The sequence below is a fragment of the Arthrobacter cavernae genome, assembly GCF_017368795.1.
Lineage (GTDB): Bacteria > Actinomycetota > Actinomycetes > Actinomycetales > Micrococcaceae > Arthrobacter > Arthrobacter cavernae.
Genome location: NZ_JAFNLL010000006.1, coordinates 1 through 42,707, shown reverse-complemented (window position 1 = coordinate 42,707; position 42,707 = coordinate 1). Strand labels below are relative to the sequence as shown.

Here is a 42,707-nt window from a genome sequence, read left to right as displayed (position 1 = left end):
CCCGCCCATGCCGGCCGGGCGCTTCTCCGTTGGCTTGTTGCCGCCGGATTGCCACTACCGCACGGCCCGGCTGGATGTAACCATTTGTGTCGCAACCCACATAGCTGCCTACAATCATTGGGAGCTCAGCGTGGCGCTCTGCATGTATTCCTCCAAGCCATGATTTGAGCGCACACATGAAAATTGGAATTCTCACCAGCGGTGGCGACTGCCCCGGACTTAACGCCGTCATCCGAGGCGCCGTATTGAAGGGCATCGCCATCCACGGGCAGGAATTCGTCGGGTTCCGGGACGGTTGGCGCGGCGTTGTGGAAGGTGATGTCATCGACATCCCCCGCACCATGGTCCGCGGCATCGCCAAGCAAGGCGGCACCATCCTGGGCACGTCCCGCACCAACCCCTTCGAAAACGGCGGCGGCCCCGAGGTCATCAAGGCCCACATGGACCGCCTCGGCATCGACGCCATCATCGCGATCGGCGGCGAAGGCACCCTGGCCGCAGCCAAGCGCCTCACGGATGCCGGCCTCAAGATCGTGGGCGTCCCCAAGACCGTGGACAACGACCTCGACGCCACCGACTACACCTTCGGCTTCGACACCGCGGTCCAGATCGCCACCGAGGCCATCGACCGCCTCCGCACCACGGGCGAGTCCCACCACCGCTGCATGATCGCCGAGGTCATGGGCCGCCACGTAGGCTGGATTGCCCTGCACGCAGGCATGGCCGCCGGCGCCCACGCGATCCTGATCCCCGAACAGAACACCAGCATCGAGCAGATCACCGAATGGGTCCAGGAAGCCCACGACCGTGGCCGCGCGCCGCTGGTTGTGGTGGCCGAGGGCTTTGTGCCGGAGCACATGGAATCCCCGCACTCCGAGCGCGGCCTGGACACCTTCGGCCGGCCCCGCCTGGGCGGCATCGCAGACCAGCTGGCTCCGGAAATCGAAGCACGCACGGGCATCGAGACCCGCGCCACCATCCTGGGCCACATCCAGCGCGGCGGCGTCCCCTCGGCTTTCGACCGCGTCCTGGCCACCCGGCTGGGCATGGCCGCGATCGACTCCGTGGTGGAAGGCCGCTGGGGAACCATGGTGGCACTCAAGGGCACGGACATTTCGCATGTCGGCTTCGAAGAGGCCCTCGGCAAGCTCAAGACCGTTCCCCAGCACCGCTACGACGAAGCCTCGGTACTGTTCGGCTGAGCATCCTCAGCTTGCCGCCCCGCGGGGCGGTAGGCTGAAGCCATGACATTGGAGCCCACGTCCGCTGACATCATCCAGCTGGCGTGGGCCCGCCATTTGGGGATCGACGACCACGCCTTCGCTGCTGCGGCCGCCCGCATCGCCAGTGCCCCCCCCGACGCAGGAAGCACGGCCGGACGCATCACGCTCGCCGACGACGCCGCCAAGACCGTGGAATTCGTGCGGCTCTTTGGGGTGTCCGCCTTGGTTGGTCCGCAGTGGGCCTTGGACGCCGCCGTCGGGATTCCCGACGAGGAACTCGCACAGCACCTCACCCTGCTGACAATCACACGGACCCATGGCGGGCACGGCCTGGGTTCGGCGGCCCTGTTCTTCGCGGACGAGCTGCCGTTGGTCCAGGCAGCCGAGGAGCTGACCATCTCCCACGGCAACCCCGAGGTCATCGAGCTCGAAAGCCTGTGCCCGCCGGACGACGTCAACGAGGCAGGCCTGTCCGGGCTGGAGCACCATTTCACCATCATGCACCCGGATGAAGAGCATCCCGGGCCGGTTGCCTGCGGTGCCTACGGCGAATGGGAAGGCCTGTTGGCCAACATGGGCGTCTTGGTGGCCCCTCAATGGCGGCGCCGCGGGCTCGGTTCCCTGGCGGCCTCCGTGGCCGCCCATGAGGCCCTTGCGGCAGGGCTGACGTTGCAGTGGCAGGCCGATGTCAGCAACACCGGTTCCCTGGCCATCGCCCGGAGCCTGGGCTTCGTCACCGGCGGGATCCACGCCAGCGTCCGCCTCGGCTGACGCCTAACCCTGATTCGCAGCAGCGGCCCGGGTATCGGTCCGGGCTTCCGTATCCGCAGCGTCCTTGGCCGGCGCGCCCCAGCCCTGCACGGCCTTCGGCTTGCCGAAGAACAAGGCCACCGCCGTTCCGAGGAGAATCGCGAAGGCGGGCAGGAGGACTGACTGGCCCATCGCCGTCGAGAAGCCCGCGTGCAGGTACTCCGGCAGCTGGCCCGTGAGACCGGCTTCGCTGGCGGGGGCTCCGGCCGGTGCGGCGGGCAGCTCTGCCGCGAGTCTGGCCTGGATGAGGGCCGCAATGGCTGCTGAGCCCAGGACGGCGCCGATCTGGCGGGTGGTGTTGAAGACGCCGGAGCCGGCACCGGCCTGGCGCGGCGGGAGGTTGCGCGTGGTCGCATTGGAGACCGGGCCCCAGATGAAGCCGTTGGCCACGCCCTGCAGGGCACTGGGCAGCAGGAACATCCAGATGGGCGTGTCCGGGGTAAGCAGGGCCGATGTCCAGAACAGGGCCCCGGCCAGGCAGACGAGGCCGAAGGCGGCGAACCAGCGCGGGTTGACGCGGTCGATCAGCTTGCCCACGAAGGGTGCCAGCGCACCGGAAATCACGGCCATGGGGATCATGAGCAGCGCGGACTGCGTGGGGGTCAGGCCGCGGACCACCTGGTAGTAGAAGATGGTGGGCAGCGGGAACGCCGTGATGGTGAAGCCCACGGCCATGATGGTGGTGTTGCCCAGGGAGAAGTTGCGGTCCTTGAACAGGCCCAGCGGCAGGAGAGGCTCGCCGCCGCGGCGCTCCAGCAGCCACTGCCACACCACGAACGCCGCGAGGACAACGATGCCGGTGATGATCAGGCCCCACACGGTGACGGGCCCGGTGACGGTCCCCCACCTGAAGCTCTGGCCTTCCTGGATGCCGAATACCAGCAGGAACATGCCGACGGCGGACAGCACCACGCCCAGCACATCGAACTTGTGGTTGTGCGTGCTCAGCTTCGGAACGAGGCGGGTCACGAGAATGAAGGCCACGACGCCGATGGGGACGTTGACGAAGAAAATCCACGCCCAGCCCAGGCCGTCCACCAGCACGCCGCCCAGGATGGGTCCGATGAGGATGGCCATGCCCGCGGTGGCGCCCCACAGGCCCATGGCGGCGCCGCGGCGGTCCGGCGGGAAGATGCGGGTGATGACGGCCATGGTCTGCGGCGTCATCATGGCCGCGCCGATGCCCTGCACGGCCCGGGCGGCGATCAGCATGCCGATGTCGCCGGAGAGCCCGCACCAGAGCGAGGCCAGGGTGAAGACCACCAATCCGCTCAGGTACAGGTTCTTGGGGCCGAAACGGTCACCCAGGCGCCCGGTGATGAGCAGGGGCACGGCGTAGGCCAGCAGATAGGCACTGGTGACCCAGATGACGGCGTTGATGTCCGTGTTGAGCCCCTCCATGATGCGGGGATTCGCCACGGAGACGATGGTGGTGTCGATCAGGATCATGAAGAACCCGATCACGAGGGACCACAGTGCGGGCCACGGTTTGGCTACGTTTTCCAAGGGATTCCTTTCGCAGCGGAGCAGGAAAGTCGCAGCCGTTGGGTGGGTGCTTCCCGGACGGGCAAAAGTGTCCCGCTAAGCCAGGAGGTCGAGGATCTCGGTGCGGGCAAACATTGTGGCGGCTTCGCGCGCGGTGGGCGATCCGGCGTCGGGGTCCGCCCCGGCGTCGAGCAGTACACGGGCGACGGCCGTGTACCCCTTGAAGACGGCGCCCGCCAGCGGCGTCTGCCCGCGGTCGTTGGCCCCGTTGGCATCCGCATCGTGGTGCAGGAGCAGCTGTACCGTCTCTTCATGCCCGTGGTAGGCGGCGAGCATGAGCAGGGAGTCGCCCGCCGCGTTGGTCAGGGTGGCGGGGGCGCCGGCGTCCAGGTAGCTCCTGAGCGCCTCGATATCGCCGTCCCGCGCCGCATCGAACAGCATGTGGGCCAGTTCGAGCGTTTCGTCGTCGACGGCGGACGTCGTGTTGGCGACCTCGGGGCCGGTGGGCTGGCTCATCGGTGTGGTCCCTTCAGGAATCCGGACTGGCGCCCGACGACCTGGCCGGCGTCGGGGGCGACGATCACTTCCTGGGCCGCGACATAGGGTTCCTCGCCGTCCATCACGGTCAGGACCTCGTCGGCCGGGACGGACCGCTTGATGACGGCCAGCGCCACCGGGCCCATCTCGAAGTGCTGCGCCACAGAAGTCAGCGTACCCACCTTGCGTTCCCCGGCAAATACACCGCTGCCGGCAGCAGGAAGCGTGTGCTGGGAGCCGTCAAGCTGCAGGAAAACGAGGCGCCGCGGCGGATGCCCCAGGTTGTGCACGCGGGCGATGGTTTCTTGGCCCTTGTAGCAGCCCTTGGACAGGTGCACCGAGGTCCGCAGCAGGTCCAGTTCGTGCGGGATGGTCTTGTCGTCCGTCTCGGCGCCGAGCCTCGGACGCCAGGCGGCGATGCGCAGGGCCTCGACGGCCATGGCGCCGGCCAGCGGCAAATCGCCGACGGCGGCCTCAAGTTCAGCGACGGGCACGAGATATTCGAACCACGGCCGCTCAAGCCCCGGGTGCGAGTCCTCCTCTACAGCACTGTAGGAATAGCCGCCTGCACCCACGTGCGGCCACGGGTCCTCCCACACGAGCCACCCGGCCCACGCCTCAACGGCCTTGGTGGAAGCCAGCACGCCCCAGTCCGCGGACACGTCGGCGATCTCAACCCGCAGCATGAACTTCATCTTGTTCAGCCACTCCGCCAGCGGAACGGCCTCGGCAGCCTCGACGATCAGCCAGGTGGTCCCGCCGTCGTCCACCACCCGTGCATCGAACTCGATGCGGCCCTGGAGGGTGAGCATCAGCAGTTCGCTGGAGACGCGCGGCTGGAGGTTGGTGAGCTGCTGCGAGGAGAGCGTGTTGAGCCAGCTGAGCCGGTCCGGACCGGAGACCGTCACCACGCCGCGGTGGGAGAGATCGACGACGGCGGTCCCCGCGGCCAGGGCGCGCTGCTCGCGCAGCGGCTCGCCGTAGTGGGCCGCGACGCCGGCGTCCATGCCGGTGGCCTCAACGGCGCCAGGGCGCGACAACAAAAGGCTCGTGTAAGTCATATCCAGTACAAGTCCTTGGGGCTCAGCGGTATTCCGGGTTTTTGGAATCAAAACGGTTGCCCGGGTACGGCTCGACGCGGGTGGTCAGGAAACCTTGTGTTAAGAAACCTTGTGCAGGAAGGCCGAGGCGTGGGCTTCGAGGGATTTGCCCTCGGCAGCCACATCCCAGCGCCACAGAAGGTTGCCATCCACCAGGCCGTAGATGCGGGTGGCGGCCGTGTACTCCTTGGAGTGGCTGCCGCGCATCACCATGTCGGTGGTGAGCTGGATCTGTGGGCCCTTGATCTGCCCGTAGTACAGTTCCGTGATGCCGCCGGGGTGGGCAATCGAGACGGTGAGGTCGAAGCCGCCGTCCTTGTTCCGGCGTTCCTCGACTTCGTCCGCGGTCCTGAGCACGGGGACGATGTCCGCCGGGATCAGGCCGGGACCGCCGTCGCCCTCCTGGAGCTTGCGCTCCAGCGCCCAAAAGCCGGTCTCGACGGTCAGCGGGCGCAGCTTTGCGCCGTCGTCGTCGCTGATCCAGCTTTCAGCACGGTACTGCAAGTACGGCAGGCCGTTGTGGGTGAAGGAGACATGTTGCACGAAGTGTCCCGAATCCTCCTCACCGGCGCCGAGCCGGCCACGGCCTTCCCACTCACCGATGAGCCAGGATAGGGGGACGAGTTCGGGCGTCAGGTCTGTTGGAATCTCGATAGGCACGGCAATTACCTCAGGTGGACTGCAGGGTCAGCAGGATCTACTTCTGGCCCTTGAAAAGTCGGTAGACCACAAAGCCTGCGAACCAGGCCATGGCAATGCTGGCAATGCCGAGCAGGACGAGGAAGAAGATTTCAAATGCAAGTACGGACATGATGCCATCCTAACCGTTAGTAGATGAGTAGTTTGTCTATGAAGTAGGCAAGGGCGCCGACGGCCCAGACCGGGGCGACGCCCATGCCCAGCGCCGCGGCGACGTTCAGGCGGCCGCGCCGCAGGGTGGCCATCCGGCGGAAACTGACCAGCACCGAGCCCAGGACAACGCCCACCAGCACCGCCGGAACCACGGCAATGTCAGAGAAGACCAGGCCGGCCAGGGGGCCGATCAACCCGGCAACAACGATGCCCAGCGGAGCCACGATGCGGTCCGGCCACCGGATGATGCCGGCGAGCAGGGCGGCTGCGGCGCTCAGGCCGGCCACCAGCACCATTTCCTTGACCCCGTTGAAGCGGGCGGCGGCGATCCAGCCGGCGCCCACGCAGCTGAGCAGCACGCCCGCGCTGCAGCCGAGGGTGGATTCGAGGCGCTGGACTTGGCCCGTGCCGCGGACCAACTGGATAATGAACACGGCGATCACACCGAGGGCGATGAAGGCGGGGGTCCAGTCCAGGAACCCCGGAGCGGGAGTGAAGTACGCGGCGGCAGCCGAGCCGGCACCGGCAAGGCCGATGACGGAGGCCAGGGTCTTCTTGGCCGGAACCGCCAGGAAGTGCGGCCAGCCGATCCCGACGGCGGCAGAAGCGGCGATCCCGATGGCGAGCATGAGCTCGCGGGAACCATAGGTGCCGGCGACGATGGCTGCGAGCGCCGCGAGGCCGATTACCCCGATGCTCCAAGACTTCACTGCGCCCGACCTCAATTCGCTGTGCCTTCCGACCTCCTGCCAATCCTGCCCTATGCGGCACAAATATGTCGCAATCAGCTGGTTTGGGCGTCACGAATCCCTGACTCGGAAAGGCCTGGTGGGTATACTCGAATTTCAACGGCGCTTCCCGTGGTTCGCACCCGTCACCACGGGCAGGACGCCGCAGAATGCCGCCAAACGCCGGTGGAAACCCGGTTCAGACGCCCAATGATGCGCGGACAGCCCACTGGAGGAACCATGTCGCACATCCTGCTCCTGACGAACAGCACCGGCTCGTCGGTGGACATCCTGCCTGCCTTGGAGCTCCTGAACCACCGTGTGCACATCCTGGCTGCCGAGCCGACTGCGCTGCTTGAAACCGACCCCACCGACATCGTGTTCCTTGATGCCCGCAAGGATCTGGTGGGCGCCCGGTCCCTCACCCAGCTGCTCAAGGCCACGGGCCTGAGCGCTCCCCTCATGCTGATCCTCACGGAAGGCGGGATGGCCGCGGTTTCCTCGGCGTGGGCCGTGGATGACATCGTGCTCGATTCCGCGGGCCCTGCCGAAGTCGAGGCCCGCATCAGGCTGGCCATGGCCAGGGCCGTCCCCGGCGAAGAGGAAAAGCAGAGCGAAATCCGGGCGGCCGGCGTCGTGATCGACGAGGCAAGCTACACCGCCCGTGTGAGCGGCCAGCCGCTCAACCTGACCTTCAAGGAATTCGAGCTCCTCAAGTACCTGGCACAGCACCCGGGCCGCGTGTTCACCCGCCAGCAGCTGCTGACCGAGGTGTGGGGCTACGACTACTACGGCGGCACGCGCACCGTTGACGTCCACATCCGCCGCCTTCGCGCCAAGCTCGGCGTGGACCACGAGAACCTGATCAGCACGGTCCGCAACGTTGGCTACCGCCTGACGCTGGTCCGGCTCCCCGACGATTCGCTCTCGGAAGCCTAGGAACACCTGCAAAGGAAAGGCCCGGATTCCAATGAATCCGGGCCTTTCCTTGTACCGGCTGGCCGGTGCGCGTGGAGGACATACGGGTCGAACGTATCGAGGCCACCCCAGTGGTGGATCCCCCTCAGATCCTGCTTCGCAAAGCCGGACGAGATACAGACCTTACACGGCACCATGCCGTGACCTCAAATCGGCCCGGCAATCGGCCCGGCAATCGGCCCAGCAATCGGCCCGGCGAAAGTCCGCCCGGGCGTATAGCCTTGCAGCATGAATCCTGCGCACCCGGATACCTGGCCCGTACTCGTCATCAAAGGCGCCGTCGACGACGAGCTCCTGCGGGATTTCCGCACGCTGGCCGCGGCCGCCGAGGAATCCGACGGCAACCCCCCGCTTTCCGAGCAGACCATGGTCATGCTGCGCGGCGCCGACGCCGGTGACCACTCGCTGCTCTCCCTGGCCCTCTACGCCCCGGACGAGGACTCGGATCCCGCCACCGCCCAGGATCTGGCGGGGCTCGCCGTCGTCGTGGAAGCAGCAGACGGCAGCGGCGTCATGGAACTCGCGGTTCATCCCGCCTACCGCACCCAGGGTGTAGCCGGCCGGCTGCTGGGCGCCTTGGGCGAGGCCAGGGGCTTCGCCGGGCTCAGCGCCTGGTCGCACGGAAACCACGAGGCCGCCGCCGAGCTCGCTGCCCGCTTCGGCTACGGACCGGTCCGCGAGCTGTGGAAGATGCGGCTGATGTCCTCCACGTCGGAGCTGCCCGACGCCGTCCTCCCGGACGGTGTTGAGCTGCGCGCCTTCGTGCCGGGCCAGGATGAGTCCGCCTGGCTGGCCGCCAACAGGGCGGCGTTCGCCCACCATCCGGAGCAGGGCGCGATGACGCGGGCCGATCTGGACGCCCGCATGTCCGAGGACTGGTTTGATCCTGCCGGTTTCCTGCTGGCCGTGAACGCCGCCGGGGAGCTGCTGGGCTTCCACTGGACCAAGGTGCATCCGCGGCAGGGCCCGCACCCCGCCATCGGAGAGGTCTATGTGGTGGGCGTAATCCCGGCTGCCCAAGGCATGGGGCTGGGCAAAGCCCTCACCGTTGCCGGCATCAAGCACCTGCAGGAACAGCAACTGCACGCCGTGATGCTCTACGTCGACGCGGACAACACGGCGGCAGTTGCCCTGTACCAGAAGCTGGGATTCGTCCGCTGGGATGTTGACGTCATGTACGGACCGTTGACGAGGAATTAACCTGGGCGGGCGGCCCGAAAGCCGGGGACTTCCGGGATTCGGGCTGGGCGAATTGCTTGTAATGTGGGAGGAAACCAGTCCTGAGCTTAGGAGAGACCCCATGCAACCGGACTCCGTCGGTACCACCCGAACCCAGGAGAAGGGCCCGGCCCTGCCCGCACGCTTTGGCTCCTCCGAAGTCCCGGCCGCCCGTGCCACCCAGGACCGCATCGACATCCCCGAATTTGCGCCGAACCTGGAGCCGGAAGGCGACATCACCCCTGACCGTTTCCTGGACCGGGAACTGAGCTGGCTGGCCTTCAACGCCCGCGTGCTCGAACTCGCCGAGGACCCGGACCTTTTCCTGCTGGAACGCGTCAACTTCCTTTCGATCTTCGCCTCCAACCTGGACGAGTTCTTCATGGTCCGCGTGGCAGGCCTGAAGCGGCGCATCGCCACCGGCCTGGCTGTGCCCTCCCCCGCCGGGCTGAGCCCCATCGAGGTCCTTGAGCAGATCGGTGCGGCCGCCCACAAGCTCCAGGAACGCCACGCCCGCGTGTTCGCTGAACAGCTCCGCCCGGCCCTGGCCTATGAGCACATCCACCTCATGCACTGGCACGAACTGGATGAAGACGCCCAGCACCAGCTGAACGTCATGTTCCGGGAGAAGGTCTTCCCCATCCTGACGCCACTGGCCGTGGACCCTGCCCACCCGTTCCCCTACATCTCCGGGCTCTCGCTCAACCTTGCCGTGGTGGTCCGCAACCCCGTGAGCGACAAGGAACTGTTCGCCAGGGTCAAGGTGCCGGACCAGCTCCCCCGCCTCATCTCGATCGACGGCCCCCGTGCAGGCGCCGTCCCGGGCCGTGTTGCGCGTTTCATCGCCCTCGAGGAAGTCATCGCCGTCCATCTGGACAAACTCTTCCCCGGCATGGAGGTCCTGGAGCACCACTCCTTCCGGGTCACCCGCAACGAGGACGTCGAGGTCGAAGAGGACGATGCCGAGAACCTGCTGCAGGCGCTCGAGAAGGAACTGCTGCGCCGACGCTTCGGCCCGCCCGTCCGCCTTGAAGTGACCACGGACATCAACCCGAACATCCGGGCCCTGCTGGTCCGTGAACTCGGTGTGGAGGAGTCCGAGGTCTACTCGGTCCCCGCGCCCCTGGACCTGCGTGGCTTGTCCGTGATCGGCGGGATCGACCGCGCGGACCTGCACTACCCCAAGCACGTCCCGCACACCTCGCGCTACCTCAACGAGTCCGAGACGTCCAAGGCCGCCAACGTCTTCGCAGCCATGCGCCGCCGCGACATCCTGCTGCACCACCCCTACGATTCCTTCTCCACCTCGGTCCAGGCCTTCCTGGAACAGGCTGCGGCGGACCCCAAGGTGCAGGCCATCAAGCAGACCCTGTACCGCACCTCCGGCGACTCGCCCATCGTGGATGCCCTGATCGATGCAGCCGAAGCCGGCAAGCAGGTGCTGGCCCTGGTGGAAATCAAGGCCCGCTTCGACGAGCAGGCCAACATTTCCTGGGCGCGCAAGCTGGAGCAGGCCGGCGTGCACGTGGTGTACGGCATCGTGGGCCTGAAGACGCACTGCAAGCTCTCCCTGGTGGTGCGCCAGGAAGTGGACGGCCTGCGCCGCTACTGCCACATCGGCACCGGCAACTACCACCCGCGCACAGCCCGCTACTACGAGGACCTGGGCCTGCTGACGTCCAACGAGCAGGTGGGCGAGGACCTCTCCAAGCTCTTCAACCAGCTCTCCGGCTACGCCCCCAAGTCAACGTTCAAACGGCTGCTCGTGGCCCCGCGCTCCGTACGCTCCGGGCTGATCGACAGGATCGAGGCCGAGATCCGGAACGCCCGCGCAGGCATCGCGTCCCGCGTGCAGATCAAGGTCAACTCCATGGTTGACGAGGCCATCATCGATGCCCTCTACCGGGCCTCGCAGGCAGGCGTGAAGGTGGACGTGCTGGTCCGCGGCATATGCTCCCTGCGCCCCGGCGTCCCCGGCCTGAGCGAGAACATCACGGTCCGCTCCGTGCTCGGCAGGTTCCTGGAACACTCCAGGGTGTTTGCCTTCGCCAACGCCAACGACCCTGTGGTCTACATCGGTTCGGCCGACATGATGCACCGCAACCTCGACCGCCGCGTTGAGGCGCTGGTGCAGCTGTCCAACCGGGATGACGCGGCCCAGGTCCTCGACCTCCTGCGCCGGTACCTGGACCCGGGAACGGCAAGCTGGCACCTGGACAACTACGGGAACTGGACGCGGCACCACCAGGCCGAAGACGGCAGCCCGCTGCTGGACATGCAGTCCTGGCTGCTGGATTCCCGGGCCCGGCAGCGCACGGCCACGCGTCGCTAGGCAGCGGACTTGAAAAGCGATACCCCCATTGCCGACCAGACCGACCATCCCGGCGAGGCCGTCGCCGTCGTCGCGGCCGGTGCCCTGCCGTGGCGGCTCAACAAGGGAGCCCTCGAGGTCCTGCTGATCCACCGGCCCAGGTACGACGATTGGTCCTGGCCCAAGGGAAAGCTCGACGCCGGCGAAACGGTCCCCGAGTGCGCCGCCCGTGAGGTGGAGGAAGAGATCGGTTTCAAGGGCTCCCTTGGCATTCCGCTGCCGCCCATCCACTACCACGTCACCGCAGGCCTGAAGGTGGTCCATTACTGGGCCGTCCAGATCAACGGAACGCCACTGCGGCCCGATGGCAAGGAAGTGGACAGCGTCATGTGGTGCAGCCCTGACAAGGCCGCGGGCTTCCTGAGCAATCCGACCGACGTCGAGCCCCTCGAGTTCCTGGAGAAGGCCCACATCCGCGGAGAGCTGGACACCTGGCCGCTGGTGCTGGTCCGCCATGCGAAGGCCAAGCCACGGTCCTCGTGGACCAAAGCGGAAGGCGACCGGCCGCTCGCGGCCACGGGACTCCGCCAGGCGCTGGCCGTCCAGCGCCTGCTGGACGTGTGGAAGCCACAGCGCATCGTCAGCAGCCCCTGGAAGCGCTGCGTCGCCACGATTGCACCGTATGCCAAGGCCAGCGGGGCGAAGGTGAAACTGGTGGATGCCCTCACGGAACACAACCACCACCGTTCGCCGAAGAAGACCGGTGCCGCCGTCGAGTCCCTGTTCGACAAACAGCGCCCCAGCGCCCTCTGCACCCACCGCCCCGCGCTTCCCACGGTCCTGAAGCAGCTCGGCCAGCACATGTCCCCCATACTGCGGGAGCTGCTGCCCACGGTTGACCCCTACCTGGTCCCGGGTGAGGTGATCGTGTGCCACGTGCTCCGCGGCAGCTCGCGCAAGGTGGTCGCCGTCGAACAGGTCAGGCCCTTCGACGACTAGCGTGGCCGGCGGTCCTGCGACCGCCGGCCATGCGGCCGGACTGCTGCTGGGCGGGCTACTGCTGGGCTGGTTACTGCTGGGCGGGGTCCAGCGGTAGGGGCACGATCGGCTGGTCATTGGCCACCAGGTCGATTCCGAAGTCGTTGGCAAACACCAGGCGCGTGTTGGTGTACACCTTGGGCTGGTTCTCGTCCAGCTCAAAGACCCGGGCGCCGCGGAGGCGGTTGCGTTCAGCGCCGCTGAGTCCGTAGGCGCCGAAGCCCGTTCCGGGCGCGTAGCCGAGCTGCACGCCGTAGTAGTTACCTACGTAGGTGTTGACGTGGTCGTGGCCCACGAAGTATCCGAGGACATCCCCGCGCTCCAGGAAGGCGCTGAACAGGCCCGAGTTGATGGGTCCCGGGCACTCGTCCTCGTTGCGCTCGCCCACGATTGAGTGCTTCGTCAGGGCACGGGCGTGGTCGGCAGCAGTACGGGAATCGAGGCTGGCGAACCACATGTTGCGGTGCTCGTGCAGGGCGATGTGTCCCCACATGAGGGACGGGATCTTTTTGCCGTACTTCTGCTCGGTGGCGATGGACTGGTTGCGGTACCAGGTGACCTGGTCCATGCGCACCCAGTCCCAGTCGGGGTAGCCCTCGAAGTTCTGGCCGTCGATGGTGTCCGGCGCATAGCGGCCGGTGTCGATCAGCCACAGGCCGAAGGCAGGTTCCTGAGACTTGGCAGACTGGACGAGCAGCTGGGTGTTGGAGGTTCCCGTCAGGCCTGGGACGGAGTCCGCGTTGACGTTATGCGCGTAGCTCTGCAGGAATTCCAGCATTTTGGCCTCGGTCATGCCGGTGCGGGACACGGAGTCCTCGTCATGGTTGCCGAAGGTCACGGCCCAGGGAATGCCGCGGCGCTCCATCGGCAGCACAACGTGGTTCAGTGCTTCCTTGACCTCCAACTCGGTGTCGCAGCCGCCGTTGATGACGTCGCCGTTGATGACCACGAAGTCGGGCTTTTCCTGGTCCAGGGTGCGTTCCATCAGTTCGATGGTCCGCCGGTCGGTCTTCTCGTCGTCCTGGGTGTCGTTGAACTGGACCACCTTGAACTTCCCGTCGGGACGGAAGGCCAGGGTGGGGCGCGGCGCCTTCGGCTTGGGCGCAGCCTGGGCCAGGCCGCTGGACGCGGCGATGAGCCCCATGGCACCGAGCGTGCCGGCTGTGGCCAGGGCAGCCCTACGGCTGAGGTCGAAGGTGGTTGCTTTGCTGCTCACGGATTCCTCTTCTCGCTTTTCGCCCCGGGGTTGTGGGGCATTTTCCTGTGAGACCCTAGGTTTCCCGAATGGCCGTTCGGTGAGCACAAGGTGAATAAAACGTTTCACTAGCGGCGGCGGCCTGCTGGAGGGGTGTGCCGCAGCTGTGCAGCCCGCGGAATCCGCGTTGACCGAAGCATCTTTGTATCAAATACTTAGTACATTGATACAAAGACTTGGGGGTCATTGTCATGTTGTTCCAGTTGCCACCTCTGGCTCTGCTCGCCCCACTGGGCGGGGCTGTGGTTGTCTACCTGTTCCTGCGCTGGGTGGTGTGGGCCCCGCGCGTCGGGGCGAGCGCCGCGACGGTTTCCCAGCACGCCCTCTGGGTGGGCATCATCGGCTGGATGGCCAGCTCGCTCCAGGGCGCCGTCCGCGCGGGACAGATCCCGGGCAACCCGGTCCTAGGAAGCGCCCCGTCCGCGGCACCCGATCTGCTGCAGGCACTGGGCTGGCCCGTCCTGGCCGCGCTGGCCGTCCATGCGATCGGGCAGCTGAGCTACCCGGCCCCGAAGCAGGCGCGCAGGCATGCGGAGCTGGCGGTCCGGAGAATCCGTGACTTCCTGCCCAGGGGGCTTGCCTGGACCACGGCCGGCGTCTTCGTGGTGTCCCTGCTGTTCATCGTGCAGATCTCGGCCTTGCCCGGCTTTGACCCCGTGCTGCCGGAGCCGCAGCCAACACCGGCCGTGGGCGGCCCCGTCAACGGCGGCCCCGTCTACGGTGGCCCCGTCAACGGCGGCCATGCCGGCCGGATCCCGGGTGCCGAACTCGCCGCGTGGCTCGGCGGGGCCCTTCTGGTCCTGGCGGCGGGCACCTGGCTGGTGCTGTGGCTCATCGCCCGGCGCCGGCACCTCGAAACCCTCGACGGCGCGGACAACCGCGCGCTGCGCACCATCGCCATGAACCGGCTGCTGCGTACAGTGTCCACCATCGCGGCGGGCCTCGCCGCCGTCGCCGGGAACTTTGCCCTGGCGACGCCGCCGGGCCTTCGCCCGGACGGACCCGGACTGCCCATAGCGGGGCTGAACCTTCCGGTCCTCTTCAACTTCATCGTGCTCTTGGCCATGTTGTGCTGGCCTGCCGGCGAACTGCCGTCGCTCGCCGCCGCCAAGGCCGCGGAGCGCGGTACGCCCCTGAGCCACGACCCCACGGCCCATCCTGCAGCGCGGCTTTCCGCCTCCATCGGCGTGGGCCTCGGCGTGGTGGCCGCGGTCTCTCTGCTGGGCGGACTGTTCCTCATCCGGGCCCTGACGGTGGCGGGCGCATGGGGGCTGCCCGGCATGCTGGCCTTCGTCGCAGTGCTGCTGCTCCTCGCCATCGCGGCCGGGGAGCTGGTGATCAGGGCCAACTACGGAAGGGCGGACTCTCCCCGGGAGTGGCCCGTGCAGCCGGTCTCGCGGGGGCTGCTGTCCACGGCCATCGTGGCGGCATTCCTGCTGGCGTCCGTCCTGGTCATCACCAGCGGGGGCCAGAACGCCCTGCACGAAGCACCCGTCTGGCCCGCGGTGGCGCTGGTGACCGCCGCAGTCCTGGCGGCCGGCGGTGCCGCCCTGCTGGCGGCCCGGTTCCGCCGGGGCGTCCCGGAGGCAGGCGGCGGCCACGGCCTGGATGGGGCGCTCCGCGCGATTTCCGTGTACCGCATTGTGCGCACGCTTGCCGCCTATTGCCTGTTCCAGGCCGGCCTGGTACTGATGACCACCAGCCACGCCTTGCCGCCGCTCTTCCGGGACCCCCGGAGCTTCGTTCCCGAGGATGCGCCAGCGGCCATCGCGGCCGGCGCAGTGCTTGCCGCCGTGGCCGTGGCCATTGCGGTCACCCCCGTCCGCCGGTTCTTCCGGGACCTCCCCTCGCCGGCCGACAACCGGACCGAGGACGCGTCGCGGTGAGTCCCCGGATCTCCGTCGACCTCAGCTCGGCGGTCCCGCCCTACGAGCAGATCCGTGGTCAGATCAGCTCGCTGATCGCCATCGGGGTGCTGGCTGCGGGCAGCCGCCTGCCCACTGTCCGCAGCCTAGCGGCGGACCTGGGCATCGCCGCCGGCACCGTCGCGCGGGCGTACAAGGAACTGGAGCAGGCCGGGCTGATCGAATCCCGACGGCGGAACGGGACAATCGTCGTCGGGCACCCTGCGGAGCCCGGCAGCACCGCTGCCGCACCGGGCGCTGAGGTGATTGCCGCCGTCGACGGCTTGATCCGGACGGCCCGTGCTGCCGGTGTGAGTGACGAAACGATCATCGATCTGCTCCGCGGCCGGCTGGCAAGTAAGCTGGAGGGGTGAGCATCCCCACCCCATATGAAGACCTCCTGCGCGACGTCATGGCCAACGGCACGCACAAGTCGGACCGCACCGGCACCGGCACACGCAGCGTTTTCGGCCGCCAGCTGCGCTTCGACCTCGCCGAGAGCTTCCCGCTGATCACCACCAAGCGGGTGCACTTCAAGTCCGTGGCGGTGGAGCTGCTGTGGTTCCTGCGCGGCGATTCGAACGTGAAGTGGATGCAGGAGCAGGGCGTCACCATCTGGGACGAATGGGCGGACGCCGACGGCGAACTGGGCCCGGTGTACGGCGTGCAGTGGCGCAGCTGGCCCACTCCCGACGGCGGCCACATCGACCAGATCGCCGAGCTCATGGACAACCTGGCAGCGAACCCGGATTCACGCCGGCACATCGTCTCGGCCTGGAACGTTTCCGAGCTCAAGGACATGGCCCTGCCGCCGTGCCACGCGTTCTTCCAGTTCTACGTGGCGGACGGCAAACTCTCCTGCCAGCTCTACCAGCGCTCCGCGGACACCTTCCTGGGCGTGCCCTTCAACATCGCCTCCTACGCCCTGCTGACGTGCATGGTGGCGCAACAGCTGGGCCTGCAGCCGGGCGAGTTCGTCTGGACCGGCGGCGATGTGCACATCTACGACAACCATGTGGAGCAGGTCGGCGAACAGCTCAGCCGCGAGCCGTACGAGTACCCGCAGCTGAAGATCCGGCGCAAGCCGGACTCCATTTTCGACTACACACTGGAAGAATTCGAAGTGGTCAACTACCGCCACCACCCCACCATCAAGGCACCGATCGCCGTATGAGCACCCCCGACGACTCCACGCCCGGCGCCCTCCCGGAGCTCATCTTCACTGAAGCCACCGCGGCCTCCATGACGGGCATCGGCCTGATCTGGGCACAGACCAGCGGCGGCGTGATCGGCAAGGACGGCGGCATGCCGTGGCACCTGCCCGAGGACCTGAAGCACTTCAGCAGGCTCACCACCGGCCACCCGGTCATCATGGGCCGCAAGACCTGGGAGTCCTTCCCGGCGAAGTACCGCCCGCTGCCCGGCCGGACCAACATCGTGGTCACCCGGCAGAAAGACTGGGCACAGACGCCCCAGGCGAGCGGCGCCGTCGTGGTCCGTTCGCTCGATGAGGCGCTGCTCGAATCGCAGTTCGCCCCCGGCGGGCAAAAAGTCTGGATCATCGGCGGCGGCGAAATCTTCCGCCAGTCCATGGACATCGCCAACATCGCCGTGGTGACCATCATCGATTCCGAAAGCAATGGCGATACCTTCGCCCCCGAGCTGGACGAAAACTGGACATTCGACACCATGGTGCCGGCCCAGGGCTGGCTCACCGCCAAGAACGGCACAAATTACCGGTTCACCTCGTGGCGCCGGGCGGAAGGCTAGAAAAGACATGCTGAAGAAACCCGAAACCCTCTTCGTGCTGGGCTACATGCTCCTGCCGCTGTTCGCGCTGCTGTCCGCGATCGTGGGCCTCACCATGATCCTGGGCGGCAACAAGATCCCGGGCATCATCGTGCTGGTGGTCGTCACCCAGGTGTTCGCGTTCGGCGCGTTCTTTGCCCTGCGGGCCCGGAAGGCTGCGCTGCTGCAGGAGCCCGACGCCGGGGAGTAGTTCCGTACGAACGGTGCCGGACCGCGTTGGGGCGAGTGCCGGCGTCGGGCATTCCGCGTCCGTGACGTAACCGACGGCGACAGTTCGCTGGGAAAGTTTAGACTGGTCCAATGACTACAGCAGCTAATCCGTCCGTTGGACTGGTCGGTTGGCGTGGCATGGTCGGTTCCGTCCTGATGCACCGCATGCAGGAAGAGAACGACTTCGCCAACATCAACCCGGTATTTTTCTCCACCTCGAACGCAGGAGGTGCCGCCCCGTCCTTCGCCGATGGGGCAGGCAAGCTCGAGGACGCGTTCGATATTGAGACATTGTCGAAGCTGCCGATTATTGTCACCGCACAGGGCGGCGACTACACCAAGCAGGTCCACGGCGAACTCCGCAGCCGTGGCTGGGACGGCCTCTGGATCGACGCTGCCTCCACGCTGCGCATGAACGACGACTCGATCATCGTCCTGGACCCGATCAACCGCGACGTCATTGACAAGGGCCTCGCCAACGGCACCAAGGACTTCATCGGCGGCAACTGCACCGTGTCCTGCATGCTGATGGGCCTCGGCGGCCTGTTCAAGAACGGGCTGGTCGAGTGGGGCACCTCCATGACCTACCAGGCTGCATCCGGCGGCGGCGCCCGCCACATGCGTGAACTGCTCAACCAGTTCGGCACCCTCAACAACGAGGTCAGCAGCGAACTCGACGACCCCGCATCCGCCATTCTCGAAATCGACCGCAAGGTCCTGGCGCACCAGCGCACCGACATCGACGCCACCCAGTTCGGCGTGCCGCTGGCCGGCTCGCTGATCCCCTGGATCGACGCAGACCTGGGCAACGGCCAGTCCAAGGAAGAGTGGAAGGCCGGGGTGGAGACCAACAAGATCCTGGGCACTTCGGGCGACAGCCGGATCATCATGGACGGCCTGTGCGTCCGCATCGGCGCCATGCGCTCGCACTCCCAGGCACTGACCCTCAAGCTGCGCGAGGACCTGTCCGTCGCGGAGATCGAGAAGCTCCTGGCCGAGGACAACGAATGGGCCAAGGTGGTTCCCAACACCAAGGAAGCCTCCATGGCGGACCTCACCCCCGTGGCTGCCTCCGGCACGCTGGAGATCCCGGTTGGCCGCATCCGCAAGATGGAGATGGGCCCGGAGTACATCAGTGCCTTCACCGTGGGCGACCAGCTCCTGTGGGGCGCGGCCGAGCCGCTGCGCCGCATGCTGAACATCGCCACGGGCAAGCTCTAGGCCGGTCCGTTCGTCCGTCTTTGGCCCGCTGTTCCGTTGCTGTCCCGCGACGAAACAGCGGGCCGAAGACGTTCATGCGCAGACACTCCGCTGCCGGCACCGCTCGAGGGCGAGGTTGATGCGGCGTTCCACTTCGTACGGTTGCAGCAACTGGGGCCACCGCACGCGGACAAACTCCCAGCCGAGCTCGCGGAGCGCCGTTTCGCGCTGGCGTTCCTCGAAAAGCACGAGCTCCGTGGGCCGGTAATCGAAGTACTTGTCCTTGCCGTCGAATTCGAGGATCAGTTTCTCCCGTTTCCACGCAAAGTCTGCCCGGAACAGGCCTGCGGCGGTAGGAATCTCGACTTGGGGTGTTGGGGCAGGAATCCCGGCGCGCACCATGAGGATCCTGGTCCGGGACTCGCCTGGTGATTCGGACGCGCCGTCCAGGGCCTCCAGTACGTTCCGAACCCTATGGGCACCTCGCTGGATGCGTCCGGAAGTCACTGCCTCCAACATGTGGACAGGGTCGGCCCCCATGCGAAGGGCGTGATCGCCGATAATGACAGCACGTTCAAACTCGAGCGTCCGCGCGCAGTCAAGGACGGTCCTCTCCAGGCTCGTTGCCAGAACGGGACGGCCGGACGTTGCCGGTATTTCCACCAGCTCGGCAGGCTCCAGCGGCGACCGGTAGGCGCGCACATCAGGCCCCGAACTGCCGCGTGCCGGGTTGAAAGGCGTAGTGACGTGGACCAGGGGGCTGCAGTCCCACACCCAGCACTTGTGAATGCGCGCGGCGCTGACATGGCTGTAGATGCTGCTGCCGCCCGTGGAAAGGTGATGCGCCTGGATGGCGATCATGTTCCTTTCCCATGGTTTGGCGCCATGCCAGAGCTCCGCCGGCACATAGGCTCCCCGCCGCACACGCACCAGCACCCCGGCAGCGACGCCTGCCGTCAGGAGCCTGTCACCGATGCCGTGGGCGGCAAGCATCGAGGTGCCGGCCACGCGTTCAGGAGGCCACCGCCTGGCCAGTTCCGCTTTCAATGCCTGCACCTTCATCAACGAGCCTGTGCCTTCATTGTGCCAGCATTGGCCACGGCAGCCCGTTGGCGCGAGGCCCGCACGCGGCTATGTGGACAACACCGCGTCAGCCCGGGAATGTGGACAACGCCGTCTGCGCCGATGATGGCCTTGGACCGTCTCCGCACCGCTAATCCGTGGTTGCCCGGCGACGAATCAGCGGGGCAACGACGAAACAGCCAGCGCCCAATCAGGCGGCCATGAACTTCAGGTACTCGGCGGCCTGGAGTTCGAAGGAGCGCTGCGCAGCCGGACCCAGGCTACCGTCGAACGGTTCAGGCACGACGGCGGCGCCCTTGCCCGTTCCTTCCCGCGACCAGGTGCCCATCGTCGAGCATTGCCGCAGTCTCCGGGGACAGCCAATAGCTGGTGTCCCGGAAGACGAGCTCAACGAGCTGCCCGCGGACGGCGGCCACCGCTTTCCTCACATCCGCAAGGGGTATCTGGCTCCACCAGGAAAAATCGCGTTCGGTGGCGGGACCGTGGCTGCGGCAGTACCGCAGGAACAGCTCGGCGATCCCCTCCTCGCGGCCCAGGTCACGGGACCGGGTAATCCATTCCTCAAAGGGCATAAACAGCTGCTGGCCGGCAGGCTTGCCGCCCGTACCTGCCATGGGGCCCTGGACAAACCACGCATGCTGGCACAGGCTCCAGATCAGGTGCACTCCGCGCTGTGCCTTGGTGATCTGCCCGCCGTCCTCGAATGCTGCGAAGAGCTCTTCACGGGTGGCACCCTGGCCCCCGGATGTGAGCTTCGAGGCGATCCTCCGGCAGTCCGCGGTGTCCTCCGTCGTGATCCCCAGTTCACGGTGGCGGGGAGCCACCATCTTCAGCATCCGAGGGGAGGTGATCGCCAGAATCCAGCGCAGGTCCTCGGGAGCGAGGAGGTGGAGCGTGCCCCGCAGGGGCCAGGACCTCACGACGGTTCCGGCGTCGATGGCGGCCCTGACGTCCGACAATCCCGAACCGGGCACGCGCTGGCCCACCGCCCACAATGCCGATGGCAGGTCCTGTGCCTGCATCGCGCCCATCCTGGACACACACTCAGCCACACTGCCGAAGCCATCCAGCAAGCCCTGGCTGGCGAGCCGCAGGCGGCCGATGACCTGGGGCGTGACACGGATCTTCGCGGAAGCTGCCATGGCCCCATCCTAGGGGCCATCCCCGGCTACGCACACGCAGTTCCCAGCCACCTCGCAGCAGCCGCCACTACAGTGGTGGCATGCTCTTCGGTGACCTGGCCCCGCTCCTGCGGCCCCTGAGCCGGCGGCTGGCCACCGCTGGCTGGTGCTTCACGGCTGCGGGATTGGCGGCCGGCCTGGCGGTGGCATTGGGAACCGGGGTCAGCCTGCCTCCGGGGATGCAGCTGGTCCAGGCCGCAGGGATCGTGGCCACTGCGGCTTCGGCGCTGCTCATCGGACTCGGAGCGGTATGCCAGCCCACCGCAGGCGCCGAGGAAGCCGCCGCGGATGCACCGGAGCCATGGGCCTACCCTGCCGCAGCGTCGCAGGTCCGCAGTTTCCTGCTGGGAGCCATCGTGCTGCTGCTCGGACTGCTCGGCTTTGCCACAGCGGGCCTGTTCCTGCCCAGCGGGCCGTCCCCGCAGAGCCTGGCGTTCACGCAGATCTTCCTGCAGGGTTCCGTGAGCTGCGGCCTGACCTTCGTGCTCCTGAACAAGGTCCTGCCCCAGGCGGACCGTGAGGCGCCGCTTCCCTGACTGTGCGGCCGGGCCAGCAGCAGCGGCTCCGTCAGCGTTAGAGTGCGACGCCGATCAGCAGCGGTTCGGGGTGCAGTTCAATGCCAAAACGCTCGACGACGCCGGCGCGCACCGCGCGTGCGACCGCCACCATGTCCGCGGCGCTGGCCGAGCCGCGGTTGGTGATGGCCAGCGTGTGCTTGGTGGAGAGCGAGGCCCGGCCGCCGGACACGCTGCCGGGTTCGATCCCGAAGCCCTTGCCGAAACCCGCGTGGTCGATCAGCCAGGCCGCGGAAAGCTTCACCAGGCCGTCGGCCCCGGCCGGGTACCGCGGCGCATTCTCCGGCAGGCCATCCGCGACGGCGGCCGGAACGATGGGGTTGGTGAAGAAGGATCCCGTGGAATAGGTGTCCCGGTCCGCGGGGTCCAGGACCATGCCCTTGGAGGCGCGCAGGCGCAGGACCTCGCGGCGGACATCGTTGGCATAGGCACGCTTGCCGGCTTCGACGCCGAGGACGCGGGCCAGTTCGGCATAGCGGATGGGGGCGCTCATGCGGCCCAGCGGGAGCTGGAATTCGACCGTGAGCACCACGTAGCGCGGCGAACCTTCCACGGTGGTCTGCTTGAGGATGGAGTCCCGGTACCCGAACTTCAGCTCGGAACTGGTGAAGGTCTGGACGGCATTCCGTTCGCGGTCCCAGGTCCGCACGGCCGTGATGGTCTGCGAGACGTCGGCCCCGTAGGCGCCCACGTTCTGCACCGGCGTGGCGCCCGTGGCCCCGGGAATGCCGGAAAGCGCCTCAAGTCCCGACCACGCGTGCAGGACCGAGTGTTCCACCAGGGCGTCCCAGTTGTGCCCGGCTTGGACCACCACGGAGACTCCCCCGCAGCTGTCCTCGGCCGTGACCTTGAGGCCCTCGGAGGCGATCTTCAGGACGGTGCCGGGGTAGCCGTCGTCGGACACTAGCAGATTGGAACCGCCGCCGATGATAAGCAGCTTCTCCCCCGCGGCGTCGGCGGAACGGACGGCCTCAATGATTTCGGCCTCGGTTCCGGCCACCACGTAGTTGCCCGCGGGGCCGCCCACGGCGGCAGTGGTCAGTTCGGAAAGCATCATCTGGGTCACCGAACCAGCCTAGCCGGGATTGCCCGGGTGCTCAGCCGGAAGCGGGCGCTCAGCCGGGAAGGGGCCGCTTTCGGGAGAGCGGCGCGAGGAAGAAGCTGAGCACCAGGAGGACCAGGGGCGCCAGCAGGGAATGCAGGATGCCGAAGTGCTCGGCCAGCAAGCCCAGGAGCGGCGGACCGCAGAGGAAGGCACCGTAGCCGATGGTGGAGACCACGGACACCCGGGCCGCCGCATGGGCGGGGTCGTCCGCGGCGGCGGACATGCCGACCGGGAACCCGAGCGAGGAGCCCAGGCCCCAAACGGCCAGCGCCACGAAAGCCAGCCACGGCACCGGTGAGAACACGAACAGGGCGAGGCCGGCCACCGCGGTGGCAGAGCACCAGCGCATCACCGCCACGCGCCCGAAGCGGTCCAGCACCACGGTGCCGCCGAAGCGGCCGATGGTCATGAACGAGACGAAGATGCCGTAGCCCAGGGCGCCCGCTGCATCGGATTGCCCGTAGCTGTCGGACAATGCCAGGGCCACCCAGTCGCCCGCCGCGCCTTCTGCCAGGGCGAGGCCCAGGACGAGGACGCCGATCAGCAGGGTGCGCCGTTCCCGCCAGGCCTGGGCCACCATGCGCTTGCCGTCCAGCGGAGCGGGCGCGGCAAGATCCTTGGAATCCCCGACGGCGGTTTCCGCACCGATGATGGGTAGCGGCCCCGTGGACGGGTCCTCAAAGGTGTCCGTGCGGTCTGGGCTGAATTTCCGCGCAGCGGGCGCAACGGCGTCGGCGCGGAACCAGAACCCGGCCGTGACCACGGATCCGGCCACCACCAGGCCTACCAGCGAGAAATGCCACACAACGGGCATGTGCACGGCAGCTGCCCAGGCCCCGAAACCTGCGGCGGCCACGGTTCCCAGGCTGAAGGCACCGTGCAGGTGCGGCATGATGTGCCGGCCCATCGCCCGCTCGAGGGCGGCGCCCTCCACATTGGAGGCGGTGTTCCAGCTGGCCGTGCCCAGGCCCACCACGCCGAGCCCCAGGGCCACGGCCACGGGGCTGGAGACCACGGTCCCGAAGCCCACTCCGGCCAGCCCCAGGCCCACCATGGTGCTGCCGATCCGCGTGGTCATCCGGGAACCGAGCCGCAGGACGATGATCCCGGAGGCCGAGATGGAGATGAAGGACGCAACCGTCATGCACAGCAGCAGCAGGCCCACGGTTCCGGGGGTCAGGTCAAGGCCGTCCCGGATAGCCGGCAGCCGGGAGACCCAGGTGGCGAAGGCGATGCCGCTGGCGGCGTAGGACGTGAGCACGGCGAGGCGCCACTGTGGCATTCCTGCCACAGTGGCGCCCCGCGTGGATGTTGTGTTTCGGCTCAAGAAAGCTTGACGACGGCTTGGGACTTCATGAGTACCTTCAGGCCGGCCGAGACGACGGTGAGGTCGATGCGCGCGGTGCCGGCGTCGGCGTCGAGCGCTCCCACCACTCCGGTGACCTCGATGACGGCGCCGGCACCGCCGGTGGCCGTGGTGTCGGCGACCAGCACGGGCTTGGTGAAGCGGGTCTGGTAGTCGACCACGGCGGCGGGATCGCCGGCCCAGTCGCTGACCAGCTGCACTGCGGAGCCCATGGTGAACATGCCGTGGGCGATGACGCCGGGCAGTTCGACGCCGGTGGCGAAGGCTTCGTTCCAGTGGATCGGGTTGAAGTCGCCGGAGGCGCCCGCGTACTTCACGAGGTCCTGGCGGGTCACGTCAATGCTGCGGGTGCCGATTTCCTGGCCGACTGCCAGTTCTGCAATTTTGGGGCTCATGGTTACTGTCCCTCTCCGCGGACCAGGATGGACGAGGTGGTGGTGGCGACCTTCTCGCCTGCCACCGTGGAAATCTCGGAGCGGGTGGTGATCATGGCTCCGCCGCCCATGGCGCGGACGCCGTCCACGTGCAGTTCGGCCACCAGCTGGTCGCCGGCGACGATGGCGCGGTGGTGCGTGAAGCGCTGGTCGGCGTGGACCACGCGCGAGAAGTCGATGCCGGACTCGGGGTCTTCCACGAGCAGGGCGTCGGCGCGCTGGGCGACGATGATGGCGAAGGTGGGCGGGGCCACGAGGTCCTTGTGGCCGAGGGCCTTGGCGGCCTCCACATCGAAGTGCGCCGGGTGGCTGGCCTTCACGGCCCGGGCGAACTCGCGGATCTTTTCACGGCCGACGTCGTAAACCTCTGCGGCAGGGTAGCTGCGGCCCTGCAGGTCCGGATTGATACTCATGGTCCAACCCTATCGGCCCGCGGGCCGGGGTGGCGTGCGGTTACTTCTTGTAGCCCTTGCGGATCTGCTGCCCGCGGTAGATGAGGCCCACGACGTGCAGTACCAGGCCCGCCCCGATCACGGCCAGCGAGGCCATGGCCAGGCCCTGGTTCTGGGAGGTGTTGGCCACGATGTTGAGGATGATCCCGACGGCGATGAGCCCCATGGCGCTGAAAACCAGCGCTTTGTAGGCGGTGGACGCGGTGGCCCAGAATTCGTTCAGCACCGTCCAAGTCTACTGGTGCGGTGTCTACTGGTGCGTTGCGGGCCCGCTCTACGTGCCAAACTGCTGTGAAGGGACGTAGAGCGGGCCTCGCAACGGTCTTACAGGGAGGGCTGGACCCCGAAGGCCACGGCAAGCTTCATGATCTTCTCGGCGCGGCCCAGGCGCGGGAGGTCCGAACCGTCGCGGATCACGCGGCCGTTGGCCTCGAAGTCGTTCATGAAGTCGGTGGCCCAGGCGACGTCGGACGGCGTGGGGCTGATGACCTCATTGATGATCTTGGTCTGGTCGATGGCCAGGCACAGCTTGCCGGTCATGCCCATGGCGACCGTGATGCCGGTCTGCTCGCGCAGGATGGGGTGGTTAGTGCCGACCGTGGGGCCGTCGATGGGGCCCGGCAAGTTGCCGACGCGGCTGGCGACGACCAGCTTGGCGCGCGGGTAGGCCATGGCCTCCGGGGTGGCCGCCATGCCGGTGTCGCGGCGGAAGTCGCCGGAACCGAAGGCCAGGCGGAAGGCACCCTGGGCGCGCGCGATGTGGTTGGCTTCCTCGATGCCGAGGGCGGACTCGACCAGGGCAACCACTGGGGTCTTGCCGTCCATGCGGTGGAAGGATTCGGTGACCTGGTCCGCGGATTCGGTCTTCGCGAGCATGACGCCCAGCAGGCCGGGCGTGCCGCGGAGTCCGGCGAGGTCGTCGGCCCAGAACGGGCTGGTGGCGTCGTTGATGCGGACCCAGGCCTGGCCGCCGGCGGCCAGCCAGTTCACGACGTTTTCGCGCGCGGCGTCCTTCTGCGAGGGGTCCACGGCGTCTTCGATGTCAAGGATGATGGCGTCCGCGCGGGAGCTGGCCGATTCGTCGAAGAGTTCCGTCTTCATGGCGTTCACGAGGAGCCAGGAGCGGGCGATCTCGGCGGGAATGTTGCGGGTAGGCCGTACGGAGGCGGCGGCGGTGCTAGACGTCATGTATCTACCGTATCCGGCCAGCCGCCGCCGCGGCGAAGAAATCGCTCCGCGTGTGAGTAGCAATACGAACTAAAGGCCATGTGACCAGGGTGCGGGGGGCTTTATCGGGGGCGTCAGGTGGGTGTCAGGTGTGCTTCAACGGGAGAGGATGTCCAGCAGTTTCCTGAAATCGCTGCAGCCTGCCCCGTCCGGCCCGCAGGGGTGCTTTTCGGTGGCCATCGCCGTTTCCAGTCGCTCGATGGAAAACGCCGAGAGGGTCCAGCCCAGTGGCGGGTCGATGGCCGGTTCGCTGTTCGGGGCGACTTCGACCACCCTGTTGGTGCCAAGCGGACTGGCCAGTGCAGACGTGGCCTCCAGGCAATCCGGGCCTGCCTGCTTGTCGTTTCCTGTGGCCGGCACGGGTGCTGTGGCCGGCACGGGCAGTTCACAAACACCGGCACCGTCCTGGAGCCGCTGTTTCCAGGCAGCGGCGTCGGACTGCGCATCCTTGGCCTTGATCCCTGCCACGGGGACGGCGAGTTCGGAAACGGGCTTCGGGATGGCCCGTGCGACGTCGGAGCCCGGGGAGTTGCGGATGTAGACGAACACCGGCAGGACGAAGGAGTTCTGAGCCTCCCCCACCGGGGTCAGCCGCTCCGCCAATGGCTTTGAAAGTTCCACATCCCGATTGTGTTGCGCCACGACGGCGCTGAGCTCCCACCACAGGTCCGCAATGGTGCCCAGGCCGGATCCTTCCGCATAGCCGCCGTCGATGGCCTGCAGCGACGACGCCTTGCCCGGGTCATCCGGGCATGACGGCTCCGAGCCTGCCGGGCCGTTTCCGGGGTAGAAGACCCGGCCAGCCGGGGAAATGATCGGGAATCTGGCCGATAGGCCCACCGCCGTGGACCAGTTGAGCTGCGTGTTGCAGAACTGCCCGGCTTCCAGGAGATCAAGGGTGACCGCTTGGCCTTCCGTTGCGGTGCACCCGGGCTTCCGCGGATCCGGCGTTGCCGTGGCGAGGTCCAACTGGCTGACAAGCAGCCGGCATCCAGAGCCGCTCGCCGTGGAATTGAGGAGCAGGGCCCCTGCCGGCCCTCTTGTGGAAACACTGAAAGGTTCGCCCAGCTTGTCTGCCTGCGACTCCCAGAAGGTTTCCATCAGCCCTGCGCGGTCGTGCCACTGCCAGCCGGCACCCTGGTCCGTGGGCAACATTACGCCGGCGCCTCCGGCCACCAGGTCCCCGACGATGGCCCCCGCCACGCCTGCGGCCAGGGCATCGGGTGCCGAGACGGCGTCCACCGCCCCGACCATGGCGGGGCCCGAACCATAGAGGTTGACCAGGGCCAGGCCCAGGGAGCCGCCACTGACCCCGCTCGAAGCCAGCGTCGCCACGGGGCCACACTGCGCGTCAGCGTCTGCGAGTTCGGCAAGGACCCGTGCCGTCCAGCTGGCCGCCCGGATGCCGCCGCCCTCGGACGCGAGCAGAAGCATGGGCCTGACACTCTTTCCCCCGCCGGCATCCTGCTCGCATGGCTTGCTTGTTCCCAGCCATTCGGCGAACCGGCCCTGGATGTCCAGTCGCGTGGCTCCCGCCGTTTCCCCTGATTGCCTCAGGGCATGGACCTGCGCGCTTCCCCCGTTGATCTGGCCGATGGCCAGGACCACGGCGAGGAGGGTCAGGACGGGATTGGCGGTGAGTTTCATGCGCTGGAAGATCTCCAGCGGCTTTTGGTCCTGGACCAGGACAATGAGGAAGCCGATGACGAGCGCCCACGAACCGATGCCTCCCACTGCGGTGGCGGAAACGCCTGTGACTTTCGTCACGGGACCGGGCCAGACGGCCAAGGCCGTCAGGAAAAGCACGGCGAGAACGAAAAGCGCCAGCAGCCACTTCTTGAAGGCCTCCGGCGATCCTCCGCTTGGATTCAGCCACCCGGACAAGGCGCCCAAGCCCGCACCGGATGGTGCCCGCTTCATGATCCGCCGGACGACAAACGCCTTGAAAGGGTACGCCGCCACAGCCAGCAGAGCTCCGACGGCCAGAAAGAACACGGCCCAGCCGATGCCGGTCTTCCCTGGCTGAATCAGCTCCTTGGCCACCGGGCCGGTGAACGATCTGACGCCGGCAAGTCCCGAGACTGCCAGCAGCGCGACGGCGAGGTTGTCGCCGCCGCACCAGGCATCCAAGGCACGTTCCTGGTCCCGGGTGACAGGAGCAAGCGCCGGAGAGGGAAGCCACACGGAAACGGCGAGCAGGGCCAGCGGAGGAAGCACGAACAGCAGGATCTGGAACCAGGCGAGTTGCCCGTTGCCAACCGCAGCCCAGATGATCCCCGCCAGGACGGCCAGCGGACCGATCATCCACCACAGGCGGCCGGGATCGCCGTCAGGAACCTCGCCCTGCTCCCACAGCTTCCAGGCCAGATCGGATCGCCGCCGGCCCAGGACAAACAATCCGATGGTCACGGCTGCCACAAGGACGGCAGTGCTCAACCAGCTGGGACTGAGCAGCCCTTCGACGGCCCAGAGCCGCTGGGAATCGGGCATCTGGTCGTTGACACCGGGGATGGGCAGGAGTGCCAGTACTGCAATCACTGCCACGACGGCGGCCGACAGTCGCTGGAAATGCAGCGCCAGTGCGATCCTCCGGATCCCGCCCAGGACCCGCGTCCGCACGCCCGGAACCGCCAGGCAGCAGAGGAGGAAGAAGAGCAAAGTGAGCCACTTGATGAGGGAGGCCCCGGCGAGAGCACTTCCGACCCATGCCGTTTCGTGATTCTGCACAGCGGCGGCACCAATCATCAGGAAAGCAGCTTCTGCCAGCTCGGCGAGCGCAATGACTCCGGCGACGATTCCCAGTTGCCAGCGTGGCCTGACCAGGCGCCACAGAAGCCAGACATAGCTGGCAGCGAAGAGGAGGTCCAGGCCTGCGTGGATGCGGATCAGGACCGACAGCCGCGGCCCGTCCTGCGGATCCAGGCGGCTCCAGAGCTCCCAGCTGTCCCGGCTTTCAAAAGCGGCCACTCCGACGACGTCCGCGATGCGCCTGCTCTCGCCGGACACAATCAGCCCGGCAATGAGCCGGTCCAGTTCCGCCATGGCCAGCCACAATGCCAGTGCAACAACAATCCAGGTGGCGGTTTTCCAGCGGAGTACGCGGCCATGGGCTGCTCCCTCCAGCGCTTCGGCTGCCGCCGCCGTCATGACGAAGCTTTCTCGGACGAGGCCTTCTTGTAGGCCCGCTCGCCCATCACCCAGGTCTCGTCGACGGCGCGGTCGTCGCCCACCATCATGATGCCGAACAGAAGCTCAGCCGCCGTCGCGATGTCCTGCGGCCCGCCGTCCTCCACGAGGAGGCTCATGTGCCAGGCGGTGGCCGGGGGGCCGCCGTTCCAGTCCAGCACCACGAAGTCGGCCTCCTTGCCGGCGTCGAAGCTGCCCACCAACTGGTCAAGGTACAGGGCCTCGGCGCCGCCCTTGGTGATCGAATAGAAGGCCCGGTACGGCGAGAGCTTGTTGCGCTCCGACTCGGCCAGGTCCTGCTGCCGTGGATCGATGCTGCCGTCCAGGACGGTGCTGTTCAGCATGCCCACCTTGTAGGCCTCTTCCAGGGTGTTCAGGAGGCTGAAGCGGTTCCCGCCGCCGACGTCGGTTCCCATGGTCATCAGCACCCGGTGCTGGGGGTCCGTGGCGCGGCCGAGGCGGAACAGGCCGCTGCCCAGGTAGAGATTCGAGCCAGCGCAGAACGTCACTGCGGCGCCGGCGGCGGAGAGCCGCCGGAATTCGTCGTCCGTGAGCCAGACGCCATGCCCGCCGGTGAACTTGGGCCCCACCAGCCCGAATTTCTCGTACACCGCCAGATAATCGGGGCAGTCCCCGAACATCGCCGCCACGCCGCGGATCTCGGCCGGGTTCTCCGAGATGTGCGTGTGTACCCAGAGATCGGGATGCTCCGTCTTGAGCCTGCGGCAGGCGTCCAGCAGTTCCTCCGAGGCGCCGAAGGCAAAGCGGGGTGTGATCGCATAGAGGTTCCGCCCCACCCCGTGGTACTTCCTGATGAGCTCCGTGCTTTCCGTATAGAAGTCCCCGGGTGAAATGGTGAACCACTCGGGGGCATTCCGGTCGATGCCGGTGATGCCCGTGATGACCCTCATGTTCCGGCGAGCGGCTTCCTCGAAGACTTCTTCGGCGCAGACGGCGGTGCTGGTGGTGAAGGCCTGGCACGTGGTGGTGCCGGAGGCCAGCAGGTTGTCGAAGAAGTGCGAAACGCCCTCCTTCGCGTAGCCGCGGTCACGGTACTTGCGTTCCTCGGGGAAGACCCATTTCTTCAGCCACGGCAGCAGCTGTTCCCCGTAGGCACCCAGGATGCGGGTCTGCGGCACGTGGATGTGGCCGTCGATGAACCCGGGCAGGATCAGGCGGTCACGGATCTCGATGGTCTCCACGTCTCGGTACGTCCCGGAGAGTTCGGCATACGCGCCGAAGGCGGTGATGATCCCGTCCTCGATGACCAGGAGTCCGTCCGCGAAGAAACGGGCCGCGTCCTGCTCATGCCCCACGTGCGTCCAGGGATCGTCAATGAAGTCGACGAAGGTTCCGCGGATCGCTTTCCGGGACATGGCACTGTTCCTGACTCTCGAAGGGACATCGAGCAGCAAAGCAGCCCTCGGCCCGCGTCCAAGATCCTCGTGCCGCGGCCCGGCGGCTTGGTGCCCATCGTGGCACAGCCGCCCCTCCCCGGGAAGACCCGGAGGGACGCCTTCCTGACGTTCGGTGACCTCCCATGAAGGCCGGCCGACACACGGCGCCGCACCGCGACTTGTGTCATCAGATTGCCCCGGATGGCGCCCGGTTTCCTGCCGTTTCCCGGGATTTCCCGCGGTTTCCGAGGGTTACCTGCGGGCTTCCCAGCCGCCCCCGGGATGCGCTTACATCGTTCCCACCGGCAAGCACATCCGCACCGGACCAACCACATCCCCTCCCCGGAAAGTAGCTCCCATGAAACTGCACCTGCCCCTGCTGAGCGTCGCGGCCGCCGTCGTACTTGCGCTGACGGTGTCCGGCTGCGGCGGAGCTGCCGAGGCGGGCAGCGCCGCGCAGGCCGGCACCGAGGTCAAGGAACTCCGCTACCAAGGCTCGGCCAACAACGTCACGCTCCCCGAACTGGCACAGGACCTCGGGTACCTGGGCGATGTCAGCCTCAAGTGGGTGGGCAACACCACCAGCGGCCCGCAGGACATCCAGTCGGCGGCCACCAGCCAGACCGACATCGGCGGGGCGTTCGCCGGGGCCGTGGTGAAGCTCATCGAGGCGGGCGCCCCGGTCACGGCTGTGGTGAACTACTACGGCTCGGACGACAAGACGTTCAGCGGCTACTACGTCAAGGCCGACAGCCCCATCAAGGCGCCCCGTGACCTGATCGGCAAGAAGATCGCCGTCAACACCCTGGGCGCGCACCACGAGGCCGTCATCAACACGTACCTGAGCAAGAACGGCCTCAGCCAGGACGAGATCAAGCAGGTCCAACTGGTGCCACTGGCACCCAACGACACCGAGGAAGCCATCCGGCGCGGCCAGGTGGACGCGGGCACCTTGGGCGGCGTGCTGCAGGACCGGGCCGTCGAGGCAGGCGGGCTGCGCTCCTTGTTCAGCGACGTCGAGCTCTTTGGATCGTTCGCCGGCGGCCAGATCGTCCTTCGCAACGACTTCCTGGAGAAGAACCCCAGCACGGCGCGGACGTTCGCCACAGCAATTGCCAAGGCCATCAAGTGGGAGACCGAGACGCCTCGGGAGGAAGTGATCGCCCGCTTCAAGAAGATCATCGACGCCCGCGGCCGCAATGAAAGCACCGCCAACCTGCAGTACTGGAAGAGCCCGGGCGTGCCGGACAACGGCGTGGTCAAGGACCAGGACTTCACCCGCTGGGCCGCCTGGCTCACGACCAGCGGGATCGTCAAGGACGAACTCACCACCGCCAAGTACTACACAAACCAGTTCAACAATCTCGCGCCGGAAAACGCGAAGAAGGGATAGCCATGACCGCCAAGATCAGCCTCCGCGGCGTCACCAAACAGTTCACCGTCCGGCCTGGCAAGGGTTCCGGGGCCCGCCCCAAGGCCCGCCCCGGGCAGGCAAACGCCAGCACGCTCACCGCCATTGATTCGCTCAGCCTGGACGTGCGCGACGGCGAATTCCTCACCCTGGTGGGGCCCAGCGGCTCCGGCAAGACCACCCTGCTGGACCTGCTCGCGGGGCTCTCCAGCCCGACGTCGGGCGAGGTCCTGGTGGACGGCAAGCCCGTCACCGGGCCGGGCAAGGACCGGGCCGTGGTGTTCCAGCAGTACGCGCTCTTCCCCTGGCGCACGGCCTCGGCCAATGTGTCGATCGGGCTGGAGGGCAAGGGCGCGGACGGCAGGAAGCCGAACCGCCGCGAGCGCGCGGCGAAGGCCCGGGAGTACCTGGAGCTGGTGGGCCTGGCGGGCTTCGAGGACCGCTACCCGCATGAGTTGTCCGGCGGTATGAAGCAGCGCGTGGCCATTGCACGGAGCCTCGCCTATGAGCCGGATGTCCTCCTGATGGATGAGCCGTTCGCGGCCCTCGACGCCCAGACCCGCGAACAGCTGCAGGACGAGCTGCTGCGGATCTGGAAGGCCACGGGCAAGACCATCGTGTTCATCACCCACGGCATCGACGAGGCCGTGTACCTGGGCCAGCGGGTGGCGGTGCTCAGTGCCCGTCCCGGCCGGCTCAAGGAAATCGTGGAGGTGGACATCCCGGACCGGGACGGCGCGGACGACATCCGCTCGCACCCGGCCTTCGTGGAGCAGCGCCACAAGGTGTGGACGCTCCTGCACGACGAGGTCCGCCTGGCCCATGACGCCGGGCACCGCAAGATCCTGCCGGACGGCACCGCCCCGGACGAACCGTCCTCCGCCACGCACGAAACCCTCCCCGAAAGGAGCGCCGCCTGATGAGCACAACCCTGATCCGCGAGCCGAAGGCACCGGCCGCACCCCAGGCGGCGGCCGCCGTCGGGCCCTCCGCTCTGGCCGGCTGGACCGCACAGCAGCGCACGACGGCGGTGCTCGCCGCCGCGGGGACCGCCGCCGCCCGCGCGGGTTCCCTCGTGTGGAAGTCCGCGGCCATCCTGGCTTTCCTGGCACTGTGGGAACTGGGGCCGACGTACCTGGCGAGCCCGTCCACGCGGGTCTTCCTTCCGCCGCTGCATGAGGTGCTCGCGGCGTGGGGCAGGCTCTTCGAGACCGGGTCCATCCAGGGACACATCGCGGCGAGCCTCACGCGCTCCGTGGCCGGCTTCGGCACGGCGCTGGCGGCCGGCGTCTCCCTGGGCCTGCTCATTGCCTGGTACGGGCGGCTGAATGCCGTGCTCAACCCGCTGCTGGAGCTGTTCCGCAACACCGCGGCGCTGGCACTGCTTCCCGTGTTCACGCTGCTGCTGGGCATCGGGGAGGAATCCAAGATCAGCATCGTGGCCTATGCGGCGTTCTTCCCGGTGCTGCTCAACACGATCGCCGACGTGAAGACCGTGGACCCGCTGCTGATCCGGGCTGCCCGCTCCCTGGGCCTGAACAGCTTCCGGCTCTTCCAGAAGGTCATCCTGCCCTCGGCCGTGCCCACCATTTTTACGGGCATCCGGATGGCCGGAACAGCGTCCATCCTGGTGCTCATCGCCGCGGAAATGGTGGGGGCGAAGGCCGGGCTCGGCTACCTGATCGTCAACGCGCAGAGCAGCTTCCTCATCCCGGACATGTACGCCGGCATACTCACTGTCTCGCTGCTTGGCCTGGCCGTGAACTTCCTCCTGGTCGCCCTGGAACGGCATTTCTCCCGCTGGCGGACCGCCGTCGGGGCCGACGCTGCATGAAGTCTTTTTGACCAACCCATCCGAAACACAACACCACAACAGTAAGGAACAAACCATGTCCGCCATTACCGAAACCAAACTCGAATTTGCCAAGCTCGGCTCACGCATCGGCGCCGAAATCCGCGGCTTCGACCTCAGCGGGGAGCTCAGCGAGGACACCGTGGCGCAGATCCGCGCGGCGCTGAACGAGCACAAGGCGCTCGTGTTCCGCGAAGCCAACATCGACTCCGACGAAGCCCAGGTGACGTTCGCCAGCCACTTCGGCCCGCTCACCAAGGCCCACCCCACCGTGGCCTCCGTGGAAGGCGAGGAGAACGTCCTGCCCGTGGACAGCGAGAACGGTTCGGCCAACAACTGGCACACTGACGTCACGTTCGTGGTCAACCCGCCGCAGGCCTCCACGCTGCGCAGCATCGACCTTCCCGCCTACGGCGGCGAAACCCTGATCGCGTCCTCGGCCGGCGCCTACGCGGATCTTCCGGAGGAGCTGCGGAACTTCGCTGACACGCTGTGGGCCATCCACACCAACGGCTACGACTACTCCGTGCCCAAGAACCTGGAGCACAAGAACGCCGAGGAGCGCCGGCAGGAATTCACCCGGCTGACGTTCGAGACCGCCCACCCCGTGGTGCGCGTCCACCCCCTGACCGGCGAGCGCGGATTGTTCATTGGGGGCTTCGCGCAGCGGCTGCGGATCGTGGGCCTGTCCAACACGGAGTCGAAGGACATCATCCGGCTGCTGCAGGCCTACGTGACCCGCCCCGAGAACGTGGTGCGCGTGAACTGGGAGCCGAACCAGCTGGTGCTCTTCGACAACCGCATCACCCAGCACTACGCCCCGGACAACTACGACGGCCAGCCGCGCAAGCTCAACCGCGTGACCATCGCCGGCGACATCCCCGTGGGCGTGGACGGCCAGCAGAGCCAGGCGATCAAGGGCGACTCGACCACGTACTCCCCAACGGTCCCCGCACCGGCACCGGCAGCCGCACCGGCAGCGGCCGTGGCGTAGTGGGCGGATTTAGCACACATGTGTTGTTGTAGCAGCTCCGCGCAAGAAAGAGCAGCGGACCAGGGAGGCGATCCCGGGTCCGCTGCTCTTTGCGTTCGTTACGGAAGGTCACCACCGCGCGCCGCAACCCACAGGCCGTACCACTCGGCCCGGGTCATGGCCGCGGCCACGGCAGCGGCGTCCCCGCACGCCGCGATCCTGCCCGGATTGGACGTGCCGATCACCGGGGAAATGCGGGCGGTGTGCTTCATGAGCCAGCCCAGCAGCACCGCCTCAGCCGTGGTGCCCTTCTCCGCCGCCAGTGCGGCGAGCATGGCAGCGGTGGCGGAGTCGGCCGCCGTCGGGGTGTCCGACGGCGAGCCGGAGTACCGGCCCTGGGCCAGCGACCCGTAGGCCTGCAGCTCGATCCCGTCCCGCAGGCAGTGCTCCAGCGTCCCGTGCGGGAAGCTGTGCCCCAGGCCGTCGTCGTGGTTGACCAGCACGGTGCTTTCCAGCCAGGCACGGCGGAACAGGCTCATCTCCAGCTGGTTGGCCACCAGCGGCACGCCAAGGCGGTCCTGCAGGTAGCCGATCTGGGCGCCGGACATGTTGGACACGCCCAGCTGCCGCACCTTGCCTTCGGCGATCAGCTGTCCGACGGCGGCCGCCACCTCGCGCACGTCCATGAGCGGATCCGGGCGGTGCAGCATCAGGATGTCCACGTAGTCCGTCCGGAGCCTATGCAGGCTGCCGTTCACCCGTTCCAGGATGCCGTGCCGGCTGAGGTCGTAGTGCGTGGCCAGGCCCTGCTCGTTGAGGCGGATCCCGCACTTGGTCTGCAGCTGGATGGCGTCCCGGAGACCGGGCGTACTGGCCAGGACCTCGCCGAAGACGGACTCGGCCTTGCCGCCGCGGTAGATGTCGGCGTGGTCGAACAAGGTGATGCCGATGGCCCGGGCGGCGTCGATGGCGGCCGCGGCCTCATCGACCTCGGCCGCACCGTAGCCGTCGGTTCCCCAGGGGCCGCCGAGGCCCATGCAGCCGTAGATGAGGCGGCCGGACGCGGTTTCGCTGTGTGCAGTCATTGTTGAACTCTTTCACTTGATGCCGTCCGCGTCACGGCATGACGCCGGACACGCCGGTGGCGGCGCCCCACAAGGGCGCCGCCACCGTGAACTTTAACCCGGGCCGAAGGTCAGACCAGCCAGGCGGTGGTGTTGGCCGGGAGCTTGCCGGCCTCAAGAGGCGCGCTGCTCACGACGACGGTGCCTTGGGGCAGTGCCACGGGCTTGGTGCCGAAGTTGGTTACCGACTGCCAGCCGTTGGGGCGGGCGAAGTGCAGCACGTCCCCGTTGGCGGCGGGGATCCATTCCAGGTCCTCGGCGGCCTGCAGTTCCGTGCGGAGTTCCAGGGCCTTGCGGTAGAGCTCCAGGGTGGAGCCCTCCACGCCGTCCTGGGCTTCAACCGAGTAGCCGGCAAACCATTCCGGCTGCGGCAGGTGCGCGCCGCCGTCGCCGAAGCCGAAGGAGGAGCCTTCCGTAGTCCAGGGCAGCGGCACGCGGCAGCCGTCACGGCCGATCTCCACGCCCTTGTTGCGGAAGAAGGACGGGTCCTGGCGTTCGGAATCCGGAATCCCGGCAACCTCCTGCAGTCCCAGTTCCTCGCCCTGGTACAGGTAGCCGGAACCGGGCAGGGCGAACATCAGCAGCGATGCGGCGCGGGCGCGGCGCAGGCCGAGCTCGGCGTCGAGCTCCTCGGCCGGTGCGCCGGCCAGCAGCCACGCCTTGCCGTCCTGGCCCTTGGGTTCCTTCGCGGTGACATCCTGGGCGGCGTTGGTCCCCTGGGCCGCCGTGGCACCGCCCTTGGGCAGTCCGTAGCGGGTGGCGTGGCGGACCACATCGTGGTTGGAGAACACCCAGGTGGAGGATGCCCCCGTTTCCTTTGCGGCAACGAGGTTGTCCGTGATGATCTTCTTGAACTTCGGCGCCTCGAAATCGGCCTGCAGGAGGTCGAAGTTGAACGCCTGGCCGAGCCCTTCGGGGCTCGCGTAGCGGGCGCGGCGGGTCTCGTGGACCCACGCCTCGGCCACCGCGGTGCGCGGCGGGTTGTACTCGTTGAAGAGCTTGCGCCACTCGGCGTAGACCTCGTGGACCTCGTCACGGTCCCAGAACGGGTGGGAGCCGTCCACGAACCCGTCGCCGCCGGTGTTCTTCTTGGCGAGTTCGGCCGTGCTCGGCAGCGGCTCGGACAGGTCCTTGACCAGGGCGTGGGCGACGTCGATGCGGAAGCCGTCCACGCCGCGGTCGGACCAGAAGCGCAGGGTCTTCAGGAAGTCCTCGCGGACCTCCGGGTTGTCCCAGTTGAAGTCCGGCTGCTCCTTGGCGAAGATGTGCATGTACCACTGGCCGGGAGTGCCGTCCGGTTCGGTGATGCGCTCCCAGGCCGGGCCGCCGAACACCGATTCCCAGTCGGCCGGCGGCAGTTCGCCGTTCTCGCCCAGGCCGTCACGGAAGATGTAGCGTTCACGGGCGGCCGAGCCCTTCGGCGAGGCGAGGGCTTCCTTGAACCACTCGTGCCGGTCCGAGGAGTGGTTGGGGACGATGTCGGCTACCAGCTTGATGCCTGCGGCGTGCAGTGCCGCCACCATCTCGTCGAAGTCCTCGAGGGTGCCCAGCTTCGGGTCCACGTTGCGGTAGTCATCGACGTCGTAGCCGCCGTCCGCGAGGGCGGAGGGGTAGAAGGGGCTGAGCCAGACGGCGTCGATCCCCAGCGCCTTCAGGTACGGGACCTTGGCGGTGATGCCCTTGATGTCGCCGAGGCCGTCGCCGTTGGCGTCGGAGAAGCTGCGCGGGTAGATCTGGTACACAGCGGCCTGGCGCCACCAGTTGGGATCGGCCATGCGCTCGGAGCGCTTTGAGTCGGAGAGAGTTGCCAGGGTGGCGGTGGTGGACAAGGTGCTTCCTTTTCGTGGTTGTTTGGTGTTGCCGGAGCTGTGGTGCACGGTTATTTGACCGCGCCGCGCATGACGCCGGAGAGGACCCAGCGCTGCGAGAGGATGTAGACCACCAGGGTGGGGGCCATGGCCATGAGGTAGGAGGCGAAGGCCAGGCTGTAGTCGGTGTTGAACTCGCCCTGGAACAGCATCTGGACCACGGGCAGGGTCTGCAGCGCCGGATCGGCGATCATCATTTGCGGCAGCAGGAAGTCGTTCCACGAACCCAGGAACGCGAAGATGCCCACGGTGGCGTTCATCGGAGCCAGGAGCGGCAGGATGATCTTGCGGAACACCTGCCACGTGGTGGCGCCGTCCATGCGCGCCGATTCCTCGAGTTCGGCCGGGATCGCCCGGACAAAGGCGATGTAGAGCAGGGTGTTGAAGGAGATGCCGCCCAGCACGTGCAGGAACACGACGCCGGCAGGATTGTCGAGCCCCAACAGTGCCGTCTGCTTGATGAGCGGCAGGATGATCACCGGGAACGGGATGAACATCGCGGACAAAAGGTACACGAAGGAGCCGCGGAAGAACTTCCGGTTCCAGTTGCGGGCAATCGCGTAGGCCGCCAGCGAACTCGTGGCGAGCGAGCCCAGGACACTGAACACGGTGACCAACGCGGTGGAGAGGAAGTGCGCGGGGAAGTTGGTGGCGACGAAGGCCTCGGCAAGGTTTTCCCAGTGCATGGGGTTGGGCCAGCCCAGGCCCGTTCCGGTGCCGATCTGATCGGCGGATTTCAGGGCCATGGCCACTGTGAAGTACAGCGGGACGATGATGGTGAGCGAGGCCAGCAGCATGAGGACGGTGAGTCCCCAGTTGACCTTGTAGCCTTCCCGGGACGAACGGCGGATCTTGCCGGGCGAGCCGGCGGAACCGGCGGACGGGCGGGAGCCGCGGGACGAGCCGGCGGACGGGCGGGTACTGGCGGACGGGCCTGAACCCCGGGGGGAACCGGTGGAAATGGTGGCAGTCATTAGAGTGAAACCCCCCGGCGCTGGATGAGGCGCAGCTGGATGACGGAGATCACCAGGGTGATCACGAAGTAGATGACGGCGTTGGCCATCTGGTAGGCGTAGTCGCCGCCGGTGAAGCCGGAGAAGATCTTCATGGCCACGGACTGCGTTGCCATGCCCGGGCCGCCGCCGGTGAGGCCGACGATGATCTCGTAGGTGCCCAGGAAGCCCTTGAAGCCCAGGATGATGTTGATGACCAGGTAGCCCATGATGAGCGGCAGGGTGAGGCTGCGGAACTGGCGCCAGGTTCCGGCGCCGTCCATCCCGGCGGCTTCGTAGACCTCGGAGGGGACGCTCTGCAGGCCGGCGAGGTAGATGATGGTGGCGCCGGGTGCCGCCTGCCAGACCGTGACCACCACGATCGCGAGCCAGGCCCATTTTTCGTCGGCCAGCATGCTGGAGGCCAGCGGCGTAACGCCGAAGCGTTCCGCGAGGGCGGGCAGGGTGTTCGAGAACAGGTAGCTGAAGACGAAGGACACGATCAGCCCCGACAGCACCATGGGGATGAAGAACACCGTCCGGATGCCCGTGCGCCACTTGATCCTGGCGTTCAGGCCCAGGGCGATGGACAGGGCCACCACGTTGACGGCCACGGTGGCGGCCACGGCAAAGCCGAAGGTGAAGACGTAGGACTGCAGGACCGCGGGGTCCTTGAAGATGTTGACGTAGTTGCTGAGGCCGACGAACTTCCAGTCGCCGTAGCCGGCGTAGTTGGTCAGGCTGAAGAAGACGCCCACCAGTGCGGGCAGGGTGATGAAGAAGGCGAACAGGGCCAGGACCGGGACGATCATCCAGTAGTACGTAGGATCGATCCGCCCGGCGCCCTTGCGCGTGGCTTTGCTGGTCTTCCCTGGTTCCGGGGAGGTGGTGGCCGCGTCCCGCTGCGCCACAGGCAATGTTGTGCTCATGTTTGGCTCCAAAGTCTCGGGGACGGTCAGATCGCGGTGCGTTCGGCTACGCGGCGCCATTCGGCGTCGACGTCGGCCAGGAACCTGCCGCTGTCCTTGCTGTAGACCAGCGACTGGATGTAGTTGTTCATGGGGACCGACGGCGGGAAGTAGGTTCCGGCGCCCTGGTAGTAGCGGCCCTCGGCCATGTGTGCCGCCACGCCGCTGATCTGCGGGTCCACGACGGCGGGGGCTGCTTTGAGGGGCGAGAACGCGGCGTGCTTCTGGTTGTAGCTGTTCACGACCTCCGGCGTCAGCAGGTAGCTGAGGAAGCGCTCGGCGGCTTCCCGGCGGGGCGTGTGGCGGGCGATGGACAGGACCATGTCCACGTTGACGCGCACCTTGGTGTCCGCCGGATTGTTGGTGGCCGGGAGGGGGAAGGTGCCGAGCTTGATGTCCTTGTTTGCCTGGATGATGGGCGACAGCGCCCACGGCCCCTGCAGGTACATGGCTGCCTGGCCCTTGGCGAAGGCCGCGTTGCCGTCGGCGTAGTTCTTGGTTTCCGCCCCGGGCTGGGCAAACGCTGCCAGCTGCAGGATCTGGGGCAGGGCCGGGCCGAAGTTGTTGGTGAAGGACTCGGGGGCGTCCTGGCTGATCTTTGCGCCCTTGGCGTAGATCCGGCTGAAGAAGCCGGCCACGTCCAGCGTGCCGCCCGTGACGTAGTCGAAGGCTCCCTGGCGCAGGGTCCAGCTGTCCTTGTGCGTTCCGTAGATGGGTGCGATTCCCGCGGCCTTGAACGTCCCGCAGGCCGCGACGAACTCGTCCCAGGTTTCGGGCACGGCAACGTTGTGCGCGGCGAAGATGTCACGGTTGTAGATGACGCCGGCGGCGGCCAAGGAGAAGGGCACCGCACTGGTTTCGTCCTGGCCGTAGCGACCCCAGGAGTTGACGAGTTCTTGGGCCTTCGGATCTATGGCCGAGGCTGCCGGGAGGCCGGTGAGGTCGGCGAAGATGCCCTTGTGCACAAAGTCCGCGGTTTCCTTGGCGAAGCCGCGGGTCATGACGTCGGGCGGGTCGTTGCGGACCAGGGACGGCACGAAGTTCCCCTCGTTGTAGTCCTGCACCACCCGAACGTCCGGGTTCCGGGCCTCGAAGTCCTTGATGACCTGGTTGAAGTAGGCCACTACCTCGGGCTTGTTCTGCATGAAGCGCAGCGTGGTGACGCCGTCGGTGCCGACGCCTGCCCGGGAACCGCAGCCGGTGAGGGGCAGGACGGCTGCTGCACCGGCCACGCCGGCAACCTTGAACAGGGACCGCCTGCTCAGCAGTGCGTTCACAGGGTGGCTGCCCGGGCCGGGCGGGAGTTGTGGCACTCCCTGACATTGATCGGTGTGGAGATCAAGAGTTGCTCCTTTGCAAGAGTCCGGCGCGCTTTTGCGCGGCGGTGTGAAACTCGATGGTCCTCGACGAATTAATTTAGTATCTAAATTTAGATCCTCAAGTATTATGTGGTGAACAGCACAGAGAGGTCAAGAGTCGATGTCAGAAGTTACGGCGGCCACCCCGCAATTGCTCCGGCGCGTCAACGCGGCCGCCGTCCTGGACGTCATGCGCACCTCCGACGTCGTCACCGTCACCGAGCTGATGGAGTCCACGGGGCTGACCCGGGCCACGGCCCTGGCGGTCTGCGAAGACCTCATGAACCGCGGCTGGATCCGGGAACTCGAAAACCAGCGCGATTCCGGCGGCTACCAGAAGGGCCGGCCGGCCCGGCGGTTCGCGCTCGACGAAGCGGCGGGCTTTGTCCTGGGCGTGGACATCGGCGCGGTCAAGGCCACCGTGGTGGTGGCCGATCTCCGGGGCAACACCGTCAGCCGCGCCAGCCAGCCCTTCCCCGGCGAGGACATCACGGCGGCGGAACGCATCGACGTCATCAACCGCACGGCCTTGCTTGCCCTGCACTCAGTGGGCGCGTCGCCGTCGCGGGTATTGGCGGCGTCGGTCGGCATCGCGGCCCCGGTGGACCGCCGTGGAAACGTCCTGGCGAGCCAGCCGTTCTGGCGCCAGTTCGACGTCGGGCTCCGCACCGCGCTGCACGAGCTGCACGGCTGGGCGGTGCTGCTGGAAAACGACGCCAACCTGGCGGCGCTCGGCGAGCGGTGGCGGGGCTCCGCCGTCGGCGTGGACGACCTGGTGGTCCTGCTGGCCGGCGAGCGGATGGGTGCCGGCCTGATCGAGGACGGCCGTCTCCTGCACGGCCGCCACGGCGGCGCCGGCGAAATGGCCTACCTGGACCTCGTGGAGGGGGTGGGCAGCACCCTGGGCGTGGCCGGCCTCGCCAGGACCTGGGCCGGGGAGCAGCTGGCGCTCGGCGTGAAGACCTCCCTGCGCAAGGTGGCCAAGGACGGAGCCGTCAGCGCCGAGCAGGTGTTCGAGGCCGCGGCGGCGGGAGACGCCGTCGCCGTCGGGCTGCTGGAACGCCTGGCCGAGCGGCTGGCACGCATCGTGGCGACGCTGTCCACCATCCACAACCCGGAGCTCGTGGTGATTGGCGGCGCCGTCGCGCATTCCGTGACGGCCATGCTGGACTCGATCGCGCAGAAGATCCCGGCCCACACGGCCACTCCCCCAAGGATCGCGGCATCACCGCTGGGCGATGCCGTGGTGACCGTCGGGGCGGTCCGCTGCGCCCTGGACTACGTGGAGGCGAACTCCCTGGACCTGGAGCTGGAGAAGGCATAGGGACGCTGTCCTGCCCGCCACGATGGGGGTTCCCGAGGATTCCGGGATATTCAGCGTTGTGTGTCCGGGTTCACAGAACCGGGGTTGGCTGAGAGCCTAGGTTTCGAGGGTAAGCACCATCCGTTCCAAGGAAAAGGAGCCAACTGATGTCCGCTACATCGCCGGTGGCACGC

At 67.3% G+C, this 42,707-nt stretch carries 39 protein-coding genes; 18 read left to right on the top strand and 21 right to left on the bottom strand.

Annotation, left to right across the window (positions count from 1 at the left end; translation table 11 throughout):
* Nucleotides 1–176: 176 nt before the first annotated feature.
* Both J1902_RS04005 and J1902_RS04000 read left to right on the top strand, forming a co-directional pair.
* On the top strand, nucleotides 177–1,202 hold the full coding sequence (locus J1902_RS04005) for an ATP-dependent 6-phosphofructokinase (RefSeq protein WP_207614974.1): 1,026 nt from the start codon (nucleotides 177–179) through the stop codon (nucleotides 1,200–1,202).
* Nucleotides 1,203–1,244: 42 nt separating this feature from the next.
* Nucleotides 1,245–1,994, top strand: coding sequence for a GNAT family N-acetyltransferase (locus tag J1902_RS04000; RefSeq protein ID WP_207614973.1), 750 nt, complete (start codon nucleotides 1,245–1,247; stop codon nucleotides 1,992–1,994).
* A 3-nt stretch (nucleotides 1,995–1,997) separates the two neighbouring features.
* Here the strand turns inward: J1902_RS04000 and J1902_RS03995 are convergent, their stop codons facing one another.
* The 5 genes from J1902_RS03995 to J1902_RS03975 all read right to left on the bottom strand — a co-directional run bounded on the left by J1902_RS03995 (nucleotide 1,998) and on the right by J1902_RS03975 (nucleotide 6,717).
* Nucleotides 1,998–3,539: a DHA2 family efflux MFS transporter permease subunit gene (locus tag J1902_RS03995; protein WP_207614972.1), complete on the bottom strand. Its 1,542-nt coding sequence runs from the start codon at nucleotides 3,537–3,539 to the stop codon at nucleotides 1,998–2,000.
* Between the two features lie 75 nt (nucleotides 3,540–3,614).
* Nucleotides 3,615–4,034 carry an ankyrin repeat domain-containing protein gene (locus tag J1902_RS03990; RefSeq protein ID WP_207614971.1) on the bottom strand — a complete coding sequence of 140 codons (420 nt, stop codon included), beginning with the start codon at nucleotides 4,032–4,034 and terminating at the stop codon, nucleotides 3,615–3,617.
* The gene (gene ygfZ / locus J1902_RS03985; protein WP_207614970.1) at nucleotides 4,031–5,116 is read right to left on the bottom strand and encodes a CAF17-like 4Fe-4S cluster assembly/insertion protein YgfZ; all 1,086 of its coding nucleotides are present in this window, start codon (nucleotides 5,114–5,116) and stop codon (nucleotides 4,031–4,033) included. Before ygfZ ends, J1902_RS03990 begins: the two co-directional genes overlap by 4 nt.
* Nucleotides 5,117–5,215: 99 nt before the next feature.
* Nucleotides 5,216–5,815, bottom strand: coding sequence for a nitrobindin family protein (locus J1902_RS03980; RefSeq protein WP_207614969.1), 600 nt, complete (start codon nucleotides 5,813–5,815; stop codon nucleotides 5,216–5,218).
* A 167-nt stretch (nucleotides 5,816–5,982) separates the two neighbouring features.
* Nucleotides 5,983–6,717, bottom strand: coding sequence for a permease (locus tag J1902_RS03975; protein ID WP_207614968.1), 735 nt, complete (start codon nucleotides 6,715–6,717; stop codon nucleotides 5,983–5,985).
* 258 nt (nucleotides 6,718–6,975) lie between these two features.
* On the opposite strand from J1902_RS03975, the gene J1902_RS03970 reads away from it, so the two are divergent.
* The 4 genes from J1902_RS03970 to J1902_RS03955 all read left to right on the top strand — a co-directional run bounded on the left by J1902_RS03970 (nucleotide 6,976) and on the right by J1902_RS03955 (nucleotide 12,241).
* Nucleotides 6,976–7,674, top strand: coding sequence for a winged helix-turn-helix transcriptional regulator (locus tag J1902_RS03970; protein ID WP_207614967.1), 699 nt, complete (start codon nucleotides 6,976–6,978; stop codon nucleotides 7,672–7,674).
* A 267-nt stretch (nucleotides 7,675–7,941) separates the two neighbouring features.
* Nucleotides 7,942–8,913, top strand: coding sequence for a mycothiol synthase (gene mshD / locus J1902_RS03965; RefSeq protein ID WP_207614966.1), 972 nt, complete (start codon nucleotides 7,942–7,944; stop codon nucleotides 8,911–8,913).
* A gap of 100 nt (nucleotides 8,914–9,013) precedes the next feature.
* Entirely contained in the window at nucleotides 9,014–11,263 is a 2,250-nt protein-coding gene (locus J1902_RS03960) for an RNA degradosome polyphosphate kinase (RefSeq protein ID WP_207614965.1), read from the top strand.
* 9 nt (nucleotides 11,264–11,272) lie between these two features.
* Nucleotides 11,273–12,241 (top strand): NUDIX hydrolase, encoded by a 969-nt coding sequence (locus J1902_RS03955; protein ID WP_207614964.1) that lies wholly within the window; start codon nucleotides 11,273–11,275, stop codon nucleotides 12,239–12,241.
* A gap of 70 nt (nucleotides 12,242–12,311) precedes the next feature.
* Here the strand turns inward: J1902_RS03955 and J1902_RS03950 are convergent, their stop codons facing one another.
* Nucleotides 12,312–13,496 carry a metallophosphoesterase family protein gene (locus J1902_RS03950; RefSeq protein WP_307794361.1) on the bottom strand — a complete coding sequence of 395 codons (1,185 nt, stop codon included), beginning with the start codon at nucleotides 13,494–13,496 and terminating at the stop codon, nucleotides 12,312–12,314.
* A 242-nt stretch (nucleotides 13,497–13,738) separates the two neighbouring features.
* On the opposite strand from J1902_RS03950, the gene J1902_RS03945 reads away from it, so the two are divergent.
* From J1902_RS03945 to asd, 6 genes are all read left to right on the top strand, one after another.
* Complete coding sequence (locus J1902_RS03945) at nucleotides 13,739–15,421, top strand: hypothetical protein (RefSeq protein WP_207614963.1); 1,683 nt, start codon at nucleotides 13,739–13,741, stop codon at nucleotides 15,419–15,421.
* The gene (locus J1902_RS03940) at nucleotides 15,418–15,813 is read left to right on the top strand and encodes a GntR family transcriptional regulator (protein WP_207614962.1); all 396 of its coding nucleotides are present in this window, start codon (nucleotides 15,418–15,420) and stop codon (nucleotides 15,811–15,813) included. Before J1902_RS03945 ends, J1902_RS03940 begins: the two co-directional genes overlap by 4 nt.
* Nucleotides 15,810–16,613 carry a thymidylate synthase gene (locus tag J1902_RS03935; RefSeq protein ID WP_207614961.1) on the top strand — a complete coding sequence of 268 codons (804 nt, stop codon included), beginning with the start codon at nucleotides 15,810–15,812 and terminating at the stop codon, nucleotides 16,611–16,613. The genes J1902_RS03940 and J1902_RS03935 overlap by 4 nt, the downstream gene beginning before the upstream one ends.
* Complete coding sequence (locus J1902_RS03930) at nucleotides 16,610–17,209, top strand: dihydrofolate reductase (protein ID WP_207614960.1); 600 nt, start codon at nucleotides 16,610–16,612, stop codon at nucleotides 17,207–17,209. Before J1902_RS03935 ends, J1902_RS03930 begins: the two co-directional genes overlap by 4 nt.
* Before the next feature lie 7 nt (nucleotides 17,210–17,216).
* Nucleotides 17,217–17,438, top strand: coding sequence for an NF038396 family protein (locus J1902_RS03925; RefSeq protein WP_207614959.1), 222 nt, complete (start codon nucleotides 17,217–17,219; stop codon nucleotides 17,436–17,438).
* Nucleotides 17,439–17,548: 110 nt separating this feature from the next.
* Nucleotides 17,549–18,679: an aspartate-semialdehyde dehydrogenase gene (gene asd / locus J1902_RS03920; protein ID WP_207614958.1), complete on the top strand. Its 1,131-nt coding sequence runs from the start codon at nucleotides 17,549–17,551 to the stop codon at nucleotides 18,677–18,679.
* Nucleotides 18,680–18,751: 72 nt separating this feature from the next.
* On the opposite strand, the gene J1902_RS03915 is transcribed toward asd, so the two are convergent.
* Both J1902_RS03915 and J1902_RS03910 read right to left on the bottom strand, forming a co-directional pair.
* Nucleotides 18,752–19,720, bottom strand: a complete 969-nt coding sequence (locus J1902_RS03915) for a type IV toxin-antitoxin system AbiEi family antitoxin domain-containing protein (protein WP_207614957.1) — start codon at nucleotides 19,718–19,720, stop codon at nucleotides 18,752–18,754.
* 296 nt (nucleotides 19,721–20,016) lie between these two features.
* Nucleotides 20,017–20,883, bottom strand: coding sequence for a winged helix DNA-binding domain-containing protein (locus J1902_RS03910; RefSeq protein ID WP_372434344.1), 867 nt, complete (start codon nucleotides 20,881–20,883; stop codon nucleotides 20,017–20,019).
* Between the two features lie 80 nt (nucleotides 20,884–20,963).
* Between J1902_RS03910 and J1902_RS03905 the strand changes: the two genes are divergently transcribed.
* Nucleotides 20,964–21,458, top strand: a complete 495-nt coding sequence (locus J1902_RS03905) for a hypothetical protein (protein ID WP_207614956.1) — start codon at nucleotides 20,964–20,966, stop codon at nucleotides 21,456–21,458.
* A gap of 37 nt (nucleotides 21,459–21,495) precedes the next feature.
* Here J1902_RS03905 and J1902_RS03900 read toward each other — a convergent pair whose 3' ends face one another.
* From J1902_RS03900 to guaD, 8 genes are all read right to left on the bottom strand, one after another.
* Complete coding sequence (locus J1902_RS03900; protein ID WP_207614955.1) at nucleotides 21,496–22,563, bottom strand: UDP-N-acetylmuramate dehydrogenase; 1,068 nt, start codon at nucleotides 22,561–22,563, stop codon at nucleotides 21,496–21,498.
* A 49-nt stretch (nucleotides 22,564–22,612) separates the two neighbouring features.
* Entirely contained in the window at nucleotides 22,613–23,884 is a 1,272-nt protein-coding gene (locus J1902_RS03895; RefSeq protein ID WP_207614954.1) for an MFS transporter, read from the bottom strand.
* Between the two features lie 41 nt (nucleotides 23,885–23,925).
* Complete coding sequence (locus J1902_RS03890; RefSeq protein ID WP_207614953.1) at nucleotides 23,926–24,363, bottom strand: MaoC family dehydratase; 438 nt, start codon at nucleotides 24,361–24,363, stop codon at nucleotides 23,926–23,928.
* Between the two features lie 2 nt (nucleotides 24,364–24,365).
* Complete coding sequence (locus tag J1902_RS03885; RefSeq protein WP_207614952.1) at nucleotides 24,366–24,815, bottom strand: MaoC family dehydratase N-terminal domain-containing protein; 450 nt, start codon at nucleotides 24,813–24,815, stop codon at nucleotides 24,366–24,368.
* 40 nt (nucleotides 24,816–24,855) lie between these two features.
* Nucleotides 24,856–25,080 (bottom strand): DUF3188 domain-containing protein, encoded by a 225-nt coding sequence (locus J1902_RS03880; RefSeq protein ID WP_207614951.1) that lies wholly within the window; start codon nucleotides 25,078–25,080, stop codon nucleotides 24,856–24,858.
* A 98-nt stretch (nucleotides 25,081–25,178) separates the two neighbouring features.
* The gene (locus tag J1902_RS03875; RefSeq protein WP_207614950.1) at nucleotides 25,179–26,042 is read right to left on the bottom strand and encodes an HpcH/HpaI aldolase/citrate lyase family protein; all 864 of its coding nucleotides are present in this window, start codon (nucleotides 26,040–26,042) and stop codon (nucleotides 25,179–25,181) included.
* A gap of 135 nt (nucleotides 26,043–26,177) precedes the next feature.
* Nucleotides 26,178–29,228 carry a hypothetical protein gene (locus J1902_RS03870; protein WP_207614949.1) on the bottom strand — a complete coding sequence of 1,017 codons (3,051 nt, stop codon included), beginning with the start codon at nucleotides 29,226–29,228 and terminating at the stop codon, nucleotides 26,178–26,180.
* A complete protein-coding gene (guaD, locus tag J1902_RS03865) occupies nucleotides 29,225–30,643 on the bottom strand; it encodes a guanine deaminase (RefSeq protein WP_207614948.1) in 1,419 nt (472 codons plus the stop codon). Before guaD ends, J1902_RS03870 begins: the two co-directional genes overlap by 4 nt.
* 379 nt (nucleotides 30,644–31,022) lie before the next feature.
* Between guaD and J1902_RS03860 the strand changes: the two genes are divergently transcribed.
* The 4 genes from J1902_RS03860 to J1902_RS03845 are packed head-to-tail and all read left to right on the top strand — an operon-like array spanning nucleotide 31,023 to nucleotide 34,921.
* On the top strand, nucleotides 31,023–32,057 hold the full coding sequence (locus J1902_RS03860; protein ID WP_207614947.1) for an ABC transporter substrate-binding protein: 1,035 nt from the start codon (nucleotides 31,023–31,025) through the stop codon (nucleotides 32,055–32,057).
* 2 nt (nucleotides 32,058–32,059) lie between these two features.
* A complete protein-coding gene (locus J1902_RS03855; RefSeq protein WP_207614946.1) occupies nucleotides 32,060–32,995 on the top strand; it encodes an ABC transporter ATP-binding protein in 936 nt (311 codons plus the stop codon).
* Complete coding sequence (locus J1902_RS03850) at nucleotides 32,995–33,909, top strand: ABC transporter permease (RefSeq protein WP_207614945.1); 915 nt, start codon at nucleotides 32,995–32,997, stop codon at nucleotides 33,907–33,909. Before J1902_RS03855 ends, J1902_RS03850 begins: the two co-directional genes overlap by 1 nt.
* 55 nt (nucleotides 33,910–33,964) lie before the next feature.
* On the top strand, nucleotides 33,965–34,921 hold the full coding sequence (locus J1902_RS03845; RefSeq protein WP_207614944.1) for a TauD/TfdA dioxygenase family protein: 957 nt from the start codon (nucleotides 33,965–33,967) through the stop codon (nucleotides 34,919–34,921).
* A gap of 98 nt (nucleotides 34,922–35,019) precedes the next feature.
* Here J1902_RS03845 and J1902_RS03840 read toward each other — a convergent pair whose 3' ends face one another.
* The 5 genes from J1902_RS03840 to J1902_RS03820 form a co-directional block, all read right to left on the bottom strand.
* Complete coding sequence (locus tag J1902_RS03840) at nucleotides 35,020–35,985, bottom strand: aldo/keto reductase (protein ID WP_242701575.1); 966 nt, start codon at nucleotides 35,983–35,985, stop codon at nucleotides 35,020–35,022.
* Between the two features lie 110 nt (nucleotides 35,986–36,095).
* Nucleotides 36,096–37,853 (bottom strand): glycoside hydrolase family 13 protein, encoded by a 1,758-nt coding sequence (locus J1902_RS03835; RefSeq protein ID WP_207614943.1) that lies wholly within the window; start codon nucleotides 37,851–37,853, stop codon nucleotides 36,096–36,098.
* A 50-nt stretch (nucleotides 37,854–37,903) separates the two neighbouring features.
* Complete coding sequence (locus J1902_RS03830) at nucleotides 37,904–38,866, bottom strand: carbohydrate ABC transporter permease (RefSeq protein WP_207614942.1); 963 nt, start codon at nucleotides 38,864–38,866, stop codon at nucleotides 37,904–37,906.
* Nucleotides 38,866–39,813, bottom strand: a complete 948-nt coding sequence (locus tag J1902_RS03825; protein ID WP_207614941.1) for a carbohydrate ABC transporter permease — start codon at nucleotides 39,811–39,813, stop codon at nucleotides 38,866–38,868. Before J1902_RS03825 ends, J1902_RS03830 begins: the two co-directional genes overlap by 1 nt.
* 26 nt (nucleotides 39,814–39,839) lie before the next feature.
* Nucleotides 39,840–41,165, bottom strand: coding sequence for an ABC transporter substrate-binding protein (locus J1902_RS03820; protein ID WP_307794360.1), 1,326 nt, complete (start codon nucleotides 41,163–41,165; stop codon nucleotides 39,840–39,842).
* 166 nt (nucleotides 41,166–41,331) lie between these two features.
* Between J1902_RS03820 and J1902_RS03815 the strand changes: the two genes are divergently transcribed.
* Complete coding sequence (locus J1902_RS03815; protein WP_207614940.1) at nucleotides 41,332–42,534, top strand: ROK family protein; 1,203 nt, start codon at nucleotides 41,332–41,334, stop codon at nucleotides 42,532–42,534.
* Nucleotides 42,535–42,707 lie beyond the last annotated feature (173 nt).

Bases quoted from the DNA above. Each gene is read 5' to 3' on its own strand.
- J1902_RS03930 (WP_207614960.1), top strand. From the start codon at position 16,610: ATGAGCACCCCCGACGACTCCACGCCCGGCGCCCTCCCGGAGCTCATC.
- J1902_RS03990 (WP_207614971.1), bottom strand. From the start codon at position 4,034: ATGAGCCAGCCCACCGGCCCCGAGGTCGCCAACACGACGTCCGCCGTC.
- mshD (WP_207614966.1), top strand. From the start codon at position 7,942: ATGAATCCTGCGCACCCGGATACCTGGCCCGTACTCGTCATCAAAGGC.
- J1902_RS03895 (WP_207614954.1), bottom strand. From the start codon at position 23,884: ATGCCACAGTGGCGCCTCGCCGTGCTCACGTCCTACGCCGCCAGCGGC.
- J1902_RS04000 (WP_207614973.1), top strand. From the start codon at position 1,245: ATGACATTGGAGCCCACGTCCGCTGACATCATCCAGCTGGCGTGGGCC.
- J1902_RS03905 (WP_207614956.1), top strand. From the start codon at position 20,964: ATGCTCTTCGGTGACCTGGCCCCGCTCCTGCGGCCCCTGAGCCGGCGG.
- J1902_RS03970 (WP_207614967.1), top strand. From the start codon at position 6,976: ATGTCGCACATCCTGCTCCTGACGAACAGCACCGGCTCGTCGGTGGAC.
- J1902_RS03855 (WP_207614946.1), top strand. From the start codon at position 32,060: ATGACCGCCAAGATCAGCCTCCGCGGCGTCACCAAACAGTTCACCGTC.
- J1902_RS03815 (WP_207614940.1), top strand. From the start codon at position 41,332: ATGTCAGAAGTTACGGCGGCCACCCCGCAATTGCTCCGGCGCGTCAAC.
- J1902_RS03890 (WP_207614953.1), bottom strand. From the start codon at position 24,363: ATGAGCCCCAAAATTGCAGAACTGGCAGTCGGCCAGGAAATCGGCACC.
- guaD (WP_207614948.1), bottom strand. From the start codon at position 30,643: ATGTCCCGGAAAGCGATCCGCGGAACCTTCGTCGACTTCATTGACGAT.
- J1902_RS03860 (WP_207614947.1), top strand. From the start codon at position 31,023: ATGAAACTGCACCTGCCCCTGCTGAGCGTCGCGGCCGCCGTCGTACTT.
- J1902_RS03840 (WP_242701575.1), bottom strand. From the start codon at position 35,985: ATGACTGCACACAGCGAAACCGCGTCCGGCCGCCTCATCTACGGCTGC.
- J1902_RS03845 (WP_207614944.1), top strand. From the start codon at position 33,965: ATGTCCGCCATTACCGAAACCAAACTCGAATTTGCCAAGCTCGGCTCA.
- J1902_RS03870 (WP_207614949.1), bottom strand. From the start codon at position 29,228: ATGACGGCGGCGGCAGCCGAAGCGCTGGAGGGAGCAGCCCATGGCCGC.
- J1902_RS03875 (WP_207614950.1), bottom strand. From the start codon at position 26,042: ATGACGTCTAGCACCGCCGCCGCCTCCGTACGGCCTACCCGCAACATT.
- J1902_RS03825 (WP_207614941.1), bottom strand. From the start codon at position 39,813: ATGAGCACAACATTGCCTGTGGCGCAGCGGGACGCGGCCACCACCTCC.
- J1902_RS03850 (WP_207614945.1), top strand. From the start codon at position 32,995: ATGAGCACAACCCTGATCCGCGAGCCGAAGGCACCGGCCGCACCCCAG.
- J1902_RS03915 (WP_207614957.1), bottom strand. From the start codon at position 19,720: ATGAAGGTGCAGGCATTGAAAGCGGAACTGGCCAGGCGGTGGCCTCCT.
- J1902_RS04005 (WP_207614974.1), top strand. From the start codon at position 177: ATGAAAATTGGAATTCTCACCAGCGGTGGCGACTGCCCCGGACTTAAC.
- J1902_RS03960 (WP_207614965.1), top strand. From the start codon at position 9,014: ATGCAACCGGACTCCGTCGGTACCACCCGAACCCAGGAGAAGGGCCCG.
- J1902_RS03910 (WP_372434344.1), bottom strand. From the start codon at position 20,883: ATGGCAGCTTCCGCGAAGATCCGTGTCACGCCCCAGGTCATCGGCCGC.
- ygfZ (WP_207614970.1), bottom strand. From the start codon at position 5,116: ATGACTTACACGAGCCTTTTGTTGTCGCGCCCTGGCGCCGTTGAGGCC.
- J1902_RS03885 (WP_207614952.1), bottom strand. From the start codon at position 24,815: ATGAGTATCAATCCGGACCTGCAGGGCCGCAGCTACCCTGCCGCAGAG.
- J1902_RS03830 (WP_207614942.1), bottom strand. From the start codon at position 38,866: ATGACTGCCACCATTTCCACCGGTTCCCCCCGGGGTTCAGGCCCGTCC.
- asd (WP_207614958.1), top strand. From the start codon at position 17,549: ATGACTACAGCAGCTAATCCGTCCGTTGGACTGGTCGGTTGGCGTGGC.
- J1902_RS03925 (WP_207614959.1), top strand. From the start codon at position 17,217: ATGCTGAAGAAACCCGAAACCCTCTTCGTGCTGGGCTACATGCTCCTG.